General features: G+C 60.1%; 45 protein-coding genes (1 of these 45 only partly in view). 25 read left to right on the forward strand and 20 right to left on the reverse strand.

Translation table 11 applies throughout. The features are described 5' to 3' along the window. Both ACYYKW_RS12230 and ACYYKW_RS12235 read left to right on the forward strand, forming a co-directional pair. Nucleotides 1-23, forward strand: the final stretch of a protein-coding gene (locus tag ACYYKW_RS12230; protein WP_090282928.1) for a GntR family transcriptional regulator. The gene continues 730 nt to the left of window position 1, outside the view; only the last 23 of its 753 coding nucleotides appear in the window; its start codon lies beyond the left edge, outside the window; its stop codon occupies nt 21-23. 1 nt (nt 24) lies between these two features. Further along, nucleotides 25-588, forward strand: a complete 564-nt coding sequence (locus ACYYKW_RS12235; protein ID WP_464990233.1) for an NUDIX hydrolase — start codon at nt 25-27, stop codon at nt 586-588. 123 nt (nt 589-711) lie between these two features. Here the strand turns inward: ACYYKW_RS12235 and ACYYKW_RS12240 are convergent, their stop codons facing one another. Then, a complete protein-coding gene (locus ACYYKW_RS12240) occupies nt 712-1008 on the reverse strand; it encodes a DUF1330 domain-containing protein (RefSeq protein WP_464990234.1) in 297 nt (98 codons plus the stop codon). Nucleotides 1009-1076: 68 nt separating this feature from the next. On the opposite strand from ACYYKW_RS12240, the gene ribBA reads away from it, so the two are divergent. The 5 genes from ribBA (at nt 1077) to ACYYKW_RS12265 (ending at nt 6425) form a co-directional block, all read left to right on the forward strand. Further along, nucleotides 1077-2186 carry a bifunctional 3,4-dihydroxy-2-butanone-4-phosphate synthase/GTP cyclohydrolase II gene (gene ribBA, locus ACYYKW_RS12245; protein WP_336354593.1) on the forward strand — a complete coding sequence of 370 codons (1110 nt, stop codon included), beginning with the start codon at nt 1077-1079 and terminating at the stop codon, nt 2184-2186. A 320-nt stretch (nt 2187-2506) separates the two neighbouring features. After that, nucleotides 2507-3532: an ABC transporter substrate-binding protein gene (locus ACYYKW_RS12250; protein WP_464990235.1), complete on the forward strand. Its 1026-nt coding sequence runs from the start codon at nt 2507-2509 to the stop codon at nt 3530-3532. Then, a complete protein-coding gene (locus ACYYKW_RS12255) occupies nt 3529-4437 on the forward strand; it encodes an ABC transporter permease (protein WP_464990236.1) in 909 nt (302 codons plus the stop codon). The genes ACYYKW_RS12250 and ACYYKW_RS12255 overlap by 4 nt, the downstream gene beginning before the upstream one ends. Nucleotides 4438-4443: 6 nt before the next feature. Next, on the forward strand, nt 4444-5253 hold the full coding sequence (locus tag ACYYKW_RS12260) for an ABC transporter permease (RefSeq protein ID WP_464990237.1): 810 nt from the start codon (nt 4444-4446) through the stop codon (nt 5251-5253). 17 nt (nt 5254-5270) lie between these two features. Continuing rightward, nucleotides 5271-6425 (forward strand): ABC transporter ATP-binding protein, encoded by a 1155-nt coding sequence (locus tag ACYYKW_RS12265; protein ID WP_464990238.1) that lies wholly within the window; start codon nt 5271-5273, stop codon nt 6423-6425. Nucleotides 6426-6636: 211 nt separating this feature from the next. Here the strand turns inward: ACYYKW_RS12265 and pepN are convergent, their stop codons facing one another. From pepN to ACYYKW_RS12295, 6 genes are read right to left on the reverse strand one after another with little or no spacing between them, the layout of a single operon-like run. Further along, on the reverse strand, nt 6637-9294 hold the full coding sequence (gene pepN, locus ACYYKW_RS12270; protein ID WP_093102236.1) for an aminopeptidase N: 2658 nt from the start codon (nt 9292-9294) through the stop codon (nt 6637-6639). 10 nt (nt 9295-9304) lie between these two features. Next, a complete protein-coding gene (locus ACYYKW_RS12275) occupies nt 9305-10135 on the reverse strand; it encodes a DUF2797 domain-containing protein (protein ID WP_464990239.1) in 831 nt (276 codons plus the stop codon). After that, a complete protein-coding gene (locus ACYYKW_RS12280) occupies nt 10132-10392 on the reverse strand; it encodes a YeaC family protein (RefSeq protein WP_042609561.1) in 261 nt (86 codons plus the stop codon). Before ACYYKW_RS12280 ends, ACYYKW_RS12275 begins: the two co-directional genes overlap by 4 nt. 34 nt (nt 10393-10426) lie before the next feature. After that, complete coding sequence (locus ACYYKW_RS12285) at nt 10427-11296, reverse strand: rhomboid family intramembrane serine protease (RefSeq protein WP_093102240.1); 870 nt, start codon at nt 11294-11296, stop codon at nt 10427-10429. Further along, nucleotides 11293-12267: a metallophosphoesterase gene (locus tag ACYYKW_RS12290; protein WP_418951609.1), complete on the reverse strand. Its 975-nt coding sequence runs from the start codon at nt 12265-12267 to the stop codon at nt 11293-11295. The genes ACYYKW_RS12285 and ACYYKW_RS12290 overlap by 4 nt, the downstream gene beginning before the upstream one ends. After that, nucleotides 12264-13154 (reverse strand): NAD(+) kinase, encoded by an 891-nt coding sequence (locus ACYYKW_RS12295; RefSeq protein WP_011333623.1) that lies wholly within the window; start codon nt 13152-13154, stop codon nt 12264-12266. Before ACYYKW_RS12295 ends, ACYYKW_RS12290 begins: the two co-directional genes overlap by 4 nt. A gap of 112 nt (nt 13155-13266) precedes the next feature. Between ACYYKW_RS12295 and ACYYKW_RS12300 the strand changes: the two genes are divergently transcribed. After that, nucleotides 13267-14217: a DUF1853 family protein gene (locus ACYYKW_RS12300; RefSeq protein WP_464990240.1), complete on the forward strand. Its 951-nt coding sequence runs from the start codon at nt 13267-13269 to the stop codon at nt 14215-14217. Between the two features lie 105 nt (nt 14218-14322). Here ACYYKW_RS12300 and ACYYKW_RS12305 read toward each other — a convergent pair whose 3' ends face one another. Further along, the gene (locus ACYYKW_RS12305; protein ID WP_464990241.1) at nt 14323-15606 is read right to left on the reverse strand and encodes an arsenic transporter; all 1284 of its coding nucleotides are present in this window, start codon (nt 15604-15606) and stop codon (nt 14323-14325) included. A 142-nt stretch (nt 15607-15748) separates the two neighbouring features. Further along, the gene (locus ACYYKW_RS12310; protein WP_093102248.1) at nt 15749-16306 is read right to left on the reverse strand and encodes an NADPH-dependent FMN reductase; all 558 of its coding nucleotides are present in this window, start codon (nt 16304-16306) and stop codon (nt 15749-15751) included. A 183-nt stretch (nt 16307-16489) separates the two neighbouring features. Between ACYYKW_RS12310 and ACYYKW_RS12315 the strand changes: the two genes are divergently transcribed. Further along, nucleotides 16490-16726 (forward strand): hypothetical protein, encoded by a 237-nt coding sequence (locus ACYYKW_RS12315; protein WP_090282914.1) that lies wholly within the window; start codon nt 16490-16492, stop codon nt 16724-16726. Nucleotides 16727-16810: 84 nt separating this feature from the next. Then, nucleotides 16811-17704, forward strand: a complete 894-nt coding sequence (locus ACYYKW_RS12320) for a LysR family transcriptional regulator (RefSeq protein WP_464990242.1) — start codon at nt 16811-16813, stop codon at nt 17702-17704. On the opposite strand, the gene ACYYKW_RS12325 is transcribed toward ACYYKW_RS12320, so the two are convergent. The 4 genes from ACYYKW_RS12325 to ACYYKW_RS12340 all read right to left on the reverse strand — a co-directional run bounded on the left by ACYYKW_RS12325 (nt 17670) and on the right by ACYYKW_RS12340 (nt 20657). Next, nucleotides 17670-18284 (reverse strand): GNAT family N-acetyltransferase, encoded by a 615-nt coding sequence (locus ACYYKW_RS12325; RefSeq protein WP_464990243.1) that lies wholly within the window; start codon nt 18282-18284, stop codon nt 17670-17672. The genes ACYYKW_RS12320 and ACYYKW_RS12325 overlap by 35 nt on opposite strands. A 105-nt stretch (nt 18285-18389) precedes the next feature. Next, nucleotides 18390-19148: a DNA polymerase III subunit epsilon gene (gene dnaQ / locus ACYYKW_RS12330; RefSeq protein WP_336354586.1), complete on the reverse strand. Its 759-nt coding sequence runs from the start codon at nt 19146-19148 to the stop codon at nt 18390-18392. A gap of 190 nt (nt 19149-19338) precedes the next feature. Further along, nucleotides 19339-19809, reverse strand: a complete 471-nt coding sequence (rnhA, locus tag ACYYKW_RS12335; RefSeq protein WP_093102256.1) for a ribonuclease HI — start codon at nt 19807-19809, stop codon at nt 19339-19341. Nucleotides 19810-19898: 89 nt separating this feature from the next. Continuing rightward, nucleotides 19899-20657 carry a class I SAM-dependent methyltransferase gene (locus ACYYKW_RS12340; RefSeq protein ID WP_090282909.1) on the reverse strand — a complete coding sequence of 253 codons (759 nt, stop codon included), beginning with the start codon at nt 20655-20657 and terminating at the stop codon, nt 19899-19901. Between the two features lie 65 nt (nt 20658-20722). On the opposite strand from ACYYKW_RS12340, the gene gloB reads away from it, so the two are divergent. The 8 genes from gloB to fabI all read left to right on the forward strand — a co-directional run bounded on the left by gloB (nt 20723) and on the right by fabI (nt 31861). Then, nucleotides 20723-21490, forward strand: coding sequence for a hydroxyacylglutathione hydrolase (gene gloB / locus ACYYKW_RS12345; protein ID WP_093106807.1), 768 nt, complete (start codon nt 20723-20725; stop codon nt 21488-21490). A gap of 99 nt (nt 21491-21589) precedes the next feature. Further along, nucleotides 21590-23053 (forward strand): transglycosylase SLT domain-containing protein, encoded by a 1464-nt coding sequence (locus ACYYKW_RS12350; protein WP_090282908.1) that lies wholly within the window; start codon nt 21590-21592, stop codon nt 23051-23053. Between the two features lie 612 nt (nt 23054-23665). Beyond that, nucleotides 23666-25498 (forward strand): extracellular solute-binding protein, encoded by a 1833-nt coding sequence (locus ACYYKW_RS12355; RefSeq protein WP_464990244.1) that lies wholly within the window; start codon nt 23666-23668, stop codon nt 25496-25498. After that, nucleotides 25495-27336 (forward strand): extracellular solute-binding protein, encoded by a 1842-nt coding sequence (locus ACYYKW_RS12360; RefSeq protein ID WP_464990245.1) that lies wholly within the window; start codon nt 25495-25497, stop codon nt 27334-27336. The genes ACYYKW_RS12355 and ACYYKW_RS12360 overlap by 4 nt, the downstream gene beginning before the upstream one ends. Before the next feature lie 4 nt (nt 27337-27340). Then, entirely contained in the window at nt 27341-28414 is a 1074-nt protein-coding gene (locus tag ACYYKW_RS12365; protein ID WP_090282905.1) for a microcin C ABC transporter permease YejB, read from the forward strand. A gap of 1 nt (nt 28415) precedes the next feature. Beyond that, entirely contained in the window at nt 28416-29435 is a 1020-nt protein-coding gene (locus tag ACYYKW_RS12370; RefSeq protein WP_064587187.1) for an ABC transporter permease, read from the forward strand. Nucleotide 29436: 1 nt separating this feature from the next. Beyond that, on the forward strand, nt 29437-31047 hold the full coding sequence (locus tag ACYYKW_RS12375; protein ID WP_464990246.1) for an ABC transporter ATP-binding protein: 1611 nt from the start codon (nt 29437-29439) through the stop codon (nt 31045-31047). 19 nt (nt 31048-31066) lie between these two features. Then, nucleotides 31067-31861 carry an enoyl-ACP reductase FabI gene (gene fabI / locus ACYYKW_RS12380; RefSeq protein ID WP_090282903.1) on the forward strand — a complete coding sequence of 265 codons (795 nt, stop codon included), beginning with the start codon at nt 31067-31069 and terminating at the stop codon, nt 31859-31861. A gap of 55 nt (nt 31862-31916) precedes the next feature. Here fabI and srmL read toward each other — a convergent pair whose 3' ends face one another. Then, on the reverse strand, nt 31917-33065 hold the full coding sequence (gene srmL / locus ACYYKW_RS12385) for a PheS-related mystery ligase SrmL (RefSeq protein WP_464990247.1): 1149 nt from the start codon (nt 33063-33065) through the stop codon (nt 31917-31919). Between the two features lie 430 nt (nt 33066-33495). Here srmL and ACYYKW_RS12390 point away from each other — a divergent pair, with 430 nt between their 5' ends. Both ACYYKW_RS12390 and ACYYKW_RS12395 read left to right on the forward strand, forming a co-directional pair. Continuing rightward, complete coding sequence (locus ACYYKW_RS12390; RefSeq protein WP_464990248.1) at nt 33496-34437, forward strand: hypothetical protein; 942 nt, start codon at nt 33496-33498, stop codon at nt 34435-34437. Nucleotides 34438-34568: 131 nt separating this feature from the next. Then, the gene (locus ACYYKW_RS12395) at nt 34569-37691 is read left to right on the forward strand and encodes a hypothetical protein (protein ID WP_464990249.1); all 3123 of its coding nucleotides are present in this window, start codon (nt 34569-34571) and stop codon (nt 37689-37691) included. Between the two features lie 158 nt (nt 37692-37849). On the opposite strand, the gene ACYYKW_RS12400 is transcribed toward ACYYKW_RS12395, so the two are convergent. Beyond that, entirely contained in the window at nt 37850-38815 is a 966-nt protein-coding gene (locus tag ACYYKW_RS12400) for a sensor domain-containing diguanylate cyclase (protein ID WP_090282900.1), read from the reverse strand. A 338-nt stretch (nt 38816-39153) separates the two neighbouring features. Between ACYYKW_RS12400 and ACYYKW_RS12405 the strand changes: the two genes are divergently transcribed. Further along, a complete protein-coding gene (locus ACYYKW_RS12405; protein ID WP_464990250.1) occupies nt 39154-39984 on the forward strand; it encodes an alpha/beta fold hydrolase in 831 nt (276 codons plus the stop codon). A 27-nt stretch (nt 39985-40011) separates the two neighbouring features. On the opposite strand, the gene ACYYKW_RS12410 is transcribed toward ACYYKW_RS12405, so the two are convergent. From ACYYKW_RS12410 to ACYYKW_RS12425, 4 genes are all read right to left on the reverse strand, one after another. Beyond that, nucleotides 40012-40404 (reverse strand): GFA family protein, encoded by a 393-nt coding sequence (locus ACYYKW_RS12410; protein ID WP_093102267.1) that lies wholly within the window; start codon nt 40402-40404, stop codon nt 40012-40014. A 431-nt stretch (nt 40405-40835) separates the two neighbouring features. Further along, on the reverse strand, nt 40836-41657 hold the full coding sequence (locus tag ACYYKW_RS12415) for a DUF3618 domain-containing protein (protein WP_464990251.1): 822 nt from the start codon (nt 41655-41657) through the stop codon (nt 40836-40838). After that, complete coding sequence (locus tag ACYYKW_RS12420; RefSeq protein WP_093102271.1) at nt 41654-42082, reverse strand: phage holin family protein; 429 nt, start codon at nt 42080-42082, stop codon at nt 41654-41656. Before ACYYKW_RS12420 ends, ACYYKW_RS12415 begins: the two co-directional genes overlap by 4 nt. Further along, nucleotides 42079-42729, reverse strand: a complete 651-nt coding sequence (locus ACYYKW_RS12425; RefSeq protein ID WP_464990252.1) for a hypothetical protein — start codon at nt 42727-42729, stop codon at nt 42079-42081. Before ACYYKW_RS12425 ends, ACYYKW_RS12420 begins: the two co-directional genes overlap by 4 nt. 238 nt (nt 42730-42967) lie before the next feature. On the opposite strand from ACYYKW_RS12425, the gene ACYYKW_RS12430 reads away from it, so the two are divergent. From ACYYKW_RS12430 to ACYYKW_RS12445, 4 genes are all read left to right on the forward strand, one after another. Next, nucleotides 42968-43798, forward strand: coding sequence for a helix-turn-helix transcriptional regulator (locus tag ACYYKW_RS12430; RefSeq protein ID WP_464990253.1), 831 nt, complete (start codon nt 42968-42970; stop codon nt 43796-43798). Nucleotides 43799-43851: 53 nt separating this feature from the next. Then, on the forward strand, nt 43852-44154 hold the full coding sequence (locus ACYYKW_RS12435) for an ArsR/SmtB family transcription factor (protein ID WP_090282894.1): 303 nt from the start codon (nt 43852-43854) through the stop codon (nt 44152-44154). 61 nt (nt 44155-44215) lie between these two features. Beyond that, the gene (locus ACYYKW_RS12440) at nt 44216-45220 is read left to right on the forward strand and encodes a zinc-dependent alcohol dehydrogenase family protein (RefSeq protein WP_464990254.1); all 1005 of its coding nucleotides are present in this window, start codon (nt 44216-44218) and stop codon (nt 45218-45220) included. A 10-nt stretch (nt 45221-45230) separates the two neighbouring features. After that, the gene (locus tag ACYYKW_RS12445) at nt 45231-45539 is read left to right on the forward strand and encodes an antibiotic biosynthesis monooxygenase family protein (RefSeq protein WP_464990255.1); all 309 of its coding nucleotides are present in this window, start codon (nt 45231-45233) and stop codon (nt 45537-45539) included. Between the two features lie 111 nt (nt 45540-45650). On the opposite strand, the gene ACYYKW_RS12450 is transcribed toward ACYYKW_RS12445, so the two are convergent. After that, entirely contained in the window at nt 45651-46238 is a 588-nt protein-coding gene (locus tag ACYYKW_RS12450) for a LysE family translocator (RefSeq protein ID WP_203421715.1), read from the reverse strand. Nucleotides 46239-46817 lie beyond the last annotated feature (579 nt).

The following is a 46817-nucleotide window of genomic DNA, read 5'->3' on the forward strand; positions in this document are numbered from 1 at the left end:
AAGAACCGCGTATAGGTCACTGATATGTTCAGCCCGAGCTATTGCCCGAAATGCGGTGGCCCTGACCTCGGTCAGCAGATACCGGCGGGCGATACGCACGAGCGCCTGACGTGCCGCGGCTGCGGCTACATCCACTACGTCAATCCGAAGATCATCGCCGGCTGCATCATTGAGCAGGACGGCAAATATCTCTTGTGCCAACGGGCGATCCCGCCGCGCCCGGGCACCTGGACGCTGCCCGCCGGTTTCATGGAAAGCGGCGAAACCACCGAGCAGGCGGCGTTGCGCGAAGTCTGGGAAGAAAGCGGCGTGCGCGCCGAGATCGTCTCGCCGTATTCGATTTTCAGCGTGCCGAAGATCAGCGAGGTGTACATCATCTTCCGCGCCATCGCCCTGGAAATTACCGGGCAATACGGGCCGGAGACGCTGGACTACAAGTTCTTTGCCCCTGAAGACATCCCGTGGGAACAGATCTACTACCCGGCGATCCGGCAGATTCTCGAGCGCTATATCGAAGAGCGCCAGGCGGGGGTCTACGGGATTTACATGGGCAATGACGACAGCGGCAAAATTCACTTCATGCGCTGATAACGTTGCGCTTTTTTGTAGGAGTGAGCCTGCTCGCGATAGCGGAGTATCAGTCGACATCTTCATCAACTGACAGACCGCTATCGCGAGCAGGCTCACTCCTACAGAGGGTGGTGGTGCTGCCTAGAGCGGGGCAAAGGCCTCAACGATAATGATCTCCGCCCTCGCCCAGTCCTCGCGATAGCTTCTCGCTTCCTGATACGCCGCCGAGCGATAGCACGCCACGGCTTTCTCATAGCTCTCAAACTCGATGATCACCGTGCGTTGCGGCGTTTCGCGCCCTTCCATCGCCTCGCTGCGTCCGCCTCTGGCGAGAAATACGCCACCGTACGCGGCAATCGCCTGCGGCGTGCGCTGGGTGTATTGGCTGTAGTGTTCGGCATCGGCTATATCCACATGAGCAATCCAGTACGCCTTCATAGTGACCTCTTTGTTAATTTTGTATTATGGTATACCAATATATTTCCAACGAACCCTGAGAGTCCAGCATGGCCTTCAACAGCATCGAAGAAATCATCGACGATTATCGCCTCGGCAAAATGGTTTTGCTGGTCGATGACGAAGACCGCGAGAACGAAGGCGACCTGTTGCTGGCCGCCGACCGCTGCACGCCCGAGGCGATCAGCTTCATGGCCCGCGAAGCGCGCGGGCTGATCTGCCTGACCCTGACCGATGAACATTGCCAGCGTTTGGGCCTGGAGCAAATGGTCCCGAGCAACGGCAGCGTATTCAGCACCGCGTTCACCGTATCGATTGAAGCAGCCGTCGGCGTAACTACCGGGATTTCCGCAGCCGATCGCGCCTGCACCGTCGCCGCCGCCGTGGCGCCAAATGCCCGTGCCGAGGATCTGGTGCAGCCCGGCCATATCTTCCCGCTGCGCGCCAAGGAAGGTGGCGTGCTGACCCGCGCCGGCCACACCGAAGCCGGCTGTGACCTGGCGCGGCTGGCCGGTTTCACCCCGGCCTCGGTGATCGTCGAGGTGATGAACGACGACGGCACCATGGCCCGGCGCCCGGATCTGGAACTGTTCGCACGCAAGCACGGGATCAAGATCGGCACCATCGCCGACCTGATCCACTATCGCCTGAGCACCGAACACACCATCGAACGCATCGGTGAACGTGAGCTGCCGACGGTACACGGCACCTTCCGCTTGATCACCTTTGAAGACCGCATCGAAGGCGGCGTGCACATGGCGATGGTCATGGGCGATCTGCGCCGTGACGAGCCGACGCTGGTGCGCGTGCATGTGATCGATCCACTGCGCGATCTGGTCGGTGCCGAGTACAGCGGGCCGAAGAACTGGACGCTGTGGGCGGCGCTGCAACGGGTCGCTGCCGAAGGTCACGGGGTGGTCGTGGTGCTGGCCAACCATGAATCGTCGCAGGCCTTGCTTGAGCGGGTGCCGCAACTGACCCAGCCACCGCGACAGTTCAGCCGCTCGCAGTCGCGGATTTATTCCGAGGTCGGGACCGGGGCGCAGATTTTGCAGAACCTTGGGGTTGGCAAGCTGCGGCATCTCGGCCCGCCGCTGAAGTATGCGGGGCTGACCGGGTATGACCTTGAGGTGGTCGAGAGCATCCCGTTCACTGAATAACCCGCGCCAAGCACAGATTCAATTGTAGGAGTGAGCCTGCTCGCGATAGCGGTGTATCAGTTGACGAAGATGTTGGCTGACACACCGCTATCGCGAGCAGGCTCACTCCTACAGGGTTTTGTATTTCAAATATTGATTTCCTGAGGCACAAAAAACGGCTTCGCCAGATAACCGGTAAGGCAAAGTGCTTGCACAAAGTTTGGAATACCATAATATGATATTCCATAGACCGGACACGCCTACGAACGTCCAGCTACTGCTCCCGTCAGGCGGGCAACAACGCAAGCCCGCTCAATAAACACAACAATGAGGGCGTAAAAATGGTGTTGAACAAAGCTGCAACCGCAATTCTTTTTGCGGGACTGCTCAGCGTCACCGGCCAGGCTGCAATGGCTGCCGAAAGCGTCAACTTCGTCAGCTGGGGCGGTAGCACCCAGGATGCGCAGAAACAGGCCTGGGCCGATCCGTTCAGCAAGGCCAGCGGCATCACCGTCGTCCAGGACGGGCCGACCGACTACGGCAAACTCAAAGCCATGGTCGAAAGCGGCAACGTGCAATGGGATGTGGTTGATGTCGAAGCCGATTTTGCCCTGCGCGCCGCGGCTGAAGGCCTGCTCGAACCCCTCGATTTCAAAGTGATCCAGCGCGACAAGATCGACCCGCGCTTCGTCAACGATCACGGCGTCGGCTCGTTCTTCTTCTCCTTTGTCCTCGGCTACAACGAAGGCAAGCTCGGCGCCAACAAGCCACAGGACTGGAGCGCCCTGTTCGACACCAAGACCTTTCCCGGCAAGCGCGCCCTGTACAAATGGCCAAGCCCAGGCGTGCTGGAACTGGCGCTGCTGGCCGATGGCGTCGCCGCCGACAAGCTTTACCCGCTCGACCTGGATCGCGCCTTCAAGAAACTCGACACCATCAAGAAAAACATCGTCTGGTGGGGCGGCGGCGCACAGTCGCAGCAACTGCTGGCCTCCGGGGAAGCGAGCATGGGCCAGTTCTGGAACGGTCGCGTCCACGCCCTGCAGGAAGACGGCGCGCCGGTCGGCGTGAGCTGGAAGCAGAACCTGGTCATGGCCGACATTCTGGTCATTCCCAAAGGTGCGAAAAACAAGGACGCGGCGATGAAGTTCCTCGCCAACGCCAGCAGCGCCAAAGGCCAGGCCGACTTCTCCAACCTGACCGCCTACGCGCCGGTCAACCTCGACAGTGTGGAGCGTCTGGATTCGACGCTGGCCCCCAACCTGCCGACTGCCTACGCCAAGGATCAGATCACTCTTGATTTCGCGTACTGGGCCAAGAACGGTCCGGCCATCGCGACACGGTGGAACGAATGGCTGGTCAAATGAAAATCGCGGCCACCGCGCCCGTTCCGTCCACTGTCACCGGGAGCGCCGCCGGCGCTGCCGGTTCGTCCCTCAAGCAACGCTGGCGCGGCGCCGGCAACCTCGCCCCGGCGCTGTTGTTCCTCGGCCTGTTCTTTCTGGCACCGTTGATTGGTCTGCTGTTGCGTGGCGTGCTCGAACCGACGCCGGGCCTTGGTAACTATGAACAACTGTTCGCCAACTCGGCGTATGCCCGGGTGCTGCTCAACACCTTCTCAGTGGCCGGGCTGGTGACGCTGTTCAGCCTGCTGCTGGGCTTTCCGCTGGCCTGGGCGATCACGCTGGTGCCGCGCGGCTGGGGCCGCTGGATTCTGAACATCGTGCTGTTGTCGATGTGGACCAGCCTGCTCGCCCGCACCTATTCGTGGCTGGTGTTGCTGCAAGCCTCGGGCGTGATCAACAAGGCGCTGATGGCCATGGGCATCATCGATCAGCCGCTGGAGATGGTGCACAACCTCACCGGCGTAGTGATCGGCATGAGCTACATCATGATTCCGTTCATCGTGCTGCCGTTGCAGGCGACCATGCAGGCCATCGACCCGATGATCCTGCAGGCCGGCTCGATCTGCGGCGCGAGCCCGTGGACCAACTTCTTCCGGGTGTTCCTGCCGCTGTGCCGGCCGGGTCTGGCCTCCGGGGGCTTGATGGTGTTCGTGATGTCGCTCGGTTACTACGTGACCCCGGCGCTGCTCGGCGGCGCGCAGAACATGATGCTGCCGGAATTCATCATTCAGCAGGTGCAATCGTTCCTCAACTGGGGCCTGGCCAGTGCCGGCGCTGCGTTGCTGATCGCGATCACTTTGGTGTTGTTCTACTTCTACCTGAAGCTTCAGCCGGAATCCCCGGTTGGCGCCAGTAACACGAGGTAAGCCGAAATGCTCCTGACTCCCAATGCCATGAGCCGGCGCATGCGTTTCGGCTTGTATGCCACCACCGGGCTGATCGGTCTGTTCCTGCTGTTGCCGATCGTGTTCATCGTGCTGCTGTCGTTCGGTTCCTCGCAGTGGCTGGTGTTTCCGCCGCCGGGCTGGACGCTGAAATGGTACGGCCAGTTCTTCTCCAACCCGGATTGGATGAGCGCCGCTGCGGCCAGCCTCAAGGTGGCCGTGCTGACCACGATCTGCGCCGTGGCCCTCGGCTTGCCGACCGCGTTTGCGCTGGTGCGCGGGCGCTTTCCTGGCCGGGAAATGTTGTACGGCCTGTTCACCCTGCCAATGATCGTGCCGCTGGTGATCATTGCCGTGGCGGTGTACGCACTGTTTCTCAAGCTCGGTTACACCGGGACGATGTTCGCGTTCGTCGTCAGCCATGTGATCGTCGCGCTGCCGTTCACCATTATCTCGATCATCAACTCGCTGAAGCTGTTCGATCAGTCGATTGAAGACGCGGCGGTGATCTGTGGCGCCTCACGCCTGCAAGCGGTGTTCAATGTGACGTTCCCGGCGATTCGTCCGGGCATGGTCGCCGGCGCCCTCTTCGCCTTCCTCGTCTCGTGGGACGAAGTGGTGCTCAGCGTGATGATGGCCAGCCCGACCCTGCAAACCCTTCCCGTGAAAATGTGGACCACCCTGCGCCAGGACCTGACCCCGGTGATCGCCGTCGCTTCGACGCTGCTGATCGGCCTGTCGGTCCTGGTCATGGTGATCGCCGCCGCCCTGCGCCGGCGCAACGAAATCAGCGCCTGAGCGCCGAGGAGTACGACATGAGTGCCGTGATCAAAGACGCCTCCCAGCAGAACGACAAGCCCCTGGTCAGCCTGCGCAACCTGAACAAGCATTACGGCGACTTTGCCGCCGTCGACAACATCTCGCTGGACATCAAGGACGGTGAATTCCTGACCTTCCTCGGCTCCAGCGGCTCGGGCAAGAGTACGACGCTGTCGATGCTCGCCGGGTTCGAAACACCGAGCAGTGGCGAGATCCTCGTCAACGGCCAGTCACTGGTCAACGTGCCGCCGCACAAGCGCGACATCGGCATGGTTTTCCAGCGCTATTCACTGTTCCCGCATCTGTCGGTGCGCGACAACATCGCCTTCCCTCTGGCGATTCGCAAACTGGCGGCGGCGGAGCGCGACAAGCGTGTCGACGCCATGCTGAAACTGGTGCAACTGGAACAGTTCGCCCATCGCCGCCCTTCGCAACTGTCCGGCGGCCAGCAGCAACGTGTGGCCATCGCCCGCGCGCTGGTTTACGAGCCACGCATTCTGCTGATGGACGAACCGCTCGGTGCGCTGGACAAAAAGCTGCGCGAGGACTTGCAGGACGAACTGCGCCAACTGCATCGGCGCCTGGGCATCACCATCGTCTACGTGACCCACGACCAGGAAGAAGCGATGCGCTTGTCGCAGCGCATCGCGATCTTCAGCCACGGCAAGATTGTTGGCCTGGGCAGCGGTTATGACCTTTATCAGAATCCACCGAATGCCTTCGTGGCGTCGTTCCTTGGCAACTCGAACTTTCTCAAGCTCAAGGCGCAGGGCAATGCGGCGGCGAGTTTCGAGGGGCAGCCGTTGTCGATCCGACTGACGGCCGGGTTGCAGACTGATCAGGATGTGTTGCTGATGGTGCGGCCGGAAAAGGCCTTGGCGTTGAGCGTGCCGCAGGCAACCCGCGAACCGCTGCCGTCGGGCTGGAACGAAGTGTCCGCGACCGTGGTGGAAGTGCTGTTTCTCGGTGAAAGCCAGACCTGCAGCGTGGTCACCGCGGGCGGAACCTCGATGACCGTGAAAGCCTTGTCAGCCGCCGGCATGCCGCTCAAGGCCGGCGACCCGGTGCATGTGCGCTGGGCTACCACCGACGCCTGCGTCTACACCGAGTGGACTGAAAGCGACCTGAACAAGGCTGCCGGCTCGCACTGAGTTCTCTCAGACACTGCCAATCCCTGTGGGAGCGGGCTTGCCCGCGATAGCTGAATTTCAGACACACCAATGTTGAATGTGCCGAAGCCATCGCGGGCAAGCCCGCTCCCACAGGTTCATCAGTCAACCAAAATGTCACCCTCGGGTCACCTCAGCGTCGGGCTGAGGTGGCCTTTTTTTCAAGTGCGCAAAACCCGACTCGAGGATGCCCTCAAGCCAGACTCTTGCTCACCACCTCATACACATCACTCGACAACGCCCCCGACGCGAGAATCCGCTCCAGTTCGGCCTTCATCAAGGCTTGACGCGGTGCATCGTATTTGCGCCAGCGGGTCAGCGGTGCCAGTTGACGCGAGGCGATTTGCGGGTTGAAGCCGTTCAGTTCGATCACCAGATCGGCGAGGAACCGATAACCGCTACCGTCCGCCGCGTGGAAGTTGATCAGGTTCTGCCCGGCAAACGCACCGATCAGCGCGCGGACCTTGTTCGGGTTCTTGATGTTGAAGGCCGGGTGCTGCATCAACGCCTTCACCCGCGCCAGCCCGCCCGGCAAGGTGCTGCCGGCCTGCACGCTGAACCACTGATCCATGACCAGCGGATTGTCCTTGAAGTGCTCGGCGAAACTGGCCAGCGCCAGGGCTTTCTGCTCTTCGAACGGCGAGTTGACCAGCACGGCCAGCGCGGTCAGGCGCTCGGTCATGTTGTCGGCATTTTCAAATTGCTCCAGCGCCGCCGCCAGTACTTCCGGCTTGCCACTGAGCATCAGGTACGACAGCGCGATGTTCTGCAAGGCGCGACGGGCGAAGTGCTCGGCTTCGGCCACGTACGGCGTTTGCTTCGACAGGTCGCGGTTGGCCTGGTAACGCAGCCACAGCGCTTCGAACAAACCTTCGGCGAGTTGCTTGCGGGCGAACTCGCGAGCGTTGTGGATCGCCTCGACGTCAGCCACTTCGCTGATTTCGGTGAGGTAGGCCTCGCCCGGCAGCGAGAGCATCTCGGCAACCATCGCCTGATCAAGCGACTCGTCGGACAGCACCGTGCGCAGCGCCGAAGTCAGGCGCGGGTCCAGCACCATGGCCTCGCCCTTCTGCTGCTGGCCGATCAGCTCCTGCAACACCTGCACCGCCAGTTGCTGGCCGGCATCCCAGCGGTTGAAACCGTCGCTGTCGTGCTGCATGAGGAACATCAGTTGATCACGGTTGTACGGGAAGCTCAGCTTCACCGGCGCCGAGAAGCCGCGCAGCAGCGATGGCAGCGGTTGCTCATTGATATCGACGAAAGTGAAGGTCTGCTCGGCCTCGGTCACCGAGATTACCCGCGTGGTGCCTTGCGCTGAGGCTTCACCGGCCAGACGCAGCGCCAGTTCGTTGCCCTGGCTGTCGAGCAGACCGAGTTCGACCGGAATCACGAAAGGCAGTTTTTCAACTTTGTCCGGGGTTTCCGGGCAGCTCTGGCGGAACGTCAGGCTGTAGGTTTTTGCTGCGGCATCGTACGACTCGCTGACCGCCAGACGCGGAGTGCCGGCCTGGCTGTACCAGCGCTTGAACTGTGTCAGGTCGACGCCATTGGCGTCTTCCATGGCCTTGACGAAGTCATCGCAGGTCACGGCTTGCCCGTCGTGACGCTCGAAGTACAGATCGCTGCCCTTGCGGAAGCCTGCGGCGCCCAGCAGGGTGTGGAGCATGCCGACCACTTCCGAACCCTTTTCGTACACGGTCAGGGTGTAGAAGTTGGAAATCTCGATGAAGCTGTCCGGGCGCACGGCATGGGCCATCGGGCCGGCATCTTCGGCGAACTGGTGGGTGCGCAGGTAGGCCACGTCCTGAATGCGCTTGACCGTCGCCGAGTTCATGTCCGAGGAGAAACCGGCGTCACGGAACACCGTGAAGCCTTCCTTGAGCGACAGCTGGAACCAGTCGCGGCAGGTCACGCGGTTGCCCGACCAGTTGTGGAAATATTCGTGGGCGACGATTGCCTCGACCCGCTGGTGCGCAGCGTCGGTCGCGGTTTCGGCGCGGGCCAGCACGGCACTGGAGTTGAAGATGTTGAGGCCCTTGTTCTCCATCGCGCCCATGTTGAAATCGTTGACCGCGACGATCATGAAGATGTCCAGATCGTACTCGCGACCGTAGACCTCTTCGTCCCAGCGCATCGACTTCTTCAGGCTGTTCATCGCGTGCTGGCACTTGTCGATGTTTTCCGGCTCGACATAGATGCGCAGCGCGACGTTGCGCTGGCTCATGGTGGTGAACGTGTCTTCGACGCACCACAAGTCACCGGCGACCAGCGCGAACAGGTAGGCCGGTTTCTTGAACGGGTCTTCCCAGGTCGCCCAGTGGCGGCCGTCTTCACCCGGGCCCGAAGCGATCGGGTTGCCGTTGGAGAGCAGCACCGGGTAGCTGTGCTGTTCGGCGACCACGGTGGTGGTGAACTTGCTCATCACGTCCGGGCGGTCGAGGTAATAGGTGATCTTGCGAAAGCCCTCGGCCTCGCACTGGGTGCAGAACATCGTGCCGGACTTGTACAGGCCTTCCAGCGCGGTATTGGTTTCCGGATGAATTCGGACGCTGGTGTCGAGGGTGAAGCTGTCGCTGCCCGGCTGCAGGGTCAGGTGGCTGTCGGAAATTTGATAGTCCGCGGCGCTCAGCTCCTTGTCGGCCAACGTTACCGAGAGCAATTCCAGCTGCTGGCCGTCCAGCACCAGCGGCGGCAGGCCCGGGCCACGCTCGGGGTTGCGGCGCATCACCAGTTGCGCGTGGACCAGACTGTGGTCCTCGAACAACTCGAAGGTCAGGTGTGTTTCGTCGATCAGGTATTCGGGCGCCTGATAGTCCTTGAGGTAAATCATCTTCGGTTGTTCGGTGCGCATGCTGGAATCCTTATTGATGCACGGCGAGCTGGTAAGCCGTGTATTTACGAATGTTGATCACGCCGGTGTCGAAAATCAGGTATTGCCCCTTGATCCCCAGCAGCGTGCCTTCGGCAATCGGGTTCTTGTCCAGGTTGAAGCTGACGATTTTCGCCGGGTATTGCTCGACGGGATAGCGGATTTCCAGTGGTTCGACATCGGCAATCGTCTGAATCGCCTGTAGGCCGAATCGCTGCTGCAAGCCTTGCAGGCCCTCAGCGCAACTTTCGAACAACTGATCACGCACCTGCGCCAGATCCACCGCCGCCGCGTCGCCCTTGAGCAGCGCGCGCCAATTGGTCTTATCGGCCACCTGGCTGCGGAACAGATCTTCGACGAACCCCGACTGCTGCCGTGTGGCGACGCGCATGATCGGCAACGCCTGACTGGCGCCCTGATCGAGCCAGCGGGTCGGCAGTTGCGTTGCACGGGTGATGCCAACCTTGATGCCTGAAGAATTGGCCAGATAGACCACATGATCGGTCATGCAGAACTGCTCGCCCCAGGCCGGATCGCGGCAGGTGCCCGCGTCAAAGTGGCAGCGCTCCGGGCTCATGATGCACAGGTCGCATTGCGCCAGTCTGGTCATGCACGGGTAGCAATAGCCCTGACTGAAACTGGTTTTGGTCTTGCGCCCGCAATGGGTGCAGTGGATTGCCCCCAGGTATTGCAGACGCACCGTGGTGCCGATCAACGGGTTGACCGGCACCTCGACGTCATCCAGACGAAACGCGTATTGCACGTTCGGCCCGTCCAGGCGCGCCGACATTTTGCTGATTGCACCGCGGCCAATCTCGATCAATGGATGGCATCCGACTTGAACAGGATGTTCGGCACTTCGATCGATTTCGATGCACATTCCTGCGGGCCCATATAACCGGTGCGCTGGTCTTCAGGCAGGTTCTGGATTTCCCAGGCAATCATCGCCTGCAACGACAGCTCGCGCTGTTCGGCGGTGAGCTTGTTGCCGTCGGACCATTTGCCGATTTCCACGGCCAGCTTCAGGCTTTCGTAGATGTCCGGGGTGATGTTGCTGATCATGTCGTTAAAAGAGGACATCAGGGGTCTCCGTGCTCTTCAATTCGCTAAAAATTCAGACGGCCAGTTTACGGCGGTTATACAAACCACCCAACAAACCGGTAAAGCATCCGATGAGTAACCCGCTCAGGTGCGCGGCGTTGGCGATCTGGCCGAAGCCGATCAACGAGATCAGCCCGGACATGCACACCACCAGCCAGATCAGCATCATCGCCAGCACACCACGCGGCAGGCGATAGGCTGGATTTGGCGCCAGCAACTGGAAAATCCAGCAATGCCCGAGCAAGCCGTAAAGCACGCCGGACAGGCCACCAAACAAGGTCGGGCCGCTCCAGACAAACTGCGCATAGTTGGACACCAGACTGAACAGCAGTGTCAGGCCGATCAGGTTGATGCTGCCCTGACGTGATTCGATGCGCCGGCCCAGCTCCCAGTACCACATGCCGTTCATGGCCAGATGCAGGATGCCGAAGTGGATCAGCATCGGCGTGATCAGCCGCCACCACTGCCCTGCCGCCAGGCTGTCGGCCAACGGCGTGAAATGGATGTACTCGCCGATCACCCGGAAGTCGAGAAAGGTCAGCCAGCGCAGCGTTTCGAGGTTTTCGCCGAGAAACGTCAGACCGCCGACGATCAGGCTCAACAGCAGGATCAACCCGGTGGCCTTGGCGTGTTTCAATTGTTCGGCGAAGCTCGGGCGCTTGAAGGTCTGGCCCACTGGAATATCCAGTTGCTGGTCAGGGTCGCCGGCCGGGAAGCGTTCGTACAGCGAGCGCACGTCGTCGCTGATTTCTGCCGGTGCCCACAGCACCTGCTCGCCCGCCTCTTCGCTGACCCGATGCGGCACCTGCATGCGTTGCAACAGTTTGACGAAACCGCTCAGGTCCACCGCCAACGGCAGGCGCAATACCGCTACCGCACTCATTGCAGCACCTCCGGCCGCTCGACATCGACCCAGACGAATTTTTGCGGATCGAGGCGTGTTTCCTGATCCAGACGATAGGCAACCAGTTTGCCGTACAGCACCGCGCTGTAATCCAGGCACGCGAGGTTCGGGCGGATCGGCGCCGGTTTGCCGCTGCGCCAGTAATGCCCGACGAACAGCAAGGGCTCATCGACGCCGTAGCGCAGCAGGGAATTCTTTTCCGTGGAACTCAGCGGTGTCTGCGCCACCGGCTCGGGCAAGGCGTCAGGCTGGAAGACGATGTCGCCGTAGGTTTTCGGGTCGTCTTCCCAGAATTTGGTGCGGAAGAACGAACGCACCAGACCGTCGCCACTGGTCATGGTCTGGCCGCCCGGCAGGCGCATGTCGGTGCCGCGCAGCAAGCGGTCGAACACCGTGCAGGCGAAGCTGCCGGGCACCGCCGAGGCCTGCAAAAAGTGCTCATCGATGCAGCCATCGGGGAACAGGCCGCGCAACGGCTCGATCAGGCCGGCATCCCAACAGGCGTGCACAACGCGGAAGCGGCCGGCATCGACAAACAATGGCAGCTCGTAGAACCATTGCTGAAAATCATGCCAGTCGCCCGGATGGTCTTCGAATTGCGTCAGGGTTTCGTGCAGCAACCGCGCATGACGCTTGGTATGTTCGCGCACGAACTGCTTGCCGCTGCCCGGTGGCGCCGGGGTGCTCCAGCCGAGGGCGTTGAATTCGTGGTTGCCCATGATGCACAAGGCCTGACCGGCCTCGACCATGTCATGCACGATGTGCAGCGCTTCGCGAATCCGCGGGCCACGGTCGATGATGTCGCCGACGAACACCGCCATGCGCGACGGATGCCGCCAGACCCCGCCCTGCTTGTGATAACCGAGACGGTCAAGCAAGTGTTCGAGGGTCAAGGCGCATCCGTGCACGTCACCGATCAGGTCGTAACTGCGCGCGGGATCGAGCATCAGTCGCCTCCACCGCCCAGCTTGCTGCCCCAGCCGAGCTTGGTGCGGCAGACTTCGTAGTAGTTGTGATCGAGGGGGTGGATCAGCCGCAGTTTCTGCGCTTTCTTGCTGACAGTGATGGTGTCGCCCGGCGCGCAGGTGAAATGGTTCTGGCCGTCGCAGGAGACTTGCGGGTAGATCTGCATATCTTTGGAGACGACGATTTTCAGCTCACTGTTGCCATCGACCACGATCGGCCGTCCCGACAAGGTATGGGGGTACATCGGCACAATCACAATAGCGTCGAGTTTGGGATGCATGATCGGCCCGCCGGCGGACAAGGCGTAAGCGGTGGAGCCGGTCGGCGTGGCGACGATCAGGCCGTCGGCCTTCTGGCTGCAGACGAACTGGCCGTCGATGTACAGCTCGAACTCGATCATCCGCGTCGATTTGCCCGGGTGCAGCACCACGTCGTTGAGCGCATCGCCCTGGCCGATGGCCTCGGCGTGGCGGCGGACTTCGGCTTGCAACAGGAAGCGGTTTTCCACCAGATAATGGCCATCGAGGACTTCGGCGACCTTAATTTCCAGCTCGTCGGGGCGAATATCGGTGAGGAAACCGAGGCTGCCACGGTTGATGCCCAGCACTGGAATATTGTGCTTGGCCAGCGCCCGCGCGGCGCCGAGCAGGCTGCCGTCGCCGCCGACGACGATGACCATGTCACAGACTTCGCCTAGCATCTTGCGCGACGACGTTTGCAGGCCGTGACCCGGCAGGACTTCGGCGATGGTGTCTTCGAGGATCACATGCAGGTGCCGATCGAGCAGAAAGCGTTTCAGTCGGCGGACGGTATCCAGCACCTGGGAACTGCCCAGGCGACCGATGATGCCGATATTACGAAATTGCTCCATGGGACCTCTGCGGACAATCGAAAACGCGAAAACCCGATTATGGGCGAAAGCCCGCGATAGACAAAATCCTTTCAGCCTCAAGGGCGCTCATGATTCAGGCTATGCTCGCAAGATGATCCTGTTTCCCGATTTGCTCCAGTTGCCTCATCAGTTGCGCCATCCCGAAGTGCGGGATCTGGCGTGGGTGATCCTCGCCCCGCCGATGCTCGCCGTCACGCCATGGCCGCAGCGTCACCCACTGGCGGGCAGCGACTGGGTGCGGGACCCGCAGCGTCTCGAAAACTGGCTGCGCCAGCTCGACCGTGACAGTTACGGCTTGCTGCAGTGGCTGTCGCAGGCCCGCACCCGGCGTCTGGGCCTGTATTACGAGCGGCTGTGGCAGTTCGCGGTGGAGCATGCGCCGGGCATCGACTTGATCGCCGCCAACCTGCCGATCCGCCGCGAAGGCCACACCCTTGGCGAGCTGGACATGCTGTTGCGCGACCGCGATGGCGTGCATCACCTTGAGCTGGCGATCAAACTTTACCTCGGCCCGCAGAATGGCGACGGCGGCGATTCGGCACAGTGGCTGGGCCCCGGCTGCCATGATCGGCTGGACCGCAAACTGGCGCACCTGGCCGAGCACCAATTGCCGATCTCGGCGCGCGCGGAAAGCCGCGAAGTGCTGGCGGCACTGGATATCGAAACCTTCCACGCGCATCTATGGCTGGGCGGCTATCTGCTGTATCCGTGGCCCGGTGAGGCTGCATCGCCGCATGGCGCGCATCCGCAGCATTTGCGTGGCACCTGGCTGCATCAGAAGGATTGGCCGGCGTTCGTCGCGCAACGCCCACCGGGCCGCTGGCAACCCCTGCCCCGCCACGCCTGGCTGGCACCGGCGCATTACCCGGCGGATCAGGTCTGGACTGACGAGGCGTTGCGCCTGTGGCTGTTGGAACTGCCGCCACTGGCGCCGGCGCAGTTGATGGTGCGCCTGAGTGAAAACGCCCAGGGCGAATGGGAAGAGGCGGAGCGGTTGTTTCTGGTGTCGGACCTTTGGCCGAATGTGCCGGGGCAAGCCTGAGATTTGTGGAGCCTGAGCTACCGCCATCGCGAGCAGGCTCACTCCTACAGGGGAACGCATTCCAAATTGTAGGAGTGAGCCTGCTCGCGATCGGCGCACCTCGGTCTAAAGCGAAAGCCGCACCGCCAAAGCCGCCAAAGTCACCAGCAACACCGGCACCGTCAACACGATCCCGACCCGGAAGTAATAGCCCCAGCCAATGTGAATGCCCTTGCGCTCCAGCACGTGCAGCCACAACAGCGTCGCCAGGCTGCCGATCGGGGTGATTTTCGGCCCCAGGTCGCTGCCGATCACGTTGGCGTAGATCATCGCTTCCTTGATCACCCCGCTGGCCTGGCTGGCATCGATCGACAACAAGCCGATCAACACCGTCGGCAGGTTATTCATGATCGACGACAGCAGTGCCGTCAGCACCCCCGTACCGAGCGCCGCGCCCCACACACCATGGCCGGCGAACGCGTCGAGCCAACCGGCCAGATAGCTGGTCAGCCCGGCATTGCGCAGGCCGTACACCACCAGATACATGCCCAGCGAGAAAATCACGATCTGCCACGGCGCTTCTTTCATCACCTTGCGCGTGGAAATCCTGTGCCCGCGCGCCGCAATGCCGAGCAACAGCGCGGCGCACACCGCCGAAATCGCGCTGATCGGAATCCCCAGCGGCTCCAGGGCAAAACAGCCAATCAGCAGAATCGCCAATACCGCCCAGCCCGCGTAGAACGTGGCTTTATCGTGGATAGCGGTCGTCGGGTCTTCGAGCTGCGCCGGGTCGTACGCGGCCGGGATGTCACAGCGGAAAAACCACAGCAACATGCCCAGCGTCGCCGCCACGCTGACGAAGTTGACCGGCACCATCACCGCCGCGTAGCGGTTGAAGCTGATGTGAAAGAAATCCGCCGAGACGATGTTGACCAGGTTCGAGACCACCAGCGGCAGGCTCGCGGTGTCGGCGATAAACCCGGCGCCCATGACGAAGGCCAGCGTCGCCGCCGGCGAGAAGCGCAGCGCCAGCAACATCGAAATCACAATCGGCGTGAGGATCAGCGCCGCGCCGTCGTTGGCGAACAACGCCGAAACCAGCGCGCCGAGCAGCACCATAAAAGCGAACAGCTTGCGCCCGCTGCCCCGTCCCCAGCGCGCCACATGCAGCGCGGCCCAGGCGAAAAACCCGGCTTCATCGAGTAGCAGGCTTATGATGATCAACGCCACGAAGGTGCCGGTGGCGTTCCAGATGATTTGCCAGACCAGCGGAATGTCGCTCAAGTGGACCACACCGAAAATCAAGGCCAGCACCGCGCCGAGGGTCGCACTCCAGCCGACGCCGAGGCCTTTGGGTTGCCAGATCACCAGGGTGATGGTCAGCAGGAAAATCAGTGACGCAGCGAGCATTCGCAGAAGCCTTAATGGAAAGTCAGACAAATAAAAACTGTAGGAGTGAGCCTGCTCGCGATAGCGGTCTGTCAGTTAACAATAATGCTGACTGATACACCGCTCGCGAGCAGGCTCACTCCTGCAAGGGACCGCGTTCGGTTTATTTCTTGTGTTGCTCTACGAACTGGCCGTAGGCATCGATGAATTTCTGCAGGAACGGTTTGACCGTTTCGCTCAGCTTGCCCGCCTCGTCAAACGCATTACCCGCGCCGCCCAGATAGGCTTCCGGCTGTTGCAGGCAGTGAATATCGAGGAACACAAAGGTCTGGCGCAGATGCTGATTGGCCCCGAAACCGCCGATCGCACCCGGCGAAACACTCATGACCGCACCCGGCTTGCCGCTCCAGCAGCTCTTGCCATAAGGCCGCGAACCGACGTCGATGGCGTTCTTCAGCGGTGCCGGGATCGAACGGTTGTATTCAGGGGTGACAAACAGCACCGCGTCGGATGACGCCACTTTCTGACGGAAAGTGCTGTAGGCTGCGGGCGACAAATCGCCATCGATGTCTTCGTTGTAAAGAGGCAGATCGCCGATTTCGACAATTTCCAGTTTCAGGTTCGCCGGCGCCAGTTCAGCCAGTGCCAGTGCGATCTTGCGATTGATCGAAGCTTTGCGCAGGCTACCGACCACTACGGCGACGTTGTAGACATTGCTCATGGAAGACTCTCGATGGTCTGTGGGAAGAGTCGCTAGTTATAGATGATGTGTTGGCGATTTCACCAGCGATCATTGGTTTTTCCTGCGCGAGGAATATTTTTTCGTTGTAGGAAAACTTACCAAGCTTGATGACGGTCTACCAAGCCGCAAATCAAGCGTTTTATCTCCAGAGGTTTTAAGCAGATGGCAGCAGTACTCGTCGGTCAGTTTCATGCAAGAGATGCGGAAGGCCGCGTTTATTCCGTGCATGAATTCCAGGAATCGAACCCGTCTGCAGACGGCTTCACCGGCTCGGAGCCCGTCACCACCTACAAATTGGCCATTGGTGACCGCATCAACAAGGTCAGCGAAAGCGAATACCTGCTGGTGCAATCGGGTATTACGCTGATTCGCGAGCCCGAGCCGATCGCCGCTCAATAAGCCGGCGTCATGAGCAGGAGTCATGTGCGCAGAGTTGGGGTAGGATTCAGCACCGCCCTCACCTGCTGAACACGGACTTCACGCATGCGTTTACGCCACATCGAAGTGATTCAGGCGCTCTTGCAGACCGGTCACCTGGGCACCGCCGCCGAATGGTTGCAGTTGCCGGTGACCGAGGTCGAAGAGCGTTTGCGCGAAGCCGAAAGTCAGCTGGGGTTCATGCTCTTCGCCAGTGTGCGCGGGCGTCTGCAACCGACCGCCGAAGCACGGGCGCTGCAGGTCGAAATCGCCCACGTCTATGCCGCACTGGAACCCGTGCAACGCCTGGCCGGCAGCCTCAAGCAATACCTCGCCCCGCCCTTGCGCATTATCGGCACACCGCCGCTGGCGCAACAGTTATTGCCACAAAGCCTCGCCGCCCTGCGTCGACGCCTGCCGGACGCACCTTGCAGCCTGCTCAGCGCCTGCACTCGCGATATCGTCCGCAGCCTGTTGCTGCGTGAAAGCGATCTCGGCCTGAGCCTGCACGATCCTCAACATGCCGATATCGACTGCCAGCCACTGGCGCAGGGCAAATTGCAGTTGCTTGCCCCGCACGGCTGGCTGCAACCGAAGCAGAAATACATTTCCCTGCAGGATCTGGCCGGTCAGGCAATGATCGGCCTCGAAGGTCAGGACCCGCTCAGCCCGGCACTGGAAAACAAGCTGCAAGCGCTACGCCCGGCGCCGAGCATCCAGACCCGCGTGCAAACCCAGCAGATGATGCGTTGCATGGTCGAGGCTGGCGAAGGTCTGGCCATCGTCGACCCGTTCACCGCACTGGGCGCCCGAACAAGTGGGCTGGACGTTTGCCCGCTGTCACCGGCCGTGCCGATCAGCGTGTACGCGCTGACGTTCAAGCACGCCGCGCCGTCCTCAGCGATTCAAACCTTGCTGGCGATCATCACGGAACAAGCCGAGGCGATGTTATCGAGCTAAGCGGGTTTTCCAGCGGATTATCGAACAATCGATACCAGAACAGCGCCACTTCAGCGGTGTTCGGGTCGATGCCGCGATAGCGCAACTGATCGATACCGCCAATCACGTAACCGCAACGCTCATACAGCCGACAGGCGCCGAGGTTGTTGTTCTGGGTTTCGAGCATGATTCCCGGGAGCTTTTTCTTTCGGCTCCAGAACTGCGCCACATCGAGCAAGGCCTTGGCCACGCCATGACGCCGGGCCGGGGCATGCACTGCCAGCTCATCGATATGGGCAAAGCCGTTCCAGTTGGTGCTGATCACCAGATGGCCGACCGGCTCGTCATCGAGATGAGCCATGAAAATCGCGCTGTCGGGCGCATTGTGAAAGGCGCTGAACTCCTCGGGATCGATGCCGTAGCACTTGCGATACGGCACGATCGGCGTCACCTGCCATTGCTCAACAGGCTTGCCGATCACCGCAGCGCCATACGCCGCAACTTCGAAACTGAAATCGCTGCCCCAGATATACGGCGAAAAGCCGTCGTCGGCGACACGCACCGACAGCCCTGGGTATTTTGGATTCTTGACCGGACGCATACTGGGAAAAGTCCTCATTCCTTGATTTTCATCTGCCAATGTACTCAGGGTAGAGGGTTGCAGCGGATGTGGCGACGGTGGCCACTTGTCAGTACTGACAGCGCCTTACGCCTGCGCGTCGGCTTCAGCGATCTGCGTCCACAGCGCCGGGGCGCCGGCCGACTTGGCGATGATCTCCAGCCGCACCAGATGCGCCGCCAGCTCTTCTTCGGTCGCGCGAATGATGCGCGCCGGTTGGCGATCGGCCGGCAGACGACGGATTTCCGTGGCGGAGTTGTCGGCGCCCTCACCCGTGCCATTGCCGTCAGAGGCGTTGCCGGCCAGCGACAGGCTGGTCTGGCCACCGGTCATGGTCAGGTAAACGTCGGCGAGAATTTCCGAGTCAAGCAACGCGCCGTGCAGTTCACGGCCGGAGTTGTCGACGCCGTAACGTTTGCACAACGCATCGAGGCTGTTGCGCTGCCCCGGGTGACGTTCCCGGGCCATCATCAGGGTGTCGAGGATCGAGCAGTGCTGGGTGATGTCGGCGCGATCGTGTTGCCCCATCAGAGCGAATTCGTTGTTGATGAAGCCAACGTCGAACGCCGCGTTATGGATGATCAGCTGCGCGCCTTTGATGAACTCGAAGAACTCGTCGGCGACTTCGGCAAAGCGTGGCTTGCCGACCAGGAATTCGTTGGTGATGCCGTGAACGCCGATGGCGCCTTCGTCACTTTCACGATCCGGTTGCAGGTACACGTGAAAATGCCGGCCCGTCAGGCGCCGACCGATCAGTTCGACACAGCCGATTTCGATGATCCGGTGACCATCGGTCACCGGCATGCCGGTGGTTTCGGTATCGAGTACAACGGATCTGGTGGCCATCAGTGTTCAGCTCTCAACGGGTCAATCGTGCAAAGGCGCGGATGTTAACACGCTCGGCGGGGTGTTTCAGGCAGACCGTGGTGACCGCATCGCCAGCAGGCTGGCTCCCACACTGGAAACGGGTTTTCACAAATCCCTGTGGGAGCCAGCCTGCTGGCGATTGAACCCACCTCGGTCCATCAGCAAAACATCAGCTCTGCTTGTAACCGCGAACCTCATCCACCCCACGGTTGGCCAGTTGGTCGGCCCGCTCGTTGCCGTGATGACCGATGTGCCCGCGCACCCATTTCCATTTGACGTTGTGGCGGTTGACCTGCTCGTCCAGCTCCTTCCACAGGTCGGCATTCTTCACCGGCTCCTTGGCCGCGGTTTTCCAGCCGCGCTTTTTCCAGTTGGCCATCCACTCGTTGATGCCTTTCATCACGTATTGCGAGTCGGTCACCAGCAGCACGTCGCATGGGCGCTTGAGCGCTTCCAGGCCACGGATCGCACCGAGCAGTTCCATACGGTTGTTGGTGGTGTTGGCTTCGCCGCCCCACAGCTCTTTTTCGACGCCTTTGCACACCAGCAACGCGCCCCAGCCGCCCGGACCGGGGTTGCCTTTGCAGGCGCCGTCGGTGAACAGCTCTACGGTGTCGACGCTTTCAACGCTTTCGCTCATGCCAGTCTTTCCAGAAAATGCCTGTCTTGCCAATCACGGATCGACAATGACCGCGGCCGGGAACACCCGACCACAGATAACAAGAAGGTTTACGGTTCGATGCGGCGCCGGTTGACCTTGGCCATCGGCAGCGGAATCAGCTTGCCCATCGGCTCGCGGCGCTCCTGACGCAATGGCCTGAGGCCAACCACGATCTTGCGCGCGACCAGTAGATAGAAGCCGCCGCCAGACAGTTGCCAGTCGCCGGCCTTGCGTTCCCAGCCGGCCAATCGGGCCTGCCACTTGGGCGATGCGAGCGGCGGACGATAGCACCCGAAGCGGCGTTTCTCCAGCGCAAAGCCCAGCAGATTGAGCCAGTCGCCAAGCCGTGACGGCGAGATGCAGCGCGCCTGGCGCAGGGCATCGTGGGCGAACACATGACGCAGCCCCCAGGTACTCCACGGGTTGATGCCGATGATCAGCAGGTGTCCGCCGGGCCGCACGGCGCTCGCCGCCTCGCGCAGCAAACCGTGGGGCGACAGGCAGAAATCCAGACCGTGCTGCATCACCACGACGTCGGCGGCATGCTCGCTCAGCGGCCAGGCCTGTTCTTCGCAGACTATTTCGACGCCGGGTAACGGCGCACCAAGGCGCACGTTGCGCTGCACTTGCGGCGCCGCTGGCGGGGTTTCGGCCGATGGCCCGTAATGCACCAGATAACCGCCGAAGAACCGCCCCAGTTCGTCTTCGAGCATGCGCCGCTCTTCGTCGAGCAACAATTGCCCAAGCGGGCCAGACAGCCATTCACGGGCTGCGCCGATCAGGGCCAGCCAGTCGGGATCAGCCTGTGCGAACGCTTTATCACTCATCGCATTCTCCAAAGCGCCAGGAACTACTAAGATGCGCCAATGTTTTCCGCTTGGCGATTCCGACGATGATACAGATCAGTGCCCTGCCCGCGTTCACCGACAACTACATCTGGTTGTTACAGGATCACCGCACCCAGCGTTGCGCGGTCGTCGATCCGGGCGATGCCGCCCCCGTGCAGGCGTGGCTTGACGGCCATCCGGGCTGGGTGCTGAGCGACATTCTGATCACCCACCATCACCATGACCACGTCGGCGGCGTCGAGCGCCTCAAAGCCGCGACCGGCGCGAAAGTCTACGGTCCGGCCAGCGAAACCATTCCGGGACGCGACGTGGCACTCAAGGACAACGACAGCGTCAACGTGCTCGGCTGGGATTTCGCCGTCTACGCAGTGCCCGGTCACACCTTGGGACACATTGCCTATTACCATCACGGCCTGCTGTTCTGCGGCGACACCTTGTTCGCGGCCGGATGCGGGCGCCTGTTCGAAGGCACGCCGGAGCAAATGCACCAGTCGCTCAGCCGTCTCGCTGCCTTGCCTGAAGATACGCTGGTTTACTGCACCCATGAATACACCTTGAGCAATCTCAAGTTTGCAGCCGCCGTTGAACCGGGCAACGCGGACATTGCCGCCCGTCTGGAAAAAGTCGTCGAGCAACGACAAAACGGCGTCATGACCCTGCCCTCGACCCTGGCGCTGGAAAAGCTCACCAACCCGTTTCTGCGCACTTCTGAAACATTGGTTACACAAAAAGTGGACGAACGGGCAGGCGCTCAAAACCGGGCGCCGAGTGAGGTATTTGCGGCTTTGCGGGCCTGGAAAGATACGTTCTAAGTCACCCGCTTGTTGGCACAAATATTCTGAATGGTTGACCGCGGGGGGTGCGCTTTCTAGAATCGCCCGACATTTTTGCCCGGAACTTACTTCCAGCCAATGTCGTCATCCATACGTAAGTCCGTCAATTCAGACGCATTGACCCGCCTGGCGCAAGCCATCGCGGTGGCTGTGTCCGCCACGCTGGCGGGCTGTTCCAGCCATGCTCCGCAGACTGAAGCGACCCATACGCCGAACATTGCTGCGCGAGCCAAGCAGAAGCCGATCTGGCTGACCGAAAAGCCCAGCCCGCAGGTGCCTCAGGACATCTGGGAGCGCATGCGCGCAGGCTTCCAGTTGCAGGAAGGCCTGGGCGTCAACCCGCGCATCGAGCAACAGCGCCTGTGGTTCGCCAGCAATCCCTCTTTCCTCGAGAACGCCGGCGAACGCGGCAGTCTCTATATTCACTACATTGTCGAACGCCTCGAAGAGCGCAACATGCCGCTGGAACTGGCCCTGCTGCCAGTAATCGAGAGCGCGTACAACCCGATGGCCTACTCCCGCGCCGATGCGGTAGGCCTGTGGCAGTTCATTCCGTCGACCGGGCGTTACTTCAACCTGCGTCAGACCCGCTTCTATGATGGTCGCCGCGATATCACCGCCTCGACCACCGCAGCGATGGATTACCTGACTCGTCTGCACGACATGTTCAACGGCGACTGGCTGTTGGCGCTGGCGGCGTACAACGCCGGTGAAGGCACGGTCAGCCGCGCCATCGAGCGCAACGAAAAGCTCGGCCTGCCGACCGACTACTGGAACCTGCCGCTGCCGGCGGAAACTCAGGCGTATGTGCCAAAACTGCTGGCGCTGTCGCAAGTGGTACTGGCGCCGGAAGCCTACGGCGTCAACCTCAATCCGATCGCCAACGAACCGTATTTCCAGGTTGTCGAAATCAACCAGCGCATGGACCTGTCCAAGGTCGCCGCGGTGGCCAACATCGACGAAGACGAGCTGTTCCAGCTCAACCCGGCCTTCAAGCAGCGCACCACGATCGACGGTCCACAGCATCTGCTGGTGCCGACGTCGAAGGCGCAATTGCTCACGGCCAGTCTGCAGACCATGCGCCCCGACGAGCTGATCAGCCCGCGCTCGCTGAAACCGGTGTTCGAAGGCGCCGACCCGTCCGAAGTTGCGCAGCTCAAGCGCGCTTACCGGGTCAAGCGTGGGGACAATCTCGGTTCCATTGCCAAGGCCAACAAGGTCGAAGTGAAGGATCTGCAGCGCTGGAACAAGCTGACCGGCAAGAATCTCAAGATTGGTCAGACTCTGGTGATGCAGGACACCAGCAAACGCGCACCGGCTCGCAAGTCTGGCCGGGTCAACACGGTGGTCGCGGCCAACAGCAAGACCAAAGGCAAGGACGACAGCCAGCAACAGACCCAGTACAAGGTCAAGCGTGGCGACACCTTGTATGTGGTGGCTAAGCGCTTCAACGTGCAGATGCAGCATCTCAAGCGCTGGAATCCAGGGGCCGGTAAGGCCTTGAAGCCTGGGCAGATGCTCACGGTTTATCAGCCGCATTGATTGCAAGAGCCCCTGAGTTTTCGGGGGCTTTTTTTTGGATCGGATTTTTTGTGGCGCCTGTGAGATCCATCCCCCTCACCCCAGCCCTCTCCCCCAGGGGGGCGAGGGGAAAGGGAGCACATCTCCATGCTTTTCAAAACTGGAGTTCGACTCGATATCGCAAGTCAGCGCAGCTCTTCCAAACACCCCGATCAGTCCCCTCTCCCTCCGGGAGAGGGTTAGGGTGAGGGACTTTTGATTTTGATTTTTCAGAACCTGCGTTCGACACGATCGCAAGTCAGCGCAGCTCTCCCAAATAACTCGATCAGTCCCTCTCCCTCCGGGAGAGGGTTAGGGTGAGGGGCTTTTGATTTTGATTTTTCAGAACCTGCGTTCGACTCGATATCGCAAGTCAGCGCCACTCTTCCAAACAATCCGATCAGTCCCCTCTCCCTCCGGGAGAGGGTTAGGGTGAGGGGCTTTTGATTTTCCCGGGGCCCAGCCAATCCAAACGCCTGAGTGAGCGCTCTTCGCTCCAACGATTAACCGCGCATTAACCCATGATCTTTTTCCTGTCCAGACAAGCTGTTACTGTACCGCCCACAAAGCCCAAGCCGCTGGATCGGATCTGACTTGAAGCGTGCCCTCCCCCTGCTCCTGATCAGCCTGGCCTTGAGCTCAACCGCAAGCGCGACGATTACCGAAAGTCACGGTTATGCGCAGTTCGGCACGCTCAAGTACCCGGCCAGATTTACCCATTTCGATTGGGTCAACCCGCAAGCGCCCAAGGGCGGTACGTTGCGGGTGATGGCGTTCGGCACGTTCGATACGGTCAATCCGTACACCTTCAAGGGCACCAGCCCGGTCACTACCGCGAATTTCCTCCAGTACGGCATCAACGAGCTGAACGAGCCGTTGATGGTCGGCACCGGGCAGTATTCGCCGTCCGGTGACGAGCCAGCGTCGAGCTATGGTTTGATCGCGCAATCGGTGGAGTACAGCGAAGATCGCAGCTGGGTGGTGTTCAATCTGCGGCCGGAGGCGCGGTTTCACGATGGCGCGCCGATCACCGCGTATGACGTGGCGTTCTCCTATCGCCTGTTATTGAAGGAAGGCCATCCGTTGTACCGCACGGCCCTGCAAGAGGTGCTGCGCGTCGACATTCTGAACAAGCAGCGCATCCGCTTCGTGCTCAAGCGTTCGGGCAATCCGCTGTTGATCCTGCGCCTCGGCGAGTTGCCGGTGCTGCCACAGCATTACTGGAAGGACCGCGACTTCAAAGCCACCACCTTCGAACCGCCGCTGGGTAGCGGCCCGTACCGCATCACCTCGGTGACGCCGGGCCGGCAGCTGATTTTCGAACGGGTCAAGGACTACTGGGGCAAGGATCTGGCGGTCAATCGCGGCAAGTACAACTTCGATCGCATGGAAGTCGAGTTCTACCGCGACAGCGATGTGGCGTTCGAAGCGTTCAAGGCCGGTGAATTCGACATCTACATCGAGCATCAGGCGAAGAACTGGGCCAACGGCTACAACTTCCCGGCGATTCGCCGTGGCGATGTGATCAAGGCGCAGATCCCGCATCAGATCCCGACCCAGAGTCAGGGCCTGTTCATGAACACCCGCCGCGCGACGTTTGCCGATGTGAAGACCCGTGAAGCGCTGGGCCTGATGTTCGACTTCGAGTGGACCAATCGCACGCTGTTCAGCGACGCCTACCAGCGCACCAACAGTTATTACCCCAACAGCGAATTCAGCGCCAGCGGCCTGCCGGTCGGCCATGAATGGCTGATGCTCAAGCCGTACAAGGATCAGTTGCCGGCGAGGCTGTTTACCGAGCCGTTCACCCTGCCCACCACCGATGGTCGCGGCATTCCGCGCGAAACCATGCGCAAAGCTCTGGCATTGCTCGCCGAGGCCGGCTGGAAACTTCATGGCCAGCGTCTGCAGAACGCCGCTGGCCAGCCGCTGCGTTTCGAACTGCTGTTGGTCAATCCGAATCTTGAGCGTCTTTACCAGCCGTACATCGTCAATCTCAACAGCATCGGCATCGACGCACACCTGCGCACCGTCGATCGCGCGCAGTACAAACAGCGCCTCGATCAATTCGATTTCGACATGATCTCGATGACGCTGGGTCAGACTCTGAGCCCCGGCCTTGAGCAGTGGCAGTACTTCCACTCCAGCCAAGTGAACGTCAAGGGCAGCAAGAATTACGCGGGTATCGCCAACCCGGTGATCGACCACCTGCTCGAACAATTGCTCGCCGCCCGCACACGCGACGAGCAGGTCGCTGCCGGCAAAGCGCTCGACCGCGTGCTGCTGTGGCAGCACTACAGCATTCCCAACTGGTACCTCAATTATCACCGTCTGGCCTACCGCAACCGGTTGGCCTTTGTCACCACGCCGCCCTACACCCTGGGCCTGAGTGCATGGTGGCTGAAGTCTTCGGAGAAAGATCGATGAACCCTGTTCGCGCCCTGCTCGTGCAGGCCAGCGGCTTGCTGTTCGCCGGGCTGGCCTTTGCTGCCCCGCAACACGCCGTGACCCTGTACAACGAGCCGCCGAAATACCCGGCCGATTTCAAGCATTTCGACTACGTAAACCCGGATGCACCCAAGGGCGGCGTGTTCCGCCAGGCCGGCTTCGGCGGCTTCGACAGCCTCAACCCGTTCATCAGCAAAGGCGTGCCGGCCGATGACATCGGGCAAATTTACGACACCCTGACCAAACACAGCCTCGACGAGCCGTTTACCGAGTACGGCCTGGTCGCTGGCAAGATCGAAAAAGCCAACGACAACAGCTGGGTGCGCTTCTACCTGCGCCCGGAAGCGCGTTTTCATGACGGTCACCCGGTGCGTGCCGAGGATGTGGTGTTCAGCTTCAACACCCTGACCAAGGAAGGTTCGCCGATGTTTCGCGGCTATTACAGCGACGTCGCCGAAGTCGTCGCCGAAGACCCGCTGAAAGTGCTGTTCAAGTTCAAGCACAGCAACAACCGCGAACTGCCGCTGATCCTCGGCCAGTTGCCGGTGCTGCCGAAACACTGGTGGGCCGATCGCGACTTCAACAAAGGCAATCTGGAGATTCCGCTGGGCAGCGGCCCGTACAAGGTCACCGAGGTCAAGGCCGGTCGCTCGGTGCGTTACGAGCGGGTCAAGGATTACTGGGGCAAGGACCTGCCGGTCAACCGGGGCTTCTACAACTTCGACACGATGACCACCGATTACTACCGCGACAACACCGTCGCCCTTGAAGCGCTGAAGGCCGGGCAGTTCGACTACTGGCTGGAGATGACCGCGAAGAACTGGGCCAACGCCTACAACGTTCCGGCGGTGACCGAGGGGCGTCTGATCAAGGAACTGATCGCCAACAGCAACCCGACCGGCATGCAGGGTTTCGTCTTCAACCTGCGCCGCCCGGTGTTTCAGGATGTGCGGGTGCGTCAGGCGCTCGGTCTGCTGTTCGATTTCGAGTGGACCAACAAGCAACTGTTCAACGGCGCCTACGTGCGCACCCGCAGCTATTTCGAGAACTCGGAAATGGCCGCCACCGGCCTGCCCGACGCCGAGCAACGGGCGATCCTCGAACCGTTCCGCAGCCAGCTGCCGGCCCAGGTGTTCAGCGAAGCCTACGAAAACCCCAAGACCGACGCGAGTGGCATGATCCGCAGCCAGCAACGCGAGGCTTATCAACTGCTGCAAGAGGCCGGCTGGAAAATCGTCGATGACAAAATGGTCGACGCCACGGGCAAACCGGTGGTGATCGAGTTCCTGCTCGCGCAGACCGAATTTGAACGCGTGCTGCTGCCGTTCAAGCGCAACCTCAGCGATCTGGGCATCGATCTGGTGATCCGCCGCGTCGACGTTTCGCAGTACATCAACCGCGTGCGTTCGCGGGATTTCGACATGATGGTCGGCAGCTTCCCGCAATCCAACTCGCCGGGTAACGAGCAGCGCGAATACTGGATGAGCGCCGCCGCCGACAAATCGAGCAGCCGCAACAGCATGGGCCTGAAGGATCCGATCGTCGATCAACTGGTGGAAAGCCTGATCAACGCCGGTTCACGCAACAGCCTGGTGGCCCATGCGCGAGCCCTTGATCGCGTACTGCAATGGGGCTATTACGTGGTGCCGAACTGGCACATCAAGAGCTGGCGCGTGGCGTACTGGAACCACATCGGGCACCCCAAAACCTCGCCCAAGTACGACATCGGCATCAATACCTGGTGGGTCAAGCCTGACGCCAAGCCTGCGGTAGAAGTCGAAACCCAACTGCAAGCCGACCCTGCGGGCACGGAGTAATCAGATGCTGGCGTATATCTTTCGGCGACTGTTGCTGATCATTCCGACCCTGTTCGGCATTCTGCTGATCAATTTCGTGATCATTCAGGCCGCGCCCGGCGGCCCGGTGGAACAGATGATCGCCAAGCTCGAAGGCTTCGAAGGCGCCACCAGCCGGATTGCCGGCGGCGGTGCCGAAGTGGCGGTGGCCGGTTCTTCGTATCGCGGCGCGCAAGGTCTGGACCCGGCGCTGATCAAGGAAATCGAGCACATGTACGGGTTCGACAAGTCGGCCCCGGAACGCCTGTGGATCATGATCAAGAACTATGCGCAGCTGGATTTCGGCGACAGTTTCTTCCGCGACGCCAAGGTCATCGACCTGATCAAGGAAAAGATGCCCGTGTCGATCTCGCTGGGGCTGTGGAGCACGCTGATCATGTATCTGGTGTCGATCCCGCTGGGAATTGCCAAGGCCACGCGGCACGGCAGCCATTTCGACGTGTGGACCAGTTCGGCGATCATCGTGGGCTATGCGATCCCGGCGTTTCTGTTTGCGATCCTGCTGATCGTTGTTTTCGCCGGCGGCAGTTATCTGGACTGGTTTCCGCTGCGCGGGCTGACCTCGAACAACTTTGATGAACTCAGCCTGGGCGGCAAGATCCTCGATTACTTTTGGCACTTGGCATTGCCGGTGACCGCGCTGGTGATCGGCAACTTCGCGACCATGACCCTGCTGACCAAAAACAGCTTTCTCGACGAGATCAACAAGCAGTACGTGGTCACCGCCAAAGCCAAAGGCCTGACGCGCAATCGCGTGCTCTACGGGCACGTGTTCCGCAACGCGATGCTGCTGGTGATTGCCGGTTTCCCGTCGGCCTTCATCGGGATTTTCTTCACCGGCTCGTTGCTGGTGGAAGTGATCTTCTCCCTTGATGGCCTCGGCCTGATGAGTTTCGAAGCGGCGATCAACCGTGATTACCCGGTGGTGTTCGGCACGCTGTTCATCTTCACCCTGCTCGGGCTGGTGGTGAAACTGATCGGCGACCTCACCTACACCTTTGTCGATCCGCGCATCGACTTTGAAAGCCGGGAGCATTGAGATGAACCTGTCCCCTCTCAACCGCCGCCGCTTCGAACTGTTCAAGGCCAACAAGCGTGGCTGGTGGTCACTGTGGCTGTTTCTGATTCTGTTCGGGCTGAGCCTGGGTGCCGAGCTGATCGCCAACGACAAGCCGCTGGTGGTGCATTACGACAACAACTGGTATTTCCCGGCGATCAAGCGTTACCCGGAAACCACCTTCGGCGGTGAGTTCCCGCTGGAAGCCAACTACAAGAGCCCGTACATCCGCGAACTGCTCAAGGCCAAGGATGCCTGGGTGTTGTGGGCGCCGATTCCGTACAGCTACCAGAGCATCAACTACGACCTGAAAGTCCCGGCCCCGGCACCGCCCTCGGCGGACAACCTGCTGGGCACCGACGATCAGGGCCGCGATGTGCTGGCGCGGGTGATTTACGGCTTCCGCATTTCCGTGTTGTTTGCGCTGACGTTGACCGTGCTGAGTTCGATCATCGGCGTGATTGCCGGTGCCCTTCAGGGCTTTTATGGCGGTTGGGTCGATCTGGCCGGGCAGCGTTTTCTGGAGATCTGGTCGGGGTTGCCAGTGCTGTATCTGCTGATCATCCTCGCCAGTTTCGTCCAGCCGAATTTCTGGTGGCTGCTGGGGATCATGCTGCTGTTTTCGTGGATGAGCCTGGTCGATGTGGTGCGCGCCGAGTTTCTGCGCGGGCGCAACCTGGAATACGTACGGGCCGCCAGAGCGCTGGGCATGCAGAACGGCGCGATCATGTTCCGCCATATCCTGCCCAACGCGATGGTCTCGACCATGACCTTCATGCCGTTCATCCTCACCGGCGCCATCGGCACCCTCACCGCGCTGGACTTTCTCGGCTTCGGCTTGCCGGCCGGCAGTCCGTCGCTGGGTGAACTGGTCGCGCAGGGCAAATCCAACCTGCAGGCGCCATGGCTGGGCATGAGCGCGTTTGCCGTGCTGGCGTTGATGTTGAGCCTGTTGGTGTTTATCGGCGAGTCCGCTCGCGATGCCTTCGACCCGAGGAAGTGAAATGAATCAGGACAATCTGATCGAAGTGCGCGACCTCGCCGTCGAGTTCGGTTTCGGCGAGCGCATCCACCGCGTGGTCGAGGGCGTAAGTTTCGACATCAAGCGCGGCGAAACCCTGGCGCTGGTCGGCGAATCCGGCTCGGGCAAATCGGTGACTGCGCACTCGATCCTGCGGCTGCTGCCCTACCCCATGGCGCGCCATCCGGCCGGCAGCATCAATTATGCCGGGCAGAACCTGCTGGGGCTGAGCGAAAAGACCATTCGCCACATTCGCGGCAACCGCATCGCGATGATCTTTCAGGAGCCGATGACCTCGCTCAATCCGCTGCACTCGATCGAGAAGCAGATCAACGAAGTGCTGGGCATCCATAAGGGTCTGTCCGGTAAAGTCGCGACCAGGCGTACGCTGGAGCTGCTGGAGATGGTCGGCATTCCCGAGCCGCACAAGCGCCTCAAGGCCCTGCCCCACGAACTCTCCGGCGGTCAGCGCCAGCGCGTGATGATCGCCATGGCTTTGGCCAACGAGCCGGAACTGCTGATTGCCGACGAACCGACCACCGCGCTGGACGTGACCGTTCAGCTGAAAATCCTCGATTTGCTCAAGGAACTTCAGGCTCGATTGGGCATGTCGCTGTTACTGATCAGTCACGATTTGAACCTGGTGCGAAGAATTGCGCACCGCGTATGTGTCATGCAGCGCGGTTGCATCGTCGAACAGGCATCGTGCGCAGAGCTGTTCCGTTCGCCACAGCATCCGTACACTCGGGAATTGCTCGGCGCGGAGCCCAGCGGCGGTCCGGCGAGCAATAAAATCGGCGCGCCGCTGCTCGAAGTCGAGGACCTGAAAGTCTGGTTCCCGATCAGGAAAGGCCTGCTCAAGCGCACGGTGGATCACGTCAAGGCAGTGGACGGCATCAATTTCAGCCTGCCTCAGGGTCAGACTCTGGGGATCGTGGGTGAGAGTGGTTCCGGCAAATCCACCCTGGGTCTGGCGATTTTGCGCCTGATCGGCAGCCAGGGCGGCATCCGTTTTGAAGGCAAGCAGCTAGACTGCCTGACGCAGAACGAGGTTCGCCCGTTGCGGCGGGAGATGCAGGTGGTGTTTCAGGACCCGTTCGGCAGCCTGAGCCCGCGTATGTGCGTCAATGACATCGTCGGCGAAGGCCTGCGGATTCACAGGATGGGCACCGCAGCCGAACAGGAAGCGGCGATCATCGCGGCATTGAAGGAGGTAGGTCTGGATCCGGAAACCCGGCACCGCTACCCCCATGAATTTTCCGGTGGGCAACGGCAGCGAATCGCCATTGCCCGGGCTTTGGTGCTCAAACCGGCGCTGATCCTGCTGGACGAGCCGACTTCGGCGCTCGACCGGACGGTGCAGCGGCAAGTGGTGGAGCTGTTGCGTTCACTGCAAGCCAAGTACAACCTGACGTATTTGTTCATCAGCCATGACCTGGCTGTCGTCAAAGCGCTGAGCCACCAGCTGATGGTGGTCAAGCATGGCCAAGTGGTCGAACAGGGAGACGCGCAAAGTATCTTTGCCGCCCCCCAACATCCGTATACACAGCAGTTGCTGGAAGCCGCTTTTCTGGCACCAGCCACTGCGCAATAACCTGAAAGAGGAGCAACACATGGGTTTTCTCGCCGGTAAGCGCGTACTGATCGTCGGTGTCGCCAGCAAGCTGTCCATCGCATCCGGCATCGCTGCCGCCATGCATCGCGAGGGCGCTGAGCTTGCCTTCACTTATCAGAACGACAAACTCAAGGGTCGCGTCGAAGAGTTCGCACAAGGCTGGGGCTCGAGCCCTGAGCTGTGCTTCCCGTGCGACGTGGCCAGCGATGAAGAAATCGCCAAGGTCTTTGAAGAACTGAGCAAGAAGTGGGACGGTCTGGACTGCATCGTTCACTCCGTCGGCTTCGCCCCAGGCGACCAACTGGACGGCGACTTCACCGAAGCCACCACCCGTGAAGGTTTCCGCATCGCTCACGACATCAGCGCCTACAGCTTCGTGGCCCTGGCCAAAGCCGGCCGCGAAATGATGAAAGGCCGCAACGGCAGCCTGCTGACCCTGTCGTACCTGGGCGCCGAGCGCACCATGCCGAACTACAACGTCATGGGCATGGCCAAGGCTTCGCTGGAAGCTGGCGTACGTTACCTGGCCGGTTCCCTGGGCCCGGACGGCACCCGCGTCAACTGCGTATCGGCCGGCCCGATCCGCACCCTGGCAGCCTCGGGCATCAAGAACTTCCGCAAGATGCTGGCCGCCAACGAAGCGCAAACCCCACTGCGTCGCAACGTCACCATCGACGAAGTCGGCAACGCCGGCGCGTTCCTGTGCTCCGACCTGGCGTCGGGCATCAGCGGTGAAATCATGTACGTGGACGGCGGCTTCAACACCACCGCCATGGGCAACATCGAAGAGTAATCTTCGCTGGCCAGAAAAAACCCGTCGAATGACGGGTTTTTTTGTGCTCGGGTGTTCAGAATTTTGCCGATTCCATTCTATATCCCGCGCCCGGCGCGCCTTCATGCATCGCCGCCTGTATGTCTGCGTACACGGCATTTGCCTCAGCCGTGGTAATTGAACGCGAGCTGTCGCGCAGCACCACCTGCAAAAGCACGTTCTCCTGCCCCGGCAACAAGCCGAGTCGTTCAATGGCTTTGACAGGCAGTTCTGGATACGACCACCGCCCCTTGATCCGCATCTCCTCGATCCATCCCGCGCAATCCCCCGCTGCCTGCAACATGCGTTCGGTGAGTATTTCCTCACTCAAGCCCGGCATCACGGCCAGCGAAATATCACGCGTAATCGAAGGCAAGCGTGAGACCGCAGTCCAAGGCCCGAGATCGTGCATTTGCGCCTGCACGCGAGGATTCTGATCGCGCAATAATCGAATGTCAGGGATACCTTTACGCAACATGATCAACCGATCCAAGCCCATACCAAGGGCTAGCCCCCCATGCTGCAAGGGGTTTATCTGCAGACGTCGTAAAAGAGAGTTTGCGATACGGCCGCACTCCAGCACCTCGATAGGGGCGCCATCATTGATCACATTTACTTCGATACCGCCTTCAGTGTAGTGATGCGGGCTGTCGCTATAGACCCAAGGCTTATCAGGAACCGCCAAGCGCAAAATATCGCTCACCAGACGCAGCAAATGCTCATGAGAAGCCAAGTCCGGATCACCCAGCACCCAGATATCCATCTGATGGGGCTCAGCGCAATGCCAGCGATCTCGACTGTCTCGTCTGAAGGTGATTCCCGGTGCAGCCAACAAGACGCATTGTCCCGGCTGACGAAGTTTTGCGGCCTGTTGCAAGGCTGCTGGAATCTGACTGGTCGTCTGCGTGCGCAGCAGCGAATGTTCGTCGACCCATCGAGTATGCTCGCTGCCGAGGGTGATCTCTGTAGGGTCGTAACCAAGCAGACCATAATTCTCCTCAGCGGACACGATTCTTGGCCCGACCTGTATTTGAGCTTGAGGCCATCCCGCTGCGGCTAATCCCTGCAGAATTTCCCTAACCATTATTCGTACAGAATGTTCGGGATCGCTCTCTTCCGTTAAATCAGTCAGCAGCAGAGCCTGATGTACAGATTCGTCCGTCAGGTATTTCTTCGAAACGTGCACTATTTGCTCCTTACTATATGACAAAAATTCAAAGCCGAATTCATGTAGATAACCTAACTACAAAATATCTGCCAATTACAACAGGCAAGGTCAAGTCGAATAGATTATCGGAACAGGACTACACACATCCCCTACACTAATAACCCGCTTGCGCAGACAACCAACATAACTATAAAAAACCGGTCTCACAAAACCAAAAAAAATCTTTATTTTCCTGCGAAAGCCATGCATTAATCTTTAACTCCCAGCCATAGGGAGCAAATAAAAAAGGAGATAGGCATGAAAATAATTACAACAGAAAATCTGAAACGAATCGCCTCCGGCCCCGAGAACTTCGGTTGGGCACCGCTGGCTTGGGCATACACTGAAGACTGAAAGTCTCAAGCGCGGCAAAACATTTGCCGCGCACTCACCTGAAGGGGAACATGAAATGTCGACCTCAGCGCTGATTTCGGCACTCTTCGACAATGAGGAGCTCTCAATTATTGCCGACTCGGATGAATTTCTAAATGCATGCGCAAACCAGGGTTTCAACACCCTGCATCTTTCGGAACTGACCGAGCTTCCCAAGAACAGCATCGTTTTTTCTTTCAGTAACGACGCTGCTAAATCGATGTTCGAAATATCGAAAAATTCGGCGACCAAGAGAAGCATCTTCTGCGCTACTCAGGTTTTCGACCCCACCGCCCGTGCCGCGCTCTACAGCCTTGAACTTCTTCTCGCCAGCAATCTTGGGCAATGTCTGCAAACGCAACGATCCGTACTGAATATGCTCAATTCCCATCGGGAGTTTCGATTGTCTGGCAACTGCGCAAATGCTGTAGTAGTAATTCATTCACATGCACAACCTTATGCGCTTCTTTCCGAAGATCTTGAAGAAAATTTCGTTCAATCTGTAGCGGAGCTCTTTGAAGTTCATTACGCACATATGCACCCGCACGAGCCCTGCCCATTCAACGTTAACGGCACGGTCAAAATATGCGGAATACTCACCGTACTTCGAAAGCCTAATCCAACATTGCCCTCAGGTTTGAAAACATCGCTTGAATGGTTGCTGACTCGAGTCGCCAAAGAAGGTGCAACACTGTCGATAACGGACAACATTGTTACCTCTTTCAAAATAAATGAAGAAGAACAGCTAAAGCTCCTTGACCTCGCGGCTGGAAGCCGCGGCTTGAAACTGACAGAGTTCGCAATCGGCGTGAATGAAAATATCGCTTCGAACATTGACTACGCCGTAAATTCTCAAATGAACGAAGGTATTAGTGGCGTTCATTTGGCTATTGGTGACGGTGCCTCCGGCTATCACATCGACTTTCTCAGCCCTTTGGTGCGAGTCAATCCAATGCATCAGTCCGATCAGGGCGCATGAACGCGCCTGGAAACATCGACCCAAAAATAATCAGCTTAAAGCACTCGCGCATTACATAACTACCACCCGCCCCGCCCTCCACCGCTCGACAATCGACGCTTGATGCCTGTCAGCCGCCATGGAGAGCGCAAATGAACGACACAGTGCAACCCGCGTCACCGCAACAGAGTTTTCTGCAAAATCTGATTGATGAGTTGATCGCCGTCCCGGTCGCCAAGCCCGAGGAACCTGAACGTACGCTGGAGATTCCGCGCGCCTGTCTCTTGCGCGAATGGATGGAGCTGTACTGGGCCGCTCTGGAGCGTCCGGAATTTCTCGATTGGGCCAGTCGCTTTCATATCGATCTGGATACGTTGCGCATCAAGGGCGCCACTCTGGAGGCGCGAGCCCAGACGAATGGCACCGCGAGCGTACGCACCTTCGCTCTGGACGATGATTCCGGCTGGTGGCAGGTCGCACCGGCGTTGTTGTGGATTGCCCAGCGTATTGACCCGGGCGAAATGGGCCTGCCGTATATCGGTGGCAAATCGGCCAATCCGCTGTACCGCTTTCCACGTCGGATCGCGTTGGCTTTCTATGGTTATCCCGAGCCGCAGAACGAAGCCCAGACGAAAGTAATCGTCGCTGAATTAAAGGCCGACGGCCTCGCTGCGATTGATGAAAACGGTCATACCACCTCGGCCGTGGTCAAGGAGCGCGATGCGCAACTGGAGGACTTCCAGGCCATCGCCAACACCCTCGAAACAGTGTTGAAGACCCACAACCCCTTCGAACAACGCGGCATGGAGGACACAGCGGTTTCACTGACTTCCGCGTCGGTGTCGGCCAGTCGCGGCGGTCCGCGTTTCAAGCTTGGCCCGTTGCTTGAACGCTACGCCCTGCCGATCCCGGAGAATGCCGAACAGGCCAAAGCGTTGGTACAACGCCTGCGCGACCACCGCTGGCCGGATCTGCCTTATGTCAGCGAGTACGTGCAGACGGGCAGTCCCATTCTCAGCCATCGACATGGTTTTGCCGACGTCGAAGATGGCCGGTATATCCTGCGCCGACTGCAAGCGCTGTGCTGGAACCAGTCACCGATGGCGAAAATCAACCTTGAGGAATTCAGCGAGCCCCATCCGGACTCGGCGCTGGCCGAGTGGATGGCACTGGGTCAGCGGGAACTGCGCACATTCGGTACACGTCCGGCCTTTCAGGCCATTCTGAAAAAACACGGTCTGCCCGCTGACAGCCCGTTGTTGCTCAGTGCAACCGGTCACGTCGGTACGGCCAGCGACAACGGCTGGATAACCTTGACGGCGGAAGTGGAAAAACACGCCGATCTGAAAGTCTATCGCGACCGTCTCAAGGTCAAGGCCCGTGAAGCGGGGGGTGCCTTTCGCGACAGCGGCAAGGTCACGCTCGGGCAAATGCTGCGTTTCTATGAGCTGCCTTTGCCAGAGACCGTCGAGCAGGCGCTCAACTTTGTGAAATGGGACCAGATCAACCTGCATGTGCGCCCCGGCTACATGAATCATTGGTACCTGCTCGGCCAGCCCGGTAAACAGACCGAACGTTTTACTGCTGAACAACGCCAGCAGGTCATCGACACCACTCAGGCATTTCTACCCAAGGATGCAGCGCCACTGATTGATTACCTGAGCGAAGGCGTCGATACCGATCTGCCGGTGGCCAGCCTCAACGCCAAGGCCGATTACCTGATCGGCCGCATCCTCATCACCCGACGCGCTCAGGACCTGGGCAACCAGCTACTGGAGAAAATCGCGCGCCCCGCCCAGCCCAAGGAGCTGCTGGCCACCAATCGCGATCGTTTGTTGCTCGCAGCACTGATACTCAGCCTCGACCCCAAAGCGGGCGAACAGTCTGAGCAGATCATCGACCAAGCGGTGAATGACAGTTTTTACTGGGGTGAACGGTATGACGAAGTCAGGCGATTCATCGACCGCCAATTCGCACTCGCGCTGATAAAAAACAAGTCGCTGGCGACCCATCTTTTGCTGTCCGGCATCGCCCCTGAATTCTTGATTCGCGATATTCCCACCTCATTTCATTACATGAGTTGCGTGCGCTGGGTCCGGTTCAAGCAGGTGGTGCTGTATATCGAAGATCGCTTGCCAGGCGTGGCACGCCTGATGACCTACGCGCAACTGATCACCTTGACCAATGGTCCGGCGCCTTCGGATTTCTACCGTTTCCTGCGCAGCGACGTCTGTACGGCGGTCGTTCTCGATTGGGCGGTTGCCAGAGGTGTGGTCCAGCGAGACGAGGAGAATCCTGCCAACCACGCCCCGACGCTGAAGCGTGCCGAGAGTATTTTCCGCGACCATTATCGAAGGATGCGCAGTTTTTCCCAGCGGGCTTTTCTGTCGAAATTTCCCACACCAGCGACCGTTGCACTGGCCGACCTGCGCAAGGTGTTGATCGATAATCCACACTTGAAGGAGCAGGCGCTGTTCAACTCTGGATCGGGTGGCAAACATTTTTCGCTGAGCGAGTTGCATATGGCCGGCAAGTTGACCGGCGATTTACAGGGCTGGCAATCAAACAATACCGAACTGCAACTGCCGTCGATCAAATCGCCGCTGGCCCGGCTCGGCAAGGTGTCGAGTTTGTTTCGTGCGGCCCTGAGCGCGCGCCTGCGACAAATGAAGGACGCCCATGTCGCGTTCATCAAGGACGCTTTTTGCCGGTTGCCATTGGCGCAACGGCAGGACATCGAAGACAACACCCTGGAATTGTTTGCCCTGCAATTGCCAGCGCCGACAAGCCGCACGAAGACCGCGAAGCCAAACGCGGAGGCCACGCCGTTTGCCATCATTGCCTTGCTGCGCGGATCGGTGCCGAGGGTGTACGAAATCTTTACCCGCCGGGCCGCTGTCACATTGCGCAGGGATATCGATCTTGCGCTGCTCACGCCGTCTTCCGCCAATGCCAAGGCCAAATCGCTGCCTTTCGACGCCGAGGCGTATCGACACGGGACTCTGCCCATCGGCAACGCTACATGCGAAGCGCTGCTCACCCGCCTCGACATCGAGGGCGCGCCGCTGGCGCCACAGACCCACAGCGACGTCCCCGATACGTTTGCCTCCAACAAGGTCAACGCCATCGCCAGTACGGCTGTGCGGCACCTGTTTGAGGCGTACGAAAGCAAAGCGCTGCAAGAAGCGCTGATCGCGCCTGCACTTGAGGATGTACACACCAATCAGGAGAAATGGTTGAAGTTTTACGCGACATTGAGCCCGCCGAAAACTTGAAGCCTGCCGGTTGAGTATGCGGTGGGGCCGTTGATGAGATATTGACTGGACCGGCGCTATCGCCAGCAGGCTGGCTCCCACAGGGTTCGGTGTGGAAATGGGCTTTGTGTACACCCGATAACCACTGTGGGAGCCAGCCTGCTGGCGATGGGTTTTGCTCAGCAGCGCTTCAAGGCCTGCTTGTGCGCGTACATCGCGCCGTCCGCGTCGGCGAGCAGGCGGTCGACGCTGTCGTGGCGCTTGGGGTCGTATTCGATCTGGCCGACGCTGAACCGAATGGCGTAGCCGCGGTGCAGCGTGGCGTTGCGCTCTTCGAGGATTTCTTTCATGCGCGCCATGATCGCCGTGGTTTCGACATGGCTGGAGCCGGTCAGCAGCGCGACGAATTCATCGCCGCCCAGACGCCCGACTACGTCGCTTTCGCGAAAGGCAATACGCAGCACGTCGGCGAACGTCTTCAAGGCGTTGTCGCCCTCGGCATGTCCGTAAAGGTCGTTGATCTGCTTGAAGTCGTTGAGGTCGAAAAACAGCAAGGTTGCCGGACGGCTCAGGCGCGAACAGGCGTCCAGCGCATGCTGGGCCAACTGCTTGAAGCCGCGTCGGTTGGACAGCAAGGTCAGCTCGTCCATGCTCGCCATCTGCACCGCGGTCAATTCCTGCTCGGCCATTTCTGCCAGATCGCGCAACAGTGCGCGTTCTTCATCGTCAAGTTCGCGGGGCTTGGTATCGATCAGGCACAGCGTGCCCATTTTGTTGCCGTGAGGCACCGTCAGCGGATAACCGGCGTAAAAGCGAATGTTCGGCGCCCCGGTCACCAGCGGATTGTCATGAAAACGCAGGTCTTCGCGGGCATCCGGCACCAGCAGCAGTTCGTTCTGCAGGATCGCGTGACCGCAGAACGACACGTCTCGCGGCGTTTCGGTGGCGTCGAGGCCGACACAGGACTTGAACCACTGGCGATCCTTGTCCACCAGTGTGACCAGCGCAATCGGCACGTTGAACAGGCGTTTGGCCAGCCGCGTGAGGCGATCGAAGCGCTCTTCGGGGGCCGAGTCGAGCAGGTTGAGACCCTGCAGCGCTTGCACGCGCGCCGCTTCATTCTCGGGTTTTCCGGGCACTAGCATCACACACTCCACAGGCTGTAATGCTCTTCAGCGTAGCCCTGAATTGACGAGGGCCCACATCATATTCCCGCCACCGGGGGCCAGCCCAGCCGCATCGGTCCACAGTTTGAACTGTTCGACATAAATACCGCAGGCACCGCCGCGCCTGGGTTTGTTCCTTTCAGCGAAACCTGATTTGCACTCTCAAGCGAGACGTTGCGACCACCGGTCATGCACACATCAACATTGCTCCTAAAGTTGATAACGGCTCGCACTTTGCTTGCACATCACGTGTATCAGCCAAATCGGCCCGCGCGCGTCGCGCGGGCTGCCCTCCACATCGGTCAGGAGTCGCGAACATGGGATTTGTCACCACCACAGACGGCGTTGAAATCTTCTACAAGGACTGGGGCCCGCGCGATGCGCCGGTGATCCATTTCCACCATGGCTGGCCGCTCAGTTCGGACGATTGGGATGCGCAGATGCTGTTCTTCCTCGGCCAGGGCTTTCGCGTGGTCGCCCACGATCGGCGCGGGCATGGCCGTTCTGCTCAGGTTTGGGACGGTCACGACATGGACCATTACGCCGACGATGTCCTGGCGGTGGTTAAACATTTGGGCTTGAAGAATGTCGTGCATGTCGGCCATTCCACCGGCGGCGGCGAGGTGATCCACTACATCGCCCGCCACGGCCAGGACAACGTCGCCAAAGCGGCATTGATTGCCGCGGTACCGCCGCTAATGGTGCAGACCGCGAGCAATCCCGGGGGCTTGCCGAAGTCGGTGTTCGATGGCTTTCAGGCCCAGGTAGCGGCCAATCGCGCGCAGTTCTATCGGGACGTGCCGAGCGGGCCGTTTTATGGATACAACCGCCCCGGTGCCGAGGCTTCGGAAGGCGTGATCGCCAACTGGTGGCGCCAAGGCATGATGGGCTCGGCCAAAGCGCATTACGACGGCATCGTCGCGTTCTCGCAGACCGACTTCACCGAGGACTTGAAGAAAGTCAGCGTGCCGGTGCTGGTGATGCATGGCGAGGACGATCAGATTGTGCCGTATGCCAATTCGGGGCCGTTGTCGGCGAAGTTGCTGCCCAACGGCACGCTTAAGTCGTATCCGGGGTTCCCGCACGGCATGCCGACGACCGAAGCGGAGACGATCAACGCTGATTTGCTGGCGTTTATTCGCGGTTGATCGATCCGCCGCAAGGCTGGGCTCTGGCTAATCTTCCGAGCGGCCCGGGCCCTCGCGATCACGCGGGTAATGATGCGCCAGCGGGAACGCTGGCAGCCAGGACTCGCGGCGCACGGTCCAGCTTTCGTAGGTCGGTTGCAGTTGATCGGGGCTATCGAGGGCGCCGAGGTTGACTTCGATTTCGTCGTCACTGCGGTTGAACACTGAGGATCCGCAGCGCGGGCAGAAATGTCGGCCGGCGTAGTCACGGGTTTCGCCGCTTGTGGTGACGGCACTGGCAGGGAAAATGGCCGAGGCGTGGAACAGCGCGCCGTGGACTTTGCGGCAGTCGAGGCAGTGGCAGAGACCGACGCGGTAGGGTTGGCCCGAGGCTTCGAGGCGGATATTGCCGCAGAGGCAGCCGCCGGTCAGGGTTTGCATGATGGGGTCCTTTTTGAGTCGTGATGGACGGTTTCTTCAGGGTCAGCCCTCACCCTAGCCCTCTCCCAAGGGGAGTGGGGACTGATTGGGGGATATTGAGGAAATAGGCCGACCTGAGCGTGCGGCTGGGAATCCGGAATCCGCTCGATCTTTTGCATGCGGTTGAATCCACAATCGACCCGATTTTTTTTACGCTGTCGAATTCACAATCGACCCGATCTTTTTACGCTGTCGAATTCACAATCGACTCGCTCACTCAGGTCGATGCATCCCGCAAGACACCTCGGTCGGCCCCCTCTCCCTTTGGGAGAGGGCTGGGGTGAGGGGAAACTGACACACCCCAATCGTTCGATCGCCGAATTTCCGTCCACACGTCGATAATCGGAAATAAGAAAAGGAGGCCATACCAAGGCCTCCCTCACCCACCATCATCAAGACGTCCCCAATCCCTTGGACAGATCCGCCGATTCATCAGACGTGGTCGCTTGCGTAGGCTGAGCACCCTGCCCCGTAGCCTGCTCGGTCGTCTTCGTCACCGTATCGCGGACAGTCTCATACCCCTCCCGCGCCTGTTTTTTCACCTTGTCGACCATGCCCGCGCTGGTCCGCCCCAAATAGCGCTGCTCAGTGGCCGTCTTAGGCAGCGCGGCACCGAGCATCGCGCCAATCGCAATACCGGCCGCCGCGACCATCAGCGGTTGCTCCTTGAGCAACTGATTGAATTGCTGCCCCATGGCCTGGCCGCTCTGACTCAATCGGTCGCTGGCATCGTGCATGGTGTGGCGCAAATTCTCCTTGGCGGCACCAACGTTCTCGCCCATGTGCGCAGCCTTGTCCTTGAGCGATTGATAGCCGTGCTTCAACGAGTCGCTGGTCTGATGCACATGTTCGCGCGCGCTGCCGAAGCTATCGGCCAAGCCATCGGCCCACTCCCCGGCCCGGTCCTGATCCGGACCGCTGCGATAGGTCGGCTGCGGCACTGGCGGACGGTTCTGGCCCATCATCAGCCAGAGCAGGCCGACCGAGGTCAACACCGCCGGCACCGGGTTGTTGCGCACGCTGGTGCCGAGGTTGGTCACGAATTGCGAACCATTGTTCTGCAGCATGCCCCACGCCTGATCGATCATCTGCCCAGGGGTGAATTTGCTTTCCAGCTGGTCGACGATATTGCCGATGCTGGCGCGTTGCGCGTCGATCTCGCGCTCGATCTGCTCAGGGCTTTTTTGCGATTCGATATCCAATTCAGTCTTCATGAGGCTTTCCTCCGCAGCGCTTCCTGGTCTTTGTTCAAGGCGTCCAGCGTCCGGTCAGGTTTGAAATGGGACGGTTCGAACTGTTTCTTGCCCGACTGCACCATGACAAAGCCGATGATCATCACCACCACGCCGACGATCAGCGCCGCCAGCCATGGCGCCATGAACATACTCAGGCCGTACACCGCCGACATCAGCAAAATGATCAGTCCCGCCAGCAGCACAATCGCCCCGCCGGCAACCGCACCGATACCGGCCTTGAGCGTGTTGAGGCTGGACTGAAATTCGGCCTTGGCCAGCGCCAGTTCCTTGGTGAACAGCGCGGGCACTTCGCGGGACAACTGCCGCAGCAGTCCCGTCACCGAAGCGTCGTCATGGTTGGCTGTAGGTCGGGCGCCTTGCAGATCTGCATCGTCTCGGTTCATGACAGGTCTCCTTTGGTGGGCGAGGTGGGGATGGCGGTTCCGGCAAAATCACTCGGGTGATCGTGCTCATCGGCCGACGTCGGGGTGATGCCGGTCGCCAGGCCTGGACTGGGATCAGTGGCGGTCGCAGTTGAGGTTTCATAGGGTCGTTGGGCGCCGAAACCGCCGGCGGGTGGCGTTGAGCTTCCGGCTGCCGGCTGATGATCGGCAGTCACTTCGGCCGCCGCAGAAGTCCCTGCCTTGAGAAACCGCGACAGGCCGAAACCGATCGCCACACTGCCGGCAATGAACAACCCGGGGTTGCTGCGCGCCAGCTCGGCGGCGTCGTGCAACAGCTGTTCGGCACTCTTGCCACGCAGATTTTGCGCCAGCCCGGTCATCGACTCGGCCATGTCGGAGAGGTAGTCGGACATACCCAGCGTGTCCTTGTCCTCCAGCTCCGAGACGAAGCTTTTCGCGCCTTGCGCCAGCGCTTCGATCTGTTCGGCGGCCGTGTCACGATACTGACCGAATTGCGCATCGGCTTGCTGTCGAGCACCGCCGAGCGTTTCGCTGACGTCGTCTTTCAAATGCTCGAAGGCCTGCCCGGCCTGGCCCTTGGACGGTTCGTCTGCGGTGGTTCCTGCCCTGTTATCTGAAGTGTTCATGTGGTCCCTCGCCTTCTGAGTGAAAACGTTAAGTGGGGCGACCTGACAACATTGCCCTGAGTCCCCTCATAGGAAGTGACGGAAGAGTCTGGCGCGGAGTTCAACCGTTTTGATGAGCGCACCATTTACCGATCTGGATGTGCCGTTGGGCCTGAAAAAGCCAATCCTGTCGAACTTGGACGAGCCTTTGGCGTCCGCAGCCCCTACACTGGCGCACTGGCCTGCCGGGATAACCACCATGAAACACGCTGCCGCCAAAACCCCAGAAAAAGCCCCGCGCTTCTGGCGCGACGATGCCCTGCCCTTCATCGAGGCGCGGGCCATCGCCGATGGCCGTGAGGTCTGTTATGCGCGGCATTCCCACGCGCATTTTTCCATCGGCGCAATCACCGCCGGGCGTAGCACGTATGTGCATGAGCAATCAGCGTTCGAGGTGGCCGCAGGCACGGTGGTGCTGATGAACCCCGGCGATGTGCATGCGTGCAATCCGATCGACGATCAGCCGTGGTCGTATGTGATGCTGTACGTCGAAACGCCTTGGCTGAGCGATCTGCAGCAACAGTTGGGGTTCGGTGCGCAGGGGTTTTGTCGTTTTGCTGTGACCCATCTCGATGACGCGGCGCTGTTTCACGATTTGTGTGAGCTGTACGAAATCCTCGTCGACGATCAGTACGACCTGCTGCGCAAACACAGCGCAGCGGTGGAGTTTTTCAGCGATCTGCACTTGCGCCTGAACCCCGCCAGCGCGCCGTTGCGCGAGCCGAACGGCAAGCTCGAACGCGCCGCCGATTTCATTCGCGAGCATTGCACCGATGCGCTGAGCCTCGACGATATTTGCACCGCGGCGCAGCTATCGCCGTCGTACCTAATCCGCGCGTTCAAACAGCATTACGGCATGACGCCCCATGCGTTCGTGATCAACCAGCGCATCCAGTTCGCCCGCGAGCGCCTGCGCCACGGCCAGTTGATCGCCGACGTCGCGCTCGCGGCCGGGTTTGCCGATCAGGCGCATTTTCAGCGCGCCTTCAAGCAACATCTGGCGGCAACGCCGGGGCAGTATCGGGGTTGACGCTTATCGAAATCAGTCGTTGACATATCGGTAAAATCCGATATCTTCGCGGCATGGACCTACTCGACATCTTCAAAGCACTCTCCAACCGTACTCGCCTCGAGATTCTCAAAGGCTTGAAGGACCCGGCCAACAGCTTTCCTCCTCAGGATGAAGGCGACGTGCATACGGTAGGCGTTTGCGTCAGCAGTATTCAGGAAGGCGTCGGGCTGTCGCAGTCGACGGTGTCCGATTATCTGGCGACGCTGCAACGGGCGGGCCTGGTCGAAGTCAGGCGCATCGGCCAATGGACGTACTACAAGCGCAATGAAGCGGCGATCCGTGAGCTGGCCGAGATCATCGGCAGCGAGCTGTAATTTTTTGCCCCGTGATATCGAGAATTCCCGATATCCCTTTTTACCGAAACGAGGAAATGCAATGAAAGCGATGATGCTTGAATCATTTGGCGGCCCGGAATCGTTCGAACTGCGCGACGTTCCCACGCCCATCCCCAACGCTGGCGAAGTACTGGTGCGAGTACACGCCACCTCCATCAACCCTCTGGACTATCAGGTTCGCCGCGGCGACTACCTCGACCTTGTGCCGCTGCCGGCCATCAGCGGTCACGACGTCTCCGGCGTGGTCGAAGCGGTCGGCCCGGGCGTCACGGCTTTCGCGCCGGGCGACGAGGTCTGGTACACCCCGCAGATCTTCGCCGGGCCTGGCAGTTACGCCGAGTACCACGTTGCCGCGCAGACTATCGTGGCCAGGAAGCCGAAAGCGATGAGCCACCTCGAAGCGGCCAGCCTCAGCCTGGTCGGCGGCACGGCATGGGAAGCGCTGGTGGTGCGAGCGTCACTCAGGGTTGGCGAAAGCGTGCTGATTCATGGTGGCGCGGGTGGCGTCGGGCACGTTGCAATCCAGCTGGCCAAAGCCATGGGCGCGAAAGTCTTCACCACCGTACGCGAAGCCAACTTCGAGTTCGCGCGGCGCATGGGTGCCGATGTGCTGATCGATTACGAGAAGGAGGATTACATCGACGCCATCCTGCGCGAAACCGGCGGGCATGGCGTTGATGTGGTGTTCGACACCATCGGCGGCGACACCCTGGCGCGCAGCCCCGACGCACTCGCCCAACTGGGCCGGGTGGTGTCCATCGTCGATATCGCCCAGCCACAGAACGTGATCCAGGCCTGGGGCAAAAATGCCAGTTTCCACTTTGTGTTCACCCGCCAGAACCGCGGCAAGCTCGATGAATTGAGCGCACTGGTCGAACGCGGCCAACTGCGCCCGCACGTTGGCGCGGTCTATTCGCTGGCTGACCTCGGGCTCGCCCACGCCCGACTGGAAAGCCGTAACAACGGGCTGCTGGGCAAGATCGCGATTGCCGTCGATCCATCTGCACTCAGCGATGCGCCATCCACCACGCAGCACTCACGTTAAGGGGAACGTCATGGTTTACGAGATCGCTGTACTACCGGTTCATAAGCAATACGTCGAGCCGTTCAAACAGGCCTTCGCCGAGGTCGCCCCCCTGCTCCGCCGCGCCAAGGGTTATGGCGGGCACATGCTCGCGCAAGGGATCGAAACGCCCGAGCGCTTCAATCTGATCGTGCGCTGGCAGTCGCTTGAGGATCACACGCCGGGTTTTGAAGCGAGCGAGGATCATCGGTTGTTCATGCTGGGGCTGGAAGAATATTTTTCCGAAGAGCCGACGGTGTATCACATCGAAGGGGCGGCGTTTGAGTTGCCGTTCATGTGAGATTGAACACCAATCCCTGTAGGAGTGAGCCTGCTCGCGATGGCGGACTTCCAGTCGGAAGCATAATTGACTGGAAGTACGCTATCGCGAGCAGGCTCACTCCTACATGGGTTACGGTAGCAGCAGATAAATTGCGCTCAACGCCAACAACCCGGCCATCACCCGATTGAACCAACGCATCCCCTTGGCATTGTTCAGATACCCGCGCAAAAACGTCCCGGCATACGCCCAGCAGCCGACCGACAGATAACAGATCACCAGATACACCGCCGCAAACTGCCAGACCAACCGCGCCTCGCCATCGGCAACAAACGCCCCCATGCCCGCCACACAGGCCAGCCAGGCTTTGGGGTTGAGCCATTGCATGACCGCACCGTAGAGCATCGACGGCGCCCGACCTGAGTCGGTCGCATTAAGCTGGCCGTCATCACTGGCCAGTTTCCAGGCCATGAACAGCAAAAACGCAACACCGGCCCATTGCACCAAACGGGTCATGAACGGCCAGCGCTGCAAAACTTCATGCAGCCCCAGCCCCATCAACACCAGCAACAACACAAACCCCAACGTCGCCCCGGCGACGTGCCGCTGACTGGCACGAAACCCATACTGCGCCCCCGAACTCAACGCCACGATATTCACCGGCCCCGGCGTGATGGAAGCAGCCAACGCAAACGCCGCCATCGAAACAATCAGACTCATCGCACACCTGCTTCAAAACGAGGAACAAGGGGCACATCTTAGTCAGCGGCTTTGGGAGGGTATTGAAGAAAATTACCTTTTGGCCAATGACAACGTTGCCTGTACTGGCCTAATCGCTTGCAGGCAAGCTCCCACAGGGGCCGAGTACAAACCATGAGGCCGAGTGTCAGCTCGCCTGCTTTCGACCTTGATGGCGGCGTTGAAGATCAAAGGCCCCTCACCCTAGCCCTCTCCCGGAGGGAGAGGGGACTGATTGTGGTGGATGTGAGAGATGCGCCGACTTGGGATACCGCGTCGTATGCAGGTTTTGAACAGCCCACAAATCGGCTCCCTCTCCAAGGGGAGAGGGCTGGGGTGAGGGGAAAATCCACCACAAATACAAAGTCAACCACCCGCTTCTAACCACTCAACAATGAGCGCAAGCTCGAGTGCTCTTGATCTTGCGTCACCGGCGACATCGGAAGGCTGAGTGGAGGGATCGATCCGGGCGTGGGAGCGCAGCGACCGTCTGGCGCAGCCAGACACAGCGGAAGGAGGTGCAGCGCAGCAAACCGTAGCCGCTGCGCCCGGATCGATCCC

The organism is Pseudomonas sp. 15C, from assembly GCF_055484735.1.

Bases quoted from the DNA above. Each gene is read 5' to 3' on its own strand.
- ACYYKW_RS12235 (WP_464990233.1), top strand. From the start codon at position 25: ATGTTCAGCCCGAGCTATTGCCCGAAATGCGGTGGCCCTGACCTCGGT.
- ACYYKW_RS12240 (WP_464990234.1), bottom strand. From the start codon at position 1,008: ATGAAGGCGTACTGGATTGCTCATGTGGATATAGCCGATGCCGAACAC.
- ribBA (WP_336354593.1), top strand. From the start codon at position 1,077: ATGGCCTTCAACAGCATCGAAGAAATCATCGACGATTATCGCCTCGGC.
- ACYYKW_RS12250 (WP_464990235.1), top strand. From the start codon at position 2,507: ATGGTGTTGAACAAAGCTGCAACCGCAATTCTTTTTGCGGGACTGCTC.
- ACYYKW_RS12255 (WP_464990236.1), top strand. From the start codon at position 3,529: ATGAAAATCGCGGCCACCGCGCCCGTTCCGTCCACTGTCACCGGGAGC.
- ACYYKW_RS12260 (WP_464990237.1), top strand. From the start codon at position 4,444: ATGCTCCTGACTCCCAATGCCATGAGCCGGCGCATGCGTTTCGGCTTG.
- ACYYKW_RS12265 (WP_464990238.1), top strand. From the start codon at position 5,271: ATGAGTGCCGTGATCAAAGACGCCTCCCAGCAGAACGACAAGCCCCTG.
- pepN (WP_093102236.1), bottom strand. From the start codon at position 9,294: ATGCGCACCGAACAACCGAAGATGATTTACCTCAAGGACTATCAGGCG.
- ACYYKW_RS12280 (WP_042609561.1), bottom strand. From the start codon at position 10,392: ATGTCCTCTTTTAACGACATGATCAGCAACATCACCCCGGACATCTAC.
- ACYYKW_RS12285 (WP_093102240.1), bottom strand. From the start codon at position 11,296: ATGAGTGCGGTAGCGGTATTGCGCCTGCCGTTGGCGGTGGACCTGAGC.
- ACYYKW_RS12295 (WP_011333623.1), bottom strand. From the start codon at position 13,154: ATGGAGCAATTTCGTAATATCGGCATCATCGGTCGCCTGGGCAGTTCC.
- ACYYKW_RS12300 (WP_464990240.1), top strand. From the start codon at position 13,267: ATGATCCTGTTTCCCGATTTGCTCCAGTTGCCTCATCAGTTGCGCCAT.
- ACYYKW_RS12305 (WP_464990241.1), bottom strand. From the start codon at position 15,606: ATGCTCGCTGCGTCACTGATTTTCCTGCTGACCATCACCCTGGTGATC.
- ACYYKW_RS12310 (WP_093102248.1), bottom strand. From the start codon at position 16,306: ATGAGCAATGTCTACAACGTCGCCGTAGTGGTCGGTAGCCTGCGCAAA.
- ACYYKW_RS12315 (WP_090282914.1), top strand. From the start codon at position 16,490: ATGGCAGCAGTACTCGTCGGTCAGTTTCATGCAAGAGATGCGGAAGGC.
- ACYYKW_RS12320 (WP_464990242.1), top strand. From the start codon at position 16,811: ATGCGTTTACGCCACATCGAAGTGATTCAGGCGCTCTTGCAGACCGGT.
- ACYYKW_RS12325 (WP_464990243.1), bottom strand. From the start codon at position 18,284: ATGCGTCCGGTCAAGAATCCAAAATACCCAGGGCTGTCGGTGCGTGTC.
- dnaQ (WP_336354586.1), bottom strand. From the start codon at position 19,148: ATGGCCACCAGATCCGTTGTACTCGATACCGAAACCACCGGCATGCCG.
- rnhA (WP_093102256.1), bottom strand. From the start codon at position 19,809: ATGAGCGAAAGCGTTGAAAGCGTCGACACCGTAGAGCTGTTCACCGAC.
- ACYYKW_RS12340 (WP_090282909.1), bottom strand. From the start codon at position 20,657: ATGAGTGATAAAGCGTTCGCACAGGCTGATCCCGACTGGCTGGCCCTG.
- gloB (WP_093106807.1), top strand. From the start codon at position 20,723: ATGATACAGATCAGTGCCCTGCCCGCGTTCACCGACAACTACATCTGG.
- ACYYKW_RS12350 (WP_090282908.1), top strand. From the start codon at position 21,590: ATGTCGTCATCCATACGTAAGTCCGTCAATTCAGACGCATTGACCCGC.
- ACYYKW_RS12360 (WP_464990245.1), top strand. From the start codon at position 25,495: ATGAACCCTGTTCGCGCCCTGCTCGTGCAGGCCAGCGGCTTGCTGTTC.
- ACYYKW_RS12365 (WP_090282905.1), top strand. From the start codon at position 27,341: ATGCTGGCGTATATCTTTCGGCGACTGTTGCTGATCATTCCGACCCTG.
- ACYYKW_RS12370 (WP_064587187.1), top strand. From the start codon at position 28,416: ATGAACCTGTCCCCTCTCAACCGCCGCCGCTTCGAACTGTTCAAGGCC.
- ACYYKW_RS12375 (WP_464990246.1), top strand. From the start codon at position 29,437: ATGAATCAGGACAATCTGATCGAAGTGCGCGACCTCGCCGTCGAGTTC.
- fabI (WP_090282903.1), top strand. From the start codon at position 31,067: ATGGGTTTTCTCGCCGGTAAGCGCGTACTGATCGTCGGTGTCGCCAGC.
- ACYYKW_RS12390 (WP_464990248.1), top strand. From the start codon at position 33,496: ATGTCGACCTCAGCGCTGATTTCGGCACTCTTCGACAATGAGGAGCTC.
- ACYYKW_RS12395 (WP_464990249.1), top strand. From the start codon at position 34,569: ATGAACGACACAGTGCAACCCGCGTCACCGCAACAGAGTTTTCTGCAA.
- ACYYKW_RS12400 (WP_090282900.1), bottom strand. From the start codon at position 38,815: ATGCTAGTGCCCGGAAAACCCGAGAATGAAGCGGCGCGCGTGCAAGCG.
- ACYYKW_RS12405 (WP_464990250.1), top strand. From the start codon at position 39,154: ATGGGATTTGTCACCACCACAGACGGCGTTGAAATCTTCTACAAGGAC.
- ACYYKW_RS12410 (WP_093102267.1), bottom strand. From the start codon at position 40,404: ATGCAAACCCTGACCGGCGGCTGCCTCTGCGGCAATATCCGCCTCGAA.
- ACYYKW_RS12415 (WP_464990251.1), bottom strand. From the start codon at position 41,657: ATGAAGACTGAATTGGATATCGAATCGCAAAAAAGCCCTGAGCAGATC.
- ACYYKW_RS12420 (WP_093102271.1), bottom strand. From the start codon at position 42,082: ATGAACCGAGACGATGCAGATCTGCAAGGCGCCCGACCTACAGCCAAC.
- ACYYKW_RS12425 (WP_464990252.1), bottom strand. From the start codon at position 42,729: ATGAACACTTCAGATAACAGGGCAGGAACCACCGCAGACGAACCGTCC.
- ACYYKW_RS12430 (WP_464990253.1), top strand. From the start codon at position 42,968: ATGAAACACGCTGCCGCCAAAACCCCAGAAAAAGCCCCGCGCTTCTGG.
- ACYYKW_RS12435 (WP_090282894.1), top strand. From the start codon at position 43,852: ATGGACCTACTCGACATCTTCAAAGCACTCTCCAACCGTACTCGCCTC.
- ACYYKW_RS12440 (WP_464990254.1), top strand. From the start codon at position 44,216: ATGAAAGCGATGATGCTTGAATCATTTGGCGGCCCGGAATCGTTCGAA.
- ACYYKW_RS12445 (WP_464990255.1), top strand. From the start codon at position 45,231: ATGGTTTACGAGATCGCTGTACTACCGGTTCATAAGCAATACGTCGAG.
- ACYYKW_RS12450 (WP_203421715.1), bottom strand. From the start codon at position 46,238: ATGAGTCTGATTGTTTCGATGGCGGCGTTTGCGTTGGCTGCTTCCATC.